At 62.1% G+C, this 53,468-nt stretch carries 54 protein-coding genes, 1 tRNA gene and 1 pseudogene; 24 read left to right on the forward strand and 32 right to left on the reverse strand.

Features of this window, described 5'->3' with window-relative positions; all coding sequences use genetic code 11:
* The first annotated feature begins 258 nt into the window (after nucleotides 1–258).
* Nucleotides 259–2,610, forward strand: a complete 2,352-nt coding sequence (hsdR, locus tag DQ230_RS13800) for an EcoAI/FtnUII family type I restriction enzme subunit R (protein ID WP_113913196.1) — start codon at nucleotides 259–261, stop codon at nucleotides 2,608–2,610.
* A gap of 202 nt (nucleotides 2,611–2,812) precedes the next feature.
* On the opposite strand, the pseudogene DQ230_RS13805 reads toward hsdR, so the two are convergent.
* The 3 genes and pseudogenes from DQ230_RS13805 to DQ230_RS13815 form a co-directional block, all read right to left on the reverse strand.
* A pseudogene (locus tag DQ230_RS13805) lies at nucleotides 2,813–3,091 on the reverse strand (MarR family transcriptional regulator); the annotation flags it as partial.
* A gap of 109 nt (nucleotides 3,092–3,200) precedes the next feature.
* On the reverse strand, nucleotides 3,201–3,461 hold the full coding sequence (locus DQ230_RS13810) for a succinate dehydrogenase assembly factor 2 (protein WP_113913245.1): 261 nt from the start codon (nucleotides 3,459–3,461) through the stop codon (nucleotides 3,201–3,203).
* On the reverse strand, nucleotides 3,445–3,855 hold the full coding sequence (locus DQ230_RS13815; protein ID WP_113913197.1) for a helix-turn-helix domain-containing protein: 411 nt from the start codon (nucleotides 3,853–3,855) through the stop codon (nucleotides 3,445–3,447). Before DQ230_RS13815 ends, DQ230_RS13810 begins: the two co-directional genes overlap by 17 nt.
* A gap of 88 nt (nucleotides 3,856–3,943) precedes the next feature.
* Between DQ230_RS13815 and DQ230_RS13820 the strand changes: the two genes are divergently transcribed.
* Nucleotides 3,944–5,146 carry a pyridoxal phosphate-dependent aminotransferase gene (locus tag DQ230_RS13820; RefSeq protein WP_113913198.1) on the forward strand — a complete coding sequence of 401 codons (1,203 nt, stop codon included), beginning with the start codon at nucleotides 3,944–3,946 and terminating at the stop codon, nucleotides 5,144–5,146.
* A 9-nt stretch (nucleotides 5,147–5,155) separates the two neighbouring features.
* Nucleotides 5,156–5,560 (forward strand): hypothetical protein, encoded by a 405-nt coding sequence (locus DQ230_RS13825; RefSeq protein WP_113913199.1) that lies wholly within the window; start codon nucleotides 5,156–5,158, stop codon nucleotides 5,558–5,560.
* Between the two features lie 4 nt (nucleotides 5,561–5,564).
* Here the strand turns inward: DQ230_RS13825 and DQ230_RS13830 are convergent, their stop codons facing one another.
* The 4 genes from DQ230_RS13830 to DQ230_RS13845 are packed head-to-tail and all read right to left on the reverse strand — an operon-like array spanning nucleotide 5,565 to nucleotide 8,870.
* Nucleotides 5,565–6,956 carry an MATE family efflux transporter gene (locus DQ230_RS13830; RefSeq protein WP_113913200.1) on the reverse strand — a complete coding sequence of 464 codons (1,392 nt, stop codon included), beginning with the start codon at nucleotides 6,954–6,956 and terminating at the stop codon, nucleotides 5,565–5,567.
* Nucleotides 6,957–6,979: 23 nt separating this feature from the next.
* A complete protein-coding gene (locus DQ230_RS13835) occupies nucleotides 6,980–7,882 on the reverse strand; it encodes a DMT family transporter (protein WP_113913201.1) in 903 nt (300 codons plus the stop codon).
* Nucleotides 7,879–8,589, reverse strand: coding sequence for an HAD family hydrolase (locus tag DQ230_RS13840; RefSeq protein WP_113913202.1), 711 nt, complete (start codon nucleotides 8,587–8,589; stop codon nucleotides 7,879–7,881). The genes DQ230_RS13835 and DQ230_RS13840 overlap by 4 nt, the downstream gene beginning before the upstream one ends.
* A complete protein-coding gene (locus DQ230_RS13845) occupies nucleotides 8,586–8,870 on the reverse strand; it encodes a DUF3572 domain-containing protein (RefSeq protein WP_113913203.1) in 285 nt (94 codons plus the stop codon). The genes DQ230_RS13840 and DQ230_RS13845 overlap by 4 nt, the downstream gene beginning before the upstream one ends.
* A gap of 87 nt (nucleotides 8,871–8,957) precedes the next feature.
* Between DQ230_RS13845 and DQ230_RS17395 the strand changes: the two genes are divergently transcribed.
* The 4 genes from DQ230_RS17395 to DQ230_RS13865 all read left to right on the forward strand — a co-directional run bounded on the left by DQ230_RS17395 (nucleotide 8,958) and on the right by DQ230_RS13865 (nucleotide 11,643).
* Nucleotides 8,958–9,758 carry a response regulator gene (locus tag DQ230_RS17395; RefSeq protein ID WP_113913246.1) on the forward strand — a complete coding sequence of 267 codons (801 nt, stop codon included), beginning with the start codon at nucleotides 8,958–8,960 and terminating at the stop codon, nucleotides 9,756–9,758.
* An 88-nt stretch (nucleotides 9,759–9,846) separates the two neighbouring features.
* Entirely contained in the window at nucleotides 9,847–10,371 is a 525-nt protein-coding gene (locus DQ230_RS17400; RefSeq protein ID WP_275263549.1) for a GGDEF domain-containing protein, read from the forward strand.
* A gap of 146 nt (nucleotides 10,372–10,517) precedes the next feature.
* Nucleotides 10,518–10,910, forward strand: coding sequence for a DUF983 domain-containing protein (locus tag DQ230_RS13860; protein WP_113913205.1), 393 nt, complete (start codon nucleotides 10,518–10,520; stop codon nucleotides 10,908–10,910).
* A gap of 28 nt (nucleotides 10,911–10,938) precedes the next feature.
* Nucleotides 10,939–11,643: an NUDIX hydrolase gene (locus DQ230_RS13865; RefSeq protein ID WP_113913206.1), complete on the forward strand. Its 705-nt coding sequence runs from the start codon at nucleotides 10,939–10,941 to the stop codon at nucleotides 11,641–11,643.
* 42 nt (nucleotides 11,644–11,685) lie between these two features.
* Here the strand turns inward: DQ230_RS13865 and DQ230_RS13870 are convergent, their stop codons facing one another.
* Complete coding sequence (locus DQ230_RS13870; RefSeq protein WP_113913247.1) at nucleotides 11,686–11,892, reverse strand: DUF2061 domain-containing protein; 207 nt, start codon at nucleotides 11,890–11,892, stop codon at nucleotides 11,686–11,688.
* Between the two features lie 106 nt (nucleotides 11,893–11,998).
* Between DQ230_RS13870 and DQ230_RS13875 the strand changes: the two genes are divergently transcribed.
* On the forward strand, nucleotides 11,999–12,862 hold the full coding sequence (locus DQ230_RS13875) for a helix-turn-helix domain-containing protein (protein ID WP_113913207.1): 864 nt from the start codon (nucleotides 11,999–12,001) through the stop codon (nucleotides 12,860–12,862).
* 9 nt (nucleotides 12,863–12,871) lie between these two features.
* On the opposite strand, the gene DQ230_RS13880 is transcribed toward DQ230_RS13875, so the two are convergent.
* Nucleotides 12,872–13,915: an aldo/keto reductase gene (locus DQ230_RS13880; RefSeq protein ID WP_113913208.1), complete on the reverse strand. Its 1,044-nt coding sequence runs from the start codon at nucleotides 13,913–13,915 to the stop codon at nucleotides 12,872–12,874.
* A gap of 105 nt (nucleotides 13,916–14,020) precedes the next feature.
* Between DQ230_RS13880 and DQ230_RS13885 the strand changes: the two genes are divergently transcribed.
* Nucleotides 14,021–14,626, forward strand: a complete 606-nt coding sequence (locus DQ230_RS13885) for an ImuA family protein (protein ID WP_113913209.1) — start codon at nucleotides 14,021–14,023, stop codon at nucleotides 14,624–14,626.
* Here the strand turns inward: DQ230_RS13885 and DQ230_RS13890 are convergent.
* The 13 genes from DQ230_RS13890 to DQ230_RS13950 all read right to left on the reverse strand — a co-directional run bounded on the left by DQ230_RS13890 (nucleotide 14,623) and on the right by DQ230_RS13950 (nucleotide 24,835).
* Nucleotides 14,623–15,384: a TIGR02186 family protein gene (locus tag DQ230_RS13890; protein WP_113913210.1), complete on the reverse strand. Its 762-nt coding sequence runs from the start codon at nucleotides 15,382–15,384 to the stop codon at nucleotides 14,623–14,625. The genes DQ230_RS13885 and DQ230_RS13890 overlap by 4 nt on opposite strands.
* Nucleotides 15,381–16,298, reverse strand: a complete 918-nt coding sequence (locus DQ230_RS13895; protein ID WP_113913211.1) for a sulfite exporter TauE/SafE family protein — start codon at nucleotides 16,296–16,298, stop codon at nucleotides 15,381–15,383. Before DQ230_RS13895 ends, DQ230_RS13890 begins: the two co-directional genes overlap by 4 nt.
* A gap of 55 nt (nucleotides 16,299–16,353) precedes the next feature.
* The gene (locus DQ230_RS13900; protein WP_113913212.1) at nucleotides 16,354–16,779 is read right to left on the reverse strand and encodes a GNAT family N-acetyltransferase; all 426 of its coding nucleotides are present in this window, start codon (nucleotides 16,777–16,779) and stop codon (nucleotides 16,354–16,356) included.
* Nucleotides 16,763–17,353 carry a tRNA (adenosine(37)-N6)-threonylcarbamoyltransferase complex dimerization subunit type 1 TsaB gene (gene tsaB, locus DQ230_RS13905; protein WP_113913213.1) on the reverse strand — a complete coding sequence of 197 codons (591 nt, stop codon included), beginning with the start codon at nucleotides 17,351–17,353 and terminating at the stop codon, nucleotides 16,763–16,765. Before tsaB ends, DQ230_RS13900 begins: the two co-directional genes overlap by 17 nt.
* Nucleotides 17,346–17,909 (reverse strand): NifU family protein, encoded by a 564-nt coding sequence (locus DQ230_RS13910; protein ID WP_113913214.1) that lies wholly within the window; start codon nucleotides 17,907–17,909, stop codon nucleotides 17,346–17,348. The genes tsaB and DQ230_RS13910 overlap by 8 nt, the downstream gene beginning before the upstream one ends.
* 149 nt (nucleotides 17,910–18,058) lie before the next feature.
* Nucleotides 18,059–18,514 (reverse strand): universal stress protein, encoded by a 456-nt coding sequence (locus DQ230_RS13915; protein WP_113913248.1) that lies wholly within the window; start codon nucleotides 18,512–18,514, stop codon nucleotides 18,059–18,061.
* A gap of 56 nt (nucleotides 18,515–18,570) precedes the next feature.
* The gene (locus DQ230_RS13920; RefSeq protein WP_113913215.1) at nucleotides 18,571–20,583 is read right to left on the reverse strand and encodes a M3 family metallopeptidase; all 2,013 of its coding nucleotides are present in this window, start codon (nucleotides 20,581–20,583) and stop codon (nucleotides 18,571–18,573) included.
* Nucleotides 20,580–21,629, reverse strand: coding sequence for a HesA/MoeB/ThiF family protein (locus DQ230_RS13925; protein WP_113913216.1), 1,050 nt, complete (start codon nucleotides 21,627–21,629; stop codon nucleotides 20,580–20,582). The genes DQ230_RS13920 and DQ230_RS13925 overlap by 4 nt, the downstream gene beginning before the upstream one ends.
* Nucleotides 21,629–22,084 (reverse strand): dUTP diphosphatase, encoded by a 456-nt coding sequence (gene dut / locus DQ230_RS13930; protein WP_113913217.1) that lies wholly within the window; start codon nucleotides 22,082–22,084, stop codon nucleotides 21,629–21,631. Before dut ends, DQ230_RS13925 begins: the two co-directional genes overlap by 1 nt.
* Before the next feature lie 92 nt (nucleotides 22,085–22,176).
* Nucleotides 22,177–23,211, reverse strand: a complete 1,035-nt coding sequence (locus tag DQ230_RS13935; RefSeq protein WP_113913218.1) for a MaoC family dehydratase — start codon at nucleotides 23,209–23,211, stop codon at nucleotides 22,177–22,179.
* Nucleotide 23,212: 1 nt separating this feature from the next.
* Entirely contained in the window at nucleotides 23,213–23,416 is a 204-nt protein-coding gene (locus DQ230_RS13940; protein ID WP_113913219.1) for a DUF1737 domain-containing protein, read from the reverse strand.
* Nucleotides 23,417–23,423: 7 nt separating this feature from the next.
* On the reverse strand, nucleotides 23,424–23,969 hold the full coding sequence (locus tag DQ230_RS13945) for an NnrU family protein (RefSeq protein WP_113913249.1): 546 nt from the start codon (nucleotides 23,967–23,969) through the stop codon (nucleotides 23,424–23,426).
* Between the two features lie 5 nt (nucleotides 23,970–23,974).
* Complete coding sequence (locus tag DQ230_RS13950) at nucleotides 23,975–24,835, reverse strand: HpcH/HpaI aldolase/citrate lyase family protein (RefSeq protein WP_113913220.1); 861 nt, start codon at nucleotides 24,833–24,835, stop codon at nucleotides 23,975–23,977.
* Nucleotides 24,836–25,044: 209 nt separating this feature from the next.
* Between DQ230_RS13950 and mdh the strand changes: the two genes are divergently transcribed.
* The gene (gene mdh, locus DQ230_RS13955; protein WP_113913221.1) at nucleotides 25,045–26,007 is read left to right on the forward strand and encodes a malate dehydrogenase; all 963 of its coding nucleotides are present in this window, start codon (nucleotides 25,045–25,047) and stop codon (nucleotides 26,005–26,007) included.
* 63 nt (nucleotides 26,008–26,070) lie between these two features.
* On the opposite strand, the gene DQ230_RS13960 is transcribed toward mdh, so the two are convergent.
* Nucleotides 26,071–27,114, reverse strand: a complete 1,044-nt coding sequence (locus DQ230_RS13960) for a glycosyltransferase family 2 protein (RefSeq protein WP_113913222.1) — start codon at nucleotides 27,112–27,114, stop codon at nucleotides 26,071–26,073.
* 222 nt (nucleotides 27,115–27,336) lie between these two features.
* Between DQ230_RS13960 and sucC the strand changes: the two genes are divergently transcribed.
* The 8 genes from sucC to lpdA all read left to right on the forward strand — a co-directional run bounded on the left by sucC (nucleotide 27,337) and on the right by lpdA (nucleotide 36,783).
* On the forward strand, nucleotides 27,337–28,530 hold the full coding sequence (gene sucC, locus DQ230_RS13965) for an ADP-forming succinate--CoA ligase subunit beta (RefSeq protein WP_113913223.1): 1,194 nt from the start codon (nucleotides 27,337–27,339) through the stop codon (nucleotides 28,528–28,530).
* A gap of 73 nt (nucleotides 28,531–28,603) precedes the next feature.
* On the forward strand, nucleotides 28,604–29,485 hold the full coding sequence (sucD, locus tag DQ230_RS13970) for a succinate--CoA ligase subunit alpha (RefSeq protein ID WP_113913224.1): 882 nt from the start codon (nucleotides 28,604–28,606) through the stop codon (nucleotides 29,483–29,485).
* 83 nt (nucleotides 29,486–29,568) lie between these two features.
* Nucleotides 29,569–32,529, forward strand: a complete 2,961-nt coding sequence (locus tag DQ230_RS13975) for a 2-oxoglutarate dehydrogenase E1 component (RefSeq protein ID WP_113913225.1) — start codon at nucleotides 29,569–29,571, stop codon at nucleotides 32,527–32,529.
* Nucleotides 32,530–32,532: 3 nt separating this feature from the next.
* The gene (odhB, locus tag DQ230_RS13980) at nucleotides 32,533–34,110 is read left to right on the forward strand and encodes a 2-oxoglutarate dehydrogenase complex dihydrolipoyllysine-residue succinyltransferase (RefSeq protein ID WP_113913226.1); all 1,578 of its coding nucleotides are present in this window, start codon (nucleotides 32,533–32,535) and stop codon (nucleotides 34,108–34,110) included.
* 3 nt (nucleotides 34,111–34,113) lie between these two features.
* Nucleotides 34,114–34,329: an HTH-like domain-containing protein gene (locus DQ230_RS13985; RefSeq protein WP_162497449.1), complete on the forward strand. Its 216-nt coding sequence runs from the start codon at nucleotides 34,114–34,116 to the stop codon at nucleotides 34,327–34,329.
* A gap of 2 nt (nucleotides 34,330–34,331) precedes the next feature.
* On the forward strand, nucleotides 34,332–34,871 hold the full coding sequence (locus DQ230_RS13990) for a uracil-DNA glycosylase family protein (RefSeq protein ID WP_113913228.1): 540 nt from the start codon (nucleotides 34,332–34,334) through the stop codon (nucleotides 34,869–34,871).
* A complete protein-coding gene (locus tag DQ230_RS13995; protein ID WP_113913229.1) occupies nucleotides 34,868–35,278 on the forward strand; it encodes an MAPEG family protein in 411 nt (136 codons plus the stop codon). The genes DQ230_RS13990 and DQ230_RS13995 overlap by 4 nt, the downstream gene beginning before the upstream one ends.
* A gap of 116 nt (nucleotides 35,279–35,394) precedes the next feature.
* The gene (lpdA, locus tag DQ230_RS14000) at nucleotides 35,395–36,783 is read left to right on the forward strand and encodes a dihydrolipoyl dehydrogenase (protein WP_113913230.1); all 1,389 of its coding nucleotides are present in this window, start codon (nucleotides 35,395–35,397) and stop codon (nucleotides 36,781–36,783) included.
* Nucleotides 36,784–36,872: 89 nt separating this feature from the next.
* Here the strand turns inward: lpdA and DQ230_RS14005 are convergent, their stop codons facing one another.
* From DQ230_RS14005 to DQ230_RS14015, 3 genes are read right to left on the reverse strand one after another with little or no spacing between them, the layout of a single operon-like run.
* On the reverse strand, nucleotides 36,873–37,613 hold the full coding sequence (locus DQ230_RS14005; protein WP_113913231.1) for a lysophospholipid acyltransferase family protein: 741 nt from the start codon (nucleotides 37,611–37,613) through the stop codon (nucleotides 36,873–36,875).
* Nucleotides 37,610–38,503 carry a cell division protein FtsX gene (locus DQ230_RS14010; protein ID WP_113913250.1) on the reverse strand — a complete coding sequence of 298 codons (894 nt, stop codon included), beginning with the start codon at nucleotides 38,501–38,503 and terminating at the stop codon, nucleotides 37,610–37,612. Before DQ230_RS14010 ends, DQ230_RS14005 begins: the two co-directional genes overlap by 4 nt.
* 8 nt (nucleotides 38,504–38,511) lie before the next feature.
* Nucleotides 38,512–39,189, reverse strand: a complete 678-nt coding sequence (locus DQ230_RS14015; RefSeq protein WP_113913232.1) for a cell division ATP-binding protein FtsE — start codon at nucleotides 39,187–39,189, stop codon at nucleotides 38,512–38,514.
* Nucleotides 39,190–39,351: 162 nt separating this feature from the next.
* Between DQ230_RS14015 and DQ230_RS14020 the strand changes: the two genes are divergently transcribed.
* Nucleotides 39,352–40,350 (forward strand): zinc-ribbon domain-containing protein, encoded by a 999-nt coding sequence (locus DQ230_RS14020; RefSeq protein ID WP_113913233.1) that lies wholly within the window; start codon nucleotides 39,352–39,354, stop codon nucleotides 40,348–40,350.
* Nucleotides 40,347–41,294, forward strand: a complete 948-nt coding sequence (locus tag DQ230_RS14025) for a DMT family transporter (RefSeq protein WP_162497450.1) — start codon at nucleotides 40,347–40,349, stop codon at nucleotides 41,292–41,294. The genes DQ230_RS14020 and DQ230_RS14025 overlap by 4 nt, the downstream gene beginning before the upstream one ends.
* Here the strand turns inward: DQ230_RS14025 and DQ230_RS14030 are convergent.
* The 5 genes from DQ230_RS14030 to argH form a co-directional block, all read right to left on the reverse strand.
* Entirely contained in the window at nucleotides 41,277–43,838 is a 2,562-nt protein-coding gene (locus DQ230_RS14030; protein WP_113913235.1) for a TIGR02302 family protein, read from the reverse strand. The two genes, DQ230_RS14025 and DQ230_RS14030, sit on opposite strands and share 18 nt — an antisense overlap.
* Nucleotides 43,839–43,869: 31 nt before the next feature.
* The gene (lysA, locus tag DQ230_RS14035; protein WP_113913236.1) at nucleotides 43,870–45,135 is read right to left on the reverse strand and encodes a diaminopimelate decarboxylase; all 1,266 of its coding nucleotides are present in this window, start codon (nucleotides 45,133–45,135) and stop codon (nucleotides 43,870–43,872) included.
* Between the two features lie 86 nt (nucleotides 45,136–45,221).
* On the reverse strand, nucleotides 45,222–45,527 hold the full coding sequence (locus tag DQ230_RS14040) for a DUF2834 domain-containing protein (protein WP_113913237.1): 306 nt from the start codon (nucleotides 45,525–45,527) through the stop codon (nucleotides 45,222–45,224).
* Complete coding sequence (locus tag DQ230_RS14045) at nucleotides 45,524–45,703, reverse strand: hypothetical protein (RefSeq protein ID WP_113913238.1); 180 nt, start codon at nucleotides 45,701–45,703, stop codon at nucleotides 45,524–45,526. The genes DQ230_RS14040 and DQ230_RS14045 overlap by 4 nt, the downstream gene beginning before the upstream one ends.
* Nucleotides 45,700–47,091, reverse strand: coding sequence for an argininosuccinate lyase (gene argH / locus DQ230_RS14050; RefSeq protein ID WP_113913239.1), 1,392 nt, complete (start codon nucleotides 47,089–47,091; stop codon nucleotides 45,700–45,702). Before argH ends, DQ230_RS14045 begins: the two co-directional genes overlap by 4 nt.
* Nucleotides 47,092–47,113: 22 nt before the next feature.
* Here argH and DQ230_RS14055 point away from each other — a divergent pair, with 22 nt between their 5' ends.
* Both DQ230_RS14055 and DQ230_RS14060 read left to right on the forward strand, forming a co-directional pair.
* Nucleotides 47,114–47,725, forward strand: coding sequence for a TlpA disulfide reductase family protein (locus DQ230_RS14055; protein WP_113913240.1), 612 nt, complete (start codon nucleotides 47,114–47,116; stop codon nucleotides 47,723–47,725).
* Between the two features lie 95 nt (nucleotides 47,726–47,820).
* On the forward strand, nucleotides 47,821–48,984 hold the full coding sequence (locus DQ230_RS14060) for an alpha-hydroxy acid oxidase (RefSeq protein ID WP_113913241.1): 1,164 nt from the start codon (nucleotides 47,821–47,823) through the stop codon (nucleotides 48,982–48,984).
* A gap of 57 nt (nucleotides 48,985–49,041) precedes the next feature.
* On the opposite strand, the gene DQ230_RS14065 is transcribed toward DQ230_RS14060, so the two are convergent.
* Nucleotides 49,042–49,371: a hypothetical protein gene (locus DQ230_RS14065; protein ID WP_113913242.1), complete on the reverse strand. Its 330-nt coding sequence runs from the start codon at nucleotides 49,369–49,371 to the stop codon at nucleotides 49,042–49,044.
* 1,033 nt (nucleotides 49,372–50,404) lie between these two features.
* Between DQ230_RS14065 and DQ230_RS14070 the strand changes: the two genes are divergently transcribed.
* Together DQ230_RS14070 and DQ230_RS14075 are read left to right on the forward strand one after the other, a co-directional pair.
* Nucleotides 50,405–50,494 (forward strand) — tRNA-Ser (locus tag DQ230_RS14070).
* A gap of 702 nt (nucleotides 50,495–51,196) precedes the next feature.
* A complete protein-coding gene (locus DQ230_RS14075) occupies nucleotides 51,197–53,080 on the forward strand; it encodes a retron Ec67 family RNA-directed DNA polymerase/endonuclease (RefSeq protein WP_113913243.1) in 1,884 nt (627 codons plus the stop codon).
* Nucleotides 53,081–53,468 lie beyond the last annotated feature (388 nt).

Here is a 53,468-nt window from a genome sequence, read left to right on the forward strand (position 1 = left end):
GCGATGACCAACCGTACCCAAGGCCCCCGGAGCTGTCCGGGAATTACCGAAATCCCTGTCCGGGATTTACCGAAACGCGTGTCCGGGAATTACTGAAATCCGTGTCCGGGAATTAGCGAAACCCGCAGACGGCAAGTGGTATCCGCTCTGGCTGCTGCGGGAGGCGAGCCTCGCTAAGAACGATCAGGAGATAGCGAAAACGCTTTGGGACCGGATGCTTGAGCGGATGGCATCCAAGCCAACAGGGTAAGAGAACTGATGAGCATACACGAAGAAACCGAAGCCGATACCCGCGCCGAGCGCATAGACCCCGTCCTTGCGGCGGCAGGCTGGGGGCAGGATGGTTCTAAGGTTCGACGTGAGGTCATCTGTCCAGGACGCATCCAGTCAGGCGGCAGGCGCGGCAAGGGTCTCTCCTGCGACTATGTACTTGAGTATCGCGGCCACAAGCTGGCGACGCTGGAGGCCAAGCGAGCGGGTCTCAGCCACCGGGAAGGCGTAGGTCAGACCAAAGACTACGCCCAGCGCCTCGGGTCCCGCTTTGCGTTCGCCTCAAACGGCCTCAAGTGGTTCCAGTGCGACATGGAGACAGGCGCTGAGAAAGATGACCTGTCTCTCCCCTTCCCATCACCAGATGATCTCTGGGATCGTACCTTCGGAGACCACAACGAGTGGCGTCTCCGCTTCGGAGAAGTCCCCTTTGAGACAGACGGTGGCAAGTGGGAGCCTCGCTACTACCAGCACAAGGCCATCATGGCGACGCTGGAGGCCATCGCTCAGGGACGGGACCGCATTCTCCTGACGCTTGCCACGGGCACAGGCAAGACCTCCATCGCCTTCCAGATTGCTTGGAAGCTGTTCCATGCGAAGTGGAGCCTCGAGCGGGAACCTGTGCGACGTCCCCACATCCTTTTTCTAGCTGACCGCAACATCCTCGCAGATCAGGCTTACAATGCCTTCTCCGCGTTCGATCCAACCGCTGTGACACGGATTGACCCAGCGACCCTCCGCAAGCGTGGAGGGAAACCCCCAAAAAACGCCAGCGTCTTCTTCACGATCTTCCAGACGTTCATGACCGGTGAGGGCGAGGCAACGTACGAAGGCTACCCGCAGGACTTCTTCGACTTCATCGTGATCGACGAGTGCCACCGAGGTGGAGCGCAAGATGAGAGCCAATGGCGGGGCATTCTCAACCACTTCTCCCCAGCAGTGCAGCTTGGACTGACCGCCACGCCAAAGCGCAAGCACAACGCCGACACCTATGGTTACTTTGGTGAGCCGGTCTACGAATACGCCCTCAAAGACGGTATCGAAGACGGCTTTCTCACCCCGTTCAAGGTGCGCCAGATGGCCAGTACCATCGACGAGTACGTCTACGACCCCGTGGATGAGGTGATCAAAGGGGAGGTAGAAGCAGGACAGACGTTCACCGAGGGGGACTTCAACCGCGTCATCGAGATACCGGAACGTGAGAAGAGCCGGGTCGAAGAGTTCATGTCCCAGATCGACCAGAGACAGAAGACGCTGGTATTCTGCGCAACACAACGACACGCAGCTCTTGTCCGAGAACTGATCAACCAAGTGAAGACGAGCGACGATCCGAACTACTGCCACAGGGTGACTGCCGACGACGGGAAGATCGGAGAGCAGCACCTCCGTAACTTCCAAGACAACGACAAGACCATCCCAACGGTCCTGACAACGTCGCAAAAGCTGTCTACCGGGGTCGATGCAAGGAATGTCCGCCACATCGTCCTAATGCGCCCCATTCGCTCCATGATCGAGTTCAAGCAGATCATCGGGCGAGGAACGCGGGTCTATGACGGGAAGGACTTCTTTACCGTCTGGGACTTCGTGAAGGCGCATGAGAACTTCGCTGATCCCGAATGGGATGGTCCCCCGCTGCCACCTGATGGACCACCACCGGATCGCAAAAAGAAAGACGAAGACGCAACCGACGATGATACTTCAGAAAAGGATGGTGACGATGACACCGGGGACAACTCCGGTGACACCTCGGACGATCCTCAAGAGAAACTCGTGGTGAAGCTGGCAGACGGCAAAGTGCGGCACATCCAGTACGTCAGGGCCACTTCCTACTGGGGTCCAGACGGGAAACCCATGTCAGCACGGGAGTTCCTCGAGCGGCTCTTCGGAGACCTCTCAAACATGGTGACCGATGAGGATGAACTACGAACCATCTGGAGCGACCCTGACAATCGTGAGCATTTCCTGACGCAGCTTGAGGAACATGGATACGATCAGGACCGGTTGGAGGACATTCGTCAACTCGTGGATGCTGCTGACAGCGATCTCTTCGACGTGCTGGCCTATGTCATGTACGCAAGCGACCCGAAGACGAGAACGGATCGTGCCGATAAGGTCAGGGAGGAGGGACTAAGCGACTTTCAAGAGGAAATGCGCGACCTTCTGAAGGGTATCCTCAAGGCCTACGAAGAGAACGGCGAGAGCGAACTGCGGACTAAGAAACTCGGACAGTACCTGACGGCTCGATATGGCAGCGTGAGTGAGAGCAAGACGAAGTTGGGCGAATTGAGTGCAGTGAAGGAAGCATTTCGAGCGGTGCAAAGAGGGCTATACCGCTCGTGAAACTGCAGTGGAAACGGTGGGGGCCTGGGGTGTGTCCCGGCTCGTTTTGGGCGCGATATCTCTGGAGCTTTATATGCGTCAGCCTTTCCGCCCTTCCCCCCGTCCGGGGTCGCGCGGCCCCCAAAGAATTATGGGGGTGGCCGGGGGAGTACTTGAGCAGCCCTACAGATAACCAAAAAGAAACCTCTCCTTATGTCTCATTTTTAACAAATGTCTTCAGGTTGTAGCTGACATTGCTGCCCTGATAATAACCACGCGACTTCAACTCGCCGGCGGTGACTTCGTTATCGCCGATGTTGAACAACAACAGCGCCTGAACGGCGTTGATATCCAGAACGCCGACACGTTCAAATTCATCCTTGATGACGTCCAGAAGCAACCGGTGCAGCCGTTCGACCAGCGCCAACGCGTCAAGATATCCGGACATAAATCCAAGATCAGTGCCGGGTGGCGCCATTGGGTTGTGCATGCTCATTTCCATCTCCGTACAAAACCTGTTCGGAAGGAAACTGACCCAAATTGCCGAATAATCGGTTAAATAAAGCGCGCAAATCGCACTTATCCTGTAAAATGCGATCTAGTTTCGATTGTCAGGCCGTGTCCGGGGTGGCTGCGATATCGCCGATCATGGCGCGATACTGCTCGGGCGCGGGCACCTGGCCACTGACCCACTGGTACAGGTCCTGATCGTTTTCCTCCAGCAAGGCATCATAGATATCCAGATCGGCATCGCTGAGCCCGTCCAGACGGGCAGCGGCATAGCGCGACATCAGAATGTCCATCTCGCGGATACCGCGCCGCATCGAGCGCATGGTCAGGCGGCGCAGGCGGGTGTCACGCGGCTCCGGCATCGTCATCCCTCAGTATTTCGTGCAGTTCTTCCTGAACACGGGCCAGCCGCTCGGATGCGAGCCGCATCTGTTCGGAAATATCGCGGATTTCGTCCATCAGCTGCCGACCACCACGAACGTAGGAATTGGCAATACCCGGATCACCCGGCCCATCCCCTTCGCCGGTGAGCAACCATAGAAGCGACACGTTCAGCAGCCCCGCCAGCATCGACAGGCGCATGGCACGCGGATCGCGCACATCGTTTTCCCAGTCGTCCATCGTCTTTTTCTTGACGCCCAGACGCTTGGCCAGTTCGGCCTGCGTCATTCCGGCCAGTTCGCGCGCGCCGGCCAGACGATCGCCGAACGTCGTAGCCTCGGGGTCAAACCATTCGTCCGGTGTATCAACACTCATAATGACGGTCCTTTGTTTGAACGTGCTTGAACCACGCCTTTGCGCAACCTAGAACACTCTGGTCCAGATTTCAAACCGGAGCCTTGCCATGACCACGCTGTCAAAGACATTGTCGCGCGTCAAACCGTCGCCCACCATCGCCGTCAGCACCATGGCCCGCGAGCTGAAAGAGGCCGGCCGCGACGTGATCGGCCTGGGCGCGGGCGAGCCGGATTTCGACACGCCCGAAAACATCCGCGAGGCCGCGAAACGCGCCATTGACGCCGGGAAAACGCGCTACACCGCCCCCGATGGCATTCCCGAGCTGAAGCAGGCCATCTGCGCCAAATTCAAGCGTGACAACAATCTGGACTACAAGCCTGCCCAGGTCAGCGTCGGCACCGGCGGCAAGCAGATCCTTTACAATGCCTTCATGGCGACGCTGAACCCCGGCGACGAGGTGGTGATTCCGGCGCCCTATTGGGTCAGCTACCCTGACATGGTCCTGCTGGCGGGCGGCGAGCCTGTGTTCGTCGAGGCGGGCATGGACACCGGATATAAAATCACCGGTGCGCAGCTTGAGGCGGCGATCACGCCGAAAACCAAGTGGTTCATCTTCAACTCCCCCTCCAACCCGACCGGCGCGGGCTATACCTGGGACGAATTGAAGGCGCTGACCGACGTGCTGCTGCGCCATCCGCATGTGATGATCATGACGGATGACATGTATGAACATCTGGTCTTCGGCGATTTCAAATTCTGCACCCCCGCCGAGGTGGAGCCGCAGCTGTATGACCGCACGCTGACCTGCAATGGCGTGTCCAAGGCCTATGCCATGACCGGCTGGCGCATAGGCTATGCCGCCGGGCCCGAGCAGATCATCACCGCCATGCGCCTGATCCAGAGCCAAAGCACCTCGAACCCCTGTTCGATCAGCCAGTGGGCGGCTGTCGAGGCGCTGAACGGCACGCAGGATTTCATCCCCAAGCATAACGGGATTTTCCAGCGCCGCCGCGATCTGGTGGTGTCCATGCTGAACGATGCCGAAGGCATTGAATGCCCGGTGCCGGAAGGCGCGTTTTACGTCTATCCTTCGATCAAGGGATGCATCGGCAAGGCAACTCCGGGCGGCACGAAAATCACCGATGACGAAACATTCGCGACCGCCCTGCTGGAGGATACCGGCGTGGCTGTCGTCTTTGGCGCCGCGTTCGGGCTGTCGCCTTATTTCCGCGTCAGCTATGCCACCTCGGACGAAACGCTGAAAGAGGCTTGCACGCGCATTCAGACCTTCTGCAAAAGCCTGAGCTAAGGGTCAGACATGTCCCCAGATCTGCCGCAATATTACTTCAGGGTGCGCGAAAACGGGGCGTTCGTGTTTCGCGTGGATACTGAAAACAGGCAGCGCCGGATCGACATGGATCAGATCGCGGTCGTCAACATCCGCAAGGGCGAAATCAAGGCCCATGGCGACCGCGAGCTCACGCAGCGCGATATGAGCGTCATCAGCGAATGGATGGCCGAGCGGCTGCAATTACAGGAATACCGCGATATCGACGATATCCACCGCGCGGTGGATTACCTGAACACCACCGCGCATTGGGTGCAGTCCAAAGCCACCGAAGAGCAGCTGGACGCGGTCACCGATGCGCTGCTTCTGGCGATGCATGATCTGCGCACCGTTCTGGTGCGCAAGAAGGCCGACAGGATACTGGCCGACGAGTGACCGGTCAGACGCCGGGCTGCCAGCGTCCGGTCCAGCGCCAGAACCGCAGCGCCAGCAGGGTCGAGGCCAGCGCCAGACCAATGGCCAGCCCGATCCAGATGCCAACCCCGCCCAGACCCAGCGGAAAGCCCAGGACGTAACTGGCCGGAATTCCTATGATCCAGTAACTGATCCCGGCAATGATCATCGGCGCGCGCGTATCGCGCACCGCCCGCAGCAGGCCCAGCGCCATCACCTGCCCCGCATCGGCCAGCTGGAAAATCGCCGCCGCCACCAGCAGCCCGCCGCCAACAGCCAGAACCGCAATACGGTCCGGGTCTGTCGGGCTGAGGAAGACGGACATCAACGGAACGGGCATCAGTACGAATGTCGCCGCCATGATCACTGCAAACGCGCCCGAAAGCCCGCCGGCCACCAGCGCCACCCGGCGCAGCGCCGCCCGGTCGCGCCGCCCAAAGGATTGCCCGGCGCGCACCGTCGCCGCATTGGACATGCCCAGATGCACCATGAATGTCAGCGACACCAGTTGCAGCGCGATCCCGTGCGCCGCCAGCGCGACGGTGCCCAGCCACCCCATCATAATGGATGACGCGGCAAACAGCCCCGTCTCCAACAGGTTGGTCACGCCGATCGGCCAGCCCAGACGCGCCACATCGCGCAGCGCCTCCCAATCGGGGCGCCAGACGCGCTGAAACATGGCGTGTTCGGACGTGGCAAAGGCCACATAGATGCATAATGCGGCCAGCGTCGCGCTGGTGACGCTGAGCGATGCGATGGCCGCGCCCCGCACGCCCATCTCGGGAAAGCCAAGATTGCCGAAAATCAGCGCGTAATTGACGCCTGCATTCAACACCACGCCCGCCAATGTCAGCCACAGCACAAGCTGGGTGCGCTCCAGCGCGGCCAGATAGGATTTCAGCACCATCACCAGCAGCGCCGGCACGATCACCCAGCCGGCAATGCCCAGATACTCCGCCGCCAGCGCTGCGGTTTGCGGATTCTGGTCCAGCGCCAGAAACAGCGCCTCGGATTGCACCATCAATGGCAGCACCAGCGCGGCATAGATCAACGACGCCCAGCACCCCATGCGCGTGATGCGCCGGACCTGGGTGTCATCGCCTGCCGCCACCGCCGTTGCCACCATCGGCATGACGGCAAACGCAAATCCCGACCCAAGAATAAAGATCGAAAAGAAAAACATATGCGCCAGAACCTGCGCCGCCAGCGCCTCGATGCTGAACCAACCCAGCATGATTGAATCCGTCAGGTGAATGGCCATCTGCGCCAGATGACTGCCAATCAACGGCAGGCCCAGCGCCAGAATCGACCGCGCATCGCGCCGGTATGACGGATGGCCGGACGCGTCGGCTGGATCGGGGATTTGGCGGCGTTGCATAGCGGTCTGTTTGCCTGTCAAAATCAGTTCGCCGCGCCCGGTCGCACGCGTGCCTTGTAGGCAAAGCGCCGGGCGTGCAGCAGGTATAGCGCGATAGAGCCGACAACGATTCCCCCGCCCAGCAGCATGGCCGGCGTCAGATCCTCGCCCAGCGCCAGCCAGACCCAGACGGGGCCCAGCACCGTCTCAAGCAATAGCAGCAGGCTGACATTCGATGCCGCCGTATAGCGCGACGCAAACGACAGCGACATGAACGAGACCGGCAGCACAACGCAGCCGGTCAGCGCAATGGCCCAGACTTTGCCATCCAGCATCTGCGCCGGGCCGGTTGCCGTGATGCCCGCCGCGCCGGCGCATAGCGCGCCGATCCCGATCAGCAGCGGAATGGGCAGCTGCGGATGGGCGCGCAACACGACAAAGTTCAGCGCCAGCATCGCCGCCACCCCCAGCCCCGCCAGCGCGCCAAAGATCACCGCGCCGGTCGGCGCCACAACGCCGCCACCGCCAAGAACGGCGATGCCGATCCCGGCGGCAACGGCGGCAATGGTGATCCACGTTGCGCGCGCTGTCCGCTCGCCCAAAAGCGCCCGTGCGAATAGCGCCGCAAAGATGGGCGTCGTGGCAACGCCGAACAACACGATGGCAACAGGCGCGCCGGCGATGCCCAACGAAAACAGGGACGAGTTGAAAAACTGGCACGCCACAATCGCGATGCCCGCGCCGCTGCCCAGCAGCGCCAGATCGGCGCGACGCCTGCGCGATACAGCCGCCCAGATCAACAGCAGCGCCGTGCCCATGAACAGCCCGCGCCAGCCCATCATCTGCGGCCCGTCCATACCCGACAGGCGCAGCAGCATCGCATCCGGCGTCAGCGCCAGCGCCCCGAACGCCGCCAGCCCAAGGCCGAAGGCGGGGTGCCGCCTCATGCGTCCAGCCAGCCGGGGATGTGGCCGATATCTGGCAGGACCGCATCGGCATGGGGCGCCAGCTCGGGTGCTTTTGCGATGCCGGTCAGCACACCCAGCGTATGCATGCCCGCCCGGCGTCCAGGGATCAGATCATGCGTGCTGTCGCCAACCATCGCCACCCGCGCAGGTGCCAGCCCCATCGCCTGCGCAAAGGCCAGCAGGCCGCCCGGCTGAGGTTTGGCGCCGTGGCCGCTGTCATATCCGGCGATGAAATCGAAATGCTCCAGCACGCCCGCGTTGCCCAGATGCGCACGCGCGCCAAATTCGGTGTCGTTCGTGACCAGTCCAAGTTTGATCCCGCGCGCGGCAAGCCCGGTCAGAAACGGGGCCAGCGGCACGGCGGGCGCCAGCGGCGCGCTGGCCGATGTCAGGCGGATCACGTCTTCGATCCGGGTGGCATCCGCGCCGGGTATGGCGCTGGCCAGCAGCTCGGCGCCCTCCCGGTTCGTCGCGCCGATCAGCGGGCTTTCGGGCAGAAAGCGGCCCTCTTTCAGGTCAAAATCCACGACGTCGGCCAAAGCATCGGCCGACACGTCATGTTCGGCGGCCAGACGGGCCAGCAGGCCGCGCGTCCAATCGGCCCAGGTCGTGTGAAAATCGAACAGCGTGCCGTCCTTGTCAAAGATGATCCCGCCGATATCGCGCCGGGCCGACAGGGCCGTCATGTCCAATGCTCCTGCTGTCCACCGGGCAGCGCGGCACGCGCGCGCATCGGCAAATCATTGGCCACGCCGGCAAAAGCGCAAAATTCGACCACCCATTCATCATTCATCATTAAGAAATCCAGCACCGCACCCAAAAACACCGGGTCGCCCGCGCCTCGCCTCAGATCATCCTCGCCCGCGCCGGTTGCGCCCATGAAAACAGGCAAAAGCTCGTCATGGGACAGCAGCCATCCCATACATTGCAAGGCGAGTGTTTCGGCGGATTCCCGCGTAATCGTCATAAGCTTAATAATCCCGGAAAGGTTTTCTTAACCACTTCCATGGATAGTTGGAGATTATAAAAGGGCAAGTGGGAAAGGGCGCGGCCCATGTCAGGCAAAATAATGATCATCGACGCAGTGGCGACCAACCGGATCGTTCTCAAGGTGAAACTGTCGGCGGCCCATTTTCAGGTGTCGCAGGCCCCTTCGGGCCGTGATGCGCTGGACATGGTGCGTGCGGTGCGGCCCGACCTGATCATCGTCGGGGCCGCCCTGCCGGATATGGCCTGCACCGACCTGATCGAGGCGCTGCGCACCGCGCCGGCCACGGCCCTCATCCCGGTTGTCGCGCTTTTGCCGGAAAACACAGCGAAGGCCCGCGTTGACGTGCTGAAGGCCGGCGCGGATGACGTGATCATCCAGCCCATAGACGAGCGGATCATGCTGGCCCGGCTGCGCGGCCTGCTTCGCCAGCATCACGCGCTTCAGGATATGCGCCTGAATGCCGGGTCCGACTGCGCCGCCGGCTTTGGCGAGGCGCAGGGCGGGTTTGACCGGCCCGGCCGCATCACGCTGCTGGGCGTCCATATGGCCGACGCGATGGCGCTGCGCACCCGCCTGCGCAGCGCCTGCCGCCACCAGATCACGGCACTCCGGGCCAGTGGCCCTGTCACGCAAACGCCGGGCGCCCCCCGCTGCGGATGTGTTCGTGCTGCTGATACCGGGCCGCGCGGGGGATGCCACGACCAGCGACAAGGCGCTGGAGCTGATGGCGGAATTGCGCGCCGCGCCCGAGGCAAGGCACAGCCGCATCGTGGCGCTGGTGCCGACGGGCTGCCATCCGCTGGCGGCAAGCCTGCTGGACATGGGCGCGAACGATGTCATCGTCGGGGATGCGGATCTGGGTGAATGGGCCCTGCGCATGACCCGCCAGATCCAGCGCAAGCAGGCCATTGACCAGCTGCGCACCCGGCTGCATGACGGGCTGCGCGCCGCGATGATTGACCCGCTGACCGGCCTTTACAACCGCCGCTTTGCGATGCCGTTCCTGCGCGAGCAGGTCACGACACGCGCGCCCGAGGCGCGGGAATTTGCCGTGATGGTGGCCGATCTGGATCACTTCAAACACATCAATGACACCCACGGCCACGCCACAGGCGACCGGGTTTTGTGCCATGTCGCCGATATTCTGGGCCAAAGCGTACGCGAAGGCGATCTGGTTGCCCGTATCGGCGGGGAGGAATTTCTGATCATCATGCCCGGCGCGGGCGGCGACGAGGCGCGCCGCACCGCCGACCTTCTGTGCCGCCAGATCGCCAATACCGCCATCATGCCCAAGGGCGAGGCGGGTCCGGTTCATGTCACGATCAGCATCGGTGTGGCGATGGGTCAGGGTGGCCAACCTTTGGACGCGGCCACCGGCACTCTGGATGCGCTGATGGATCAGGCCGATCGCGCCCTTTACCGGGCCAAGGCGCGCGGGCGCAACAATGTCACAATCAGCGCCCGCTCCGCTGCATGACCGCGCTTTGCATCTGCGCAAAAGACGCGGAATGCGGCGCAGGGTCTGCGCGGCAAATGCGCGCGTAAAGGTCCGGTCTGCGTGTTCCCCCTTTCTTTTTGACCGCCACTGCCCCAAATTGCCCGCAAACACGTTTTGAGGGTTTCATGACCGACCAGATCACCACCCAGGCCGCCGAGCGCGAGCTTTGGCCCGCGCTGCGCAAGGGCTTTCGCTGTAAATGCCCAAATTGCGGCTCGGGGCCGCTGCTGAAAAGCTACCTAAAGGTGCGTGACACATGCACCGTCTGCCGCGAGGATCTGTCGCAGCACCGTGCCGATGATGGTCCCGCCTATCTGACGATCCTTATCGTCGGCCATATCATGGCGCCCATGCTGCATATCGTGTTCGTTCAGTTCCGGCCCGAACCGCTGGTTTTGTTTACCATCTTTGCCATTGGCTGCGTCGGCCTGTCGCTCTATCTTCTGCCACGGCTGAAGGGCGCGGTTGTCGGCTTTCAATGGGCGCGGCAGATGCACGGATTTGGCACCAGCGCCTGAGCGCGTCTGATCGGCAATGGGGGGCGCGATGTCTGTTAAATCACCGCAGATCCGCGATGCGGCAACCGTCATTGCATTGCGCCGGGACGGCGCGGAACGCCAGGTTTTGATGGGGCAACGGGGCGCGCAGGCTGCGTTCATGCCCCGCAAATTCGTCTTTCCCGGCGGCGCTGTCGATCCCGGCGATGCCGCCGTGCCGCTGGCGGCCCCGCTGCCCGGCCTGTGCGCGGCGCGGCTGGACGAGGACAGCGCGCCGGGCCTTGCCCCGGCGCTGGCGGCGGCGGCCATTCGCGAATTGTGGGAGGAATCGGGCCTGATCATCGGGCGCCCCGGCCAGTGGGCCGGACCCGTTCCCGAGGATTGGACAGAGTTCGCCGCGCGCGGCTTTGTCCCCGATGCCAGCGCGCTGCAATTTGTGTTCCGCGCGATCACGCCGCCGGGGCATCCCCGCCGGTTTGACGCGCGGTTTTTCCTGATCGACGCGGACCGCATCGCAGGCGATCCAACGGATTTCAGCGCCGCCAGCGAAGAGTTGTCGCACCTGCAATGGGTGCCCCTGCCCGACGCGCGCCGGTTTGACCTGCCCTTCATAACAGAGGTCGTGCTGGCCGAAGTGGCCGCGCGCGCCGATGGCGCGCCGCCGCCCGCATCCGTCCCCTTCTTTCGCAACGACGACGAGGAAAGCCTGTTTTTGCGCCTGCGCGGCCAAGGATCGCTGGACCAGTTGAAGTAGGCCCACCATGGGCGTCGCGGCGCCCCTCAGCGCCACGATCGGTCAGGCATGCGTTCGCCCCCAGGCGATACGGGACCAGATCCGCTCGTACAGAACATAAAGGCTCAGGCCGATGACGGTGTTCACCAGCGCCATTAGCCCGCCAGTTCCCGCAGATCCGGTCATGGCATAGCCGACAAGGCTCATCACCAGTAACCCGTTCAGGTTCCAGATGATCGCTTTGACAAATGTGCGGCGCGGGCGTTCCATAAATCCTCCAAATTGATGCATTACAGGGCCTTGGTAGCCTGACAGCGGCAGGATGAGCATTCCGTATGCAGTTAACATTTCCCTGCATTGGTGATAAAGATCACCAATGATGGTAAAAACTGACAAACGCGCCCGCGCCACCCTGTTCCGGTCCCGCCTGCGCGAGGCGATGGGAACCAAACGCATGAGCCAAAGCGCGCTGGCCCGCGCCATCGGCGTTGACCGCTCGACCGTGTCGCAACTGCTCGGCGGTGCGGGCGCGCGTCTGCCCAATGCGCAGGTCGTCGGGGAATGTGCGCGCAGCCTTGGCATTTCTGCCGACTGGCTGTTGGGTCTGACGGACCGGCCCGAGACGGCAAGCGACATCTTGGCCAATTCGCTGTCCCTGACCGAAGCGCCGCGCGCCGCCGTCGATGCGCAGATCTTTGACTGGCACAAGGAGGCGGCGGGCTATAAAATACGCCATGTCCCGGCCGCGATGCCCGATATGCTGAAAACGCGCGCGATGCTGGAATGGGAATACGCACCGCATCTGGGCCGCAGCACCGATCAGGTGATCGGCGCGTCCGAGGATCGTCTGGACTGGATGCGCAGTGCACAATCCGATTACGAAATCGCCATGCCGCTGTATGAACTGCACAGTTTCGTGCGGGCCGAGGGCTATTATCACGGCCTGCCGCTGGACGTGCGCCGCGCGCAGATCGCGCGGCTGGTGGACGTCACGCAGCAGCTTTATCCCCGTTTGCGGCTGTCGCTGTTTGACGCGCGCCGTGTCTATTCGGCGCCCGTCACCATCTTTGGCCCGCTTCTGGCGGTGCTGTATATCGGGCGCAATTACATGGCCTTCCGCGATACTGAACGGGTGCAGGCCCTGACCGGGCATTTCGATCACCTTGTGCGCGAGGCATCGGTATCGGGCCGCGAGATGCCCACATATCTGCGCGATCTCGCGGGCGATATCCGCACCTGAAATCCGCGGTCAGTAGGGCATGGGATGCGCCCGGTGGGCGGCCGCAATTTCGTCCATGACGGCGTCGCCAAGCGTGATATCCGCCGCCCCCAGCGCCAGATCCAGCTGCGCCATGGTCGTTGCGCCAAAGATGGACGAGGTCACGAAGGGCCGCGTCAACGTCCAGGCCAGCGCCATTTGCACCGGGTCCAGATCATGGCGCGCGGCGATGTCCAAGTAGGCCTGCACGGCGGCATAGACCTGCGGCGTCGCGCGCCCGCCCAGATCGCTGATAATCGACATGCGCGAGCCGCCGGGCACCGCGCCGCCCTGATATTTGCCCGACAAAAGGCCGGTCGCAAGCGGGGAAAACGCCAGCAGGCCAACATCCTCATGCGCGCTCAACTCGGCCATATCGGTGTCATAGAGGCGACACAGCAGCGAATATTCGTTCTGAACACTGGCCACACGCGGCCAGCCATGCGCCTCGGCCAGCCGCAAAAACTGCGCCGTGCCCCACGCGCTTTCATTCGACAGGCCAACATGGCGGATGGTGCCACGTGCGACCTCGGCGGCCAGCGCCTCCAGCGTTTCGGCCATATCGTCCAGCACGGCGGCGGTATCCTGCCCCGAGGGATCATAATCCCAGTTCTGGCGAAACATGTAGCTGCCGCGATTGGGCCAGTGCAGCTGATACAGATCGATATGATCGGTCTGCATCCGCTTCAGCGATCCCTCAACAGCCTGCCGCACGCCGTCTGCGTTGATCGGCCCGCCGCCGCGCACATAGGACATGCCCGGCCCGTTGATCTTGCTGGCGATGATGACATCATCACGCCGCCCGGTTGCGGCCAGCCATGTGCCGATGATCTCTTCGGTGCGGCCTTGGGTTTCGGCGGTCTTGGGCGTGACGGGATACATCTCGGCCGTGTCGATAAAGTTGATGCCACGCTCCAGCGCGCGGTCGATCTGGGCGTGTCCTTCGGCCTCGGTGTTCTGGCTGCCCCAGGTCATCGAGCCAAGGCACAGCTCGGACACCATCAGGCCGGTACGGCCAAGCGGGTTCATCTTCATCGCGCAAAATCCTTTCATCTTTTGCGCGCAAGGTAACCTGTTCACCGGCGGCGTCACGCGCAAAATGGGATTGAGAACATTTAGGGAACACGCTATCTTATTTCCATGAGCGTCCTTCCGAATCTTCACCCGCAGACCACGCGCCCCGCCTTGCCCGTGCTGGGTGATCTGGCCCTGCCGCTGGCCCGCCTGCACGAGGCATGCGGCGCCGCGCGCTATACCTTTGCGATGATCGTCGCGGCAGCCACCCAAGGGCCGGTGCTGTGGATCGCGCCGCCGTGGCAGGGCGCGGCGCTGAACCCGGACGGCATCATCGCCTTTACCGGGCCAGAGCGTATCATCTGGATTGCTCCCGACCGCCCCACCGATATGCTATGGACGCTGGAGGAGGCATTGCGCAGCGGCGCCGCGCCGTTGGTCGTGGCCGACCTGCCCGGCCCGCCCGGCCTGACACCTGTGCGCCGCCTGCATCTGGCCGCAGAAACGGGGGCCGAAACGGGCAAAATCGCCCCGCTGGGCCTGATCCTGACGCCTGGCACAGGCGGCGCGCCGGGGGTCGAGACACGCTGGCACATGGCCCCGGCCCACACACCCGGCGCGCGCGGCTGGACCCTGACGCGCGCCCGCGCCCGTACCGCGCCGCCCGCCCGCTGGCATCTGAGCGGCGCGCCCGGACGCTGGACCATGACCAAGGCCGAAATGGCGGCCTAGCCCCGCCGCAGCATCTGAAACGCCATCGAGGCAGCCCACCCGGCAGCAATGGCGATGGCCAGCGACATCAGGCCGTAGATCATCGCATTCTCGCGCGACAGCTCGAACAGCCACCGCTCCATTCCGACTTTGCGCACATCAATCACCGTATCATATTTTGACACCACATTGCCGTTGCGGGTCAGGAAAATACGGGTGACATAGGCGCCTTCGGCCAGGTTGGACGGCAAATCGACGGACGTGCGAAACAGCGTCTGCTCTGACAGCTCGACCGCGTTTTCGCGCATCTGGTAGGCGCCGCTGCGGGTGCGAATGCGGATGACCGCATCCGTGAAATCCTGCGCATTTTCAACGGTGCTGGGCGCCCCGACCGACCGGATCGCGCGCGGGATCGAGATTTTGTGGCGCAGATCCTCGACCTGCGTCAGCACGTTCTCCCATGCTCCGCTGGTGGCCACCGCATAAAAGCTGGGCGCGCTGTCCACCTCCACCGCGTCCACGTTGACCCAGATGCCAAAGCGCCGCTCCTTGCGGCGCACATCCAGCGGCTGACTGGGCCCGGCGATGGTGACAACCACGCCCAGCTCATCGGGCGGGATCGGGATCTCGCGCTTGATCGCGCCGAACAGCAGAATTTCCGAACCGCTAAAGGTGGTATCAATCGACACGCTGTTCTGGCTGAGGCCCAGAACCACCTCCTCGGCCCGCGCGGGCAGCACGGCCAGCAACAGCAACAGCGCGGCCAGGTGTACCCTCATGGCGTGCCCGCGCTGCTGATCGAATACACCTCGCGCGGCTCCAGCAGCAGGTCCAGCCCCAGCTTGAAACACACTGCCAGCACCAGAATGGCCAGCAGGATGCGCAGCTGTTCGGCCTTCATCCGGCTGCCGATCCGCGTGCCGAACTGCGCGCCGATCACGCCGCCCACCAGCAGCATCACCGCCAGCACAACATCCACGATCTGGCTGCTGACCGCATGCAGCATCGTGGTAAATGCCGCAACAAAGATGATCTGAAACAGCGATGTTCCGATCACCACCTTGGTCGGCATTCCCAGCAGATAGATCATCGCCGGCACCATGATGAACCCGCCGCCAACCCCCATGATCGCCGCCAGAACACCCACCGCCACCCCGACCAGAAGGGGCGGGATGACGCTGATATAAAGGCCCGAGGCGCGAAACCGCATCTTGAGCGGCAGCTTTTGAATCCAGGTGTGTTTCTTGCGCTTTGTCGCAGGCTTGCCGCCGCGCGCCCGGCGAATGGCGCGCAGGCTTTCGACAAACATCAGCCCGCCGATGATGCCCAGAAACACCACGTAAAACAGCGTGACCAGCAGATCGACCTGACCCAGCGCCTTGAGATAATTGAACAGCATGACGCCCAGCCCGGCGCCGAAAAGCCCCCCGATCAGCAGGACGGTTCCCATCCTCAGATCGACGGCGCGCCGCTTGAAATGTGCCAGAACGGCCGAAAACGACGACGCAACGATCTGGTTCGCGCCCGTTGCAACGGCCACGGCAGGGGGAATACCGATGAAAAACAGCAGCGGCGTCATCAAGAAACCGCCGCCCACACCAAACATGCCCGACAGCACGCCCACCAGCCCGCCAAGGCCCAGCAGCAAAAATGCGTTAACCGATACTTCGGCAATGGGGAGGTAAATCTGCATCACCTTTGGTAGCCCCCAATCCGGCGGCTTGGCAAGCGTCCAGCGCCGCTACCCGTCAGGCGCGCAACATTTTCTCCATCAAAAGCGCGTCTACGGGCGGGCCATCTGCGCGCGCGTAATACCCGGCGCGCCGCCCCGTCTGAACATATCCGGCGCGCAGATACAGCGCATGAGCGGCGCCATTATCGGCGGCAACCTCCAGAAACTGCCGTTCCGCGCCGCGCAGGGCAACGCCGGCCTCAACCTGCGCCAGCAGCGCCGCTGCAATGCCCTGCCTGCGATGCGCAGGGTCGGTCGCCAGCGTCAGCAACTCGGCCTCACCGGCGATCACGCGCGACAGGGCAAACCCATTCGGCGCGGCGCTAACGCATGTAAAGGGCGACGCGAGCAGGTCCGCAAACTCCGCTACGCTCCAGCCGCGGCCCTGCCCGTCAAAGGCGCGGCTGTGCAGGCGGGCCAGATCCTCAGCCGCGGGACTCAAGCATCACCGGCGGCGCATCACGCGCGGGCGCCGCATCCGCCGCGCGCAGATATAGCGGCGCAGGCGCCGCGCCGGGCGTTGCAGCGGCCGCCAGACAGGCAATCCGGCGGGCCATTTCGCCGGCCTGCGGCGGATAGCGCAGCGGCAAATCCATCGCTTCGGCCTCGGCCACCGGTATCAACGCCCGGCTGCCGTTCGGCGCTTGAATATAAACGTGATCGCGCGGCGCCGGGATGGCAGCGATATGCGGCGCCGTATCATCCATCGAAATCACCTCAAACCCGGTGACCCCAATCGCCGGGATCTCCAGCGCCAGCGCCAGCCCGCGCGCAGCAGACACAGCGATACGGATACCGGTAAAGTTGCCCGGCCCCACGCCGACACCAATACGCACCAGATCGCCCCAGCCAATCCCCGCCTCGGCCAGCGCTTCCTCCACCAGCGGCATCAGACGCTCCGCCTGCCCGCGCGTCATCTCCTCGGCTCGCACCGCGACAACCTGCGAGCCACACAGCAAAGCGGCCGCGCAATGCGCGGCCGACGTGTCAAAGCCCAGAATATACGCGTCAGACACCGACAGGACGCACTTCGGTCACTTCAGGGATGTAGTGACGCAACAGGTTCTCGATCCCCATTTTCAGCGTGATGGTCGAGGACGGGCACCCGGCGCACGCGCCCTGCATGTGCAGATAAACGATGCCGCGATCAAACCCGTGAAACGTGATATCACCGCCGTCCTGCGCCACGGCAGGGCGAACACGTGTATCCAGCAATTCCTTGATCTGATTGACAATCTCGCCATCCTCGCCGGTATGCTCGGAATGACCGGACGGGGCTGTGCCACCGTCTTTCATCACCGGCAATCCAGACTGGAAATGCTCCATGATCGCGCCCAGAAGGGCCGGCTTGATGTGATCCCACTCGGCCGCGTCAACCTTTGTGACCGTCACAAAATCGCTGCCAAAGAAGACCCCGGTGACACCCTCCACCGCGAACAGCCGGGTCGCCAGCGGCGATGCACCCGCATTTTCGGGCGATGGAAAATCGGCCGTGCCTGTCGGCAGAACGCTCTGACCGGGAAGAAACTTGAGCGTTGCCGGATTTGGCGTGGATTCGGTCTGAATGAACATGGGACACCCCCTCGTATTTGCTCCAACAGCATATGCGCCCCGGCCGGACCAGAGTCAAGGTTTGGAACCATTCTAAACTGCGCGCCCTGTTTCTTCTTGCGCCAAATATCCCCGCCGGAGGCTGAAAATTCGCAGAATTTTCATATCCGTCAGGTGATCATCTCCAGCCGGTCCTTGCTCAGATCACCCGGAACGATGGTGATCGGTATCGGCAAACTCCCCGCCCCGCGGCTGAGCTGGCTCACCAGCGGGCCGGGACCGCCGCGATCTGCCGACGCGCCCAGCACCAGAACACCCACGTTCGGATCTTCGGAAATCTGCGCGATGATTTCGGCCACAACCTCGCCCTCGCGGATGACCAGTTCGGGGTTGATGCCCTGCTTGTCGCGCATCCACTTGGCAAAGACTTCGAAATGCGCCTCGATCCGCTCGCGCTGTTCCTCGCGCATGATGTCGCCAACGCCAATCCAGTGGTTAAAATCCTCGGGCGGGATAATGGACAGGATGGTCACGCCGCCCTGGGTATTGGCGGCGCGCATCGCGGCAAAACGCATCGCGTTAAGACATTCGCGGCTATCGTCCAGCACTACCATGAATTTACGCATCACAAGCTCTCCAATGGTCCGGACGACAATGCCACCCTGCACGCCTGTCCGCAAGTTCAGCCGGTCAGCCCGCGCCCCCTGAGCAGCGCCTCGACCTCCGGCAACTGCCCCCGGAACGCCACATACAGCGCCTCGGCATCCGCCGATCCGCCGCGCGACAGGATGTGATCCTCCAGCGCGCGGGCGCGCGCCGGATCGAACGCACCGCCCGCCTCCTCGAACGACGCAAACGCGTCGGCATCCATCACCTCGGACCACATGTAGCTGTAATAGCCGGAGCTATAGCCGTCACCGGCGAACACATGCGCAAATTGCGGCGTCGCATGGCGCATCGTGATCGCCTCCGGCATGCCGATCTCCGCCAGCACCTCGGCCTGCCGCATCATCGGATCGGCCGGCGGCGCGCCATCGTGAAAGGCCAGATCGACCAGCGCCGACGCGACGTATTCCACGGTCTGAAACCCCATATCAAAGGTGGCAGCATCCAAAACCTTTTGCAGCAGCGCCTGCGGCATCGGCGCGCCCGTCTCGGCATGGGTCGCAAATTCGCGCAGTACCTCGGGCACCTCCAGCCAATGCTCGAACAGCTGGCTGGGCAGTTCCACGAAATCGCGCGCCACCGATGTTCCGCTGACCGATTCGTATGTCACATCGGATAGCATTTGATGCAGCGCATGACCGAATTCATGGAACAGCGTGCGCGCGTCATCATAGCTCAGCAGCGCGGGATCGCCCTTGGCAAAGTTGCACACGTTGATAACGACCGGCCCCTGTTTCTCAGGGAACTTCGCCTGCCCGCGCATCGCGCTGCACCATGCGCCGGACCGTTTTGAGGCGCGCGCAAAGTAATCGCCGATGAACACCGCCACATGCTGGCCACCGCGCGTCACCTCCCAAGCGCGGCAATCAGCATGATACAGCGGGATCTGCACCGGCGTGAATTGCAGACCGAACAGGCGGTTCGCGCAGGCGAACGCCGCCTCGATCATGCGGTCCAGTTGCAGGTAGGGTTTCAGTTCGGACTCGTCCAAATCATGCTCGGCCTGCCTGCGTTTTTCAGCGTAATAACGCCAGTCCCACGGCGCCAGATCGGCGTTGATACCGTCCTTGCGCATCATATCGGTCAGCAATCTGGCATCGCGATCCGCCTTCGCCTTGGCCGGGGCCCAGACCTGCATCAACAGATCGCGCACCGCGTCCGGCGTCTTGGCCATTTCCGTTTCCAGCTTGAAATCAGCAAAGCTGTCATAGCCAAGAAGCTGCGCGCGCTCGTGTCGCAAGGCCAGCGTTTCGGCGGCGATGGCACGGTTATCCGTGTCGCCGCCATTCGCGCCGCGCGCGGTCCATGCGTCTAAGGCCGATTTGCGCAGATCGCGGCGCGGCGAGAACTGCAAGAACGGCACGATCAGCGAGCGCGACAGCGTGATGACAGGCCCGTCCAGCCCCTGCTCGGCCCCCGCCGCGCGGGCGCTGCGGATCACGAATTCCGGCAGCCCTTCCAGATCCTCCTCGGCCAGCTCCATATGCCAGCCCGCCTCATCGGCCAGCAGGTTTTGCGTGAACGCGGTGCCCAGCTCCGCCAGTCGCGCCATGATCGCCTGCAACCGCGCCTCCTGCGCGCCGCTCAGCGCGGCGCCATGGCGCACAAAACTGCGATGGGTCAGCATCAAGACGCGCGCCTGCTCCTCGCTCAGAACCAAATCATCGCGCTGTTGCCACAGCGCCTCGATCCGCGCAAACAGCGGTTTTTGCGCGTAAATCCACGAAGAATATGCCGCCAGTTTTGGCGCAAAATCGCGTTGCAGCGCCTGTCGCGCCGGATTGCTGTCGGCGCCCGCAACGGTGAAAAAGACGGACACAACACGGTCCAGCGCCTTGCCCGATGCCTCCAGCGCCTCAACCGTGTTCGCAAATGTCGGCTCTGCGGGATCCTTGGCGATTGCCATGATTTCGGCGCGGGCCAGCGTCAGCGCCGTTTCCAGCGCGGGGGCAAAATCGTCGTCCGTGATGCGATCAAATGGCGCAATGTCAAAGGGTGTGTTCCAGTCGCCCAGCAGCGGATTGGTCATGTGGCCTCCTTGGTGCCGCAGACGGCGCAATCCGCGCGGCGTTTGATCTGAATGCGGCGTGCATCCGCATATAGTGCGTCATATATCAACAGCGTGCCGCGCAAGGGTGTGCCGGCGCCGGTGATCACCTTGATCGCCTCTCCGGCCATCATCGCGCCTATGACGCCGGGCAGCGGTCCCATTACGCCCGCCTCGGCGCAGGACGGCGCCAGCCCGGCTGCCGGAATGTCGGGAAAGATGCAGGCATAGCAGGGCGCGCCATTTGCCGGATCAAACACGCTCAACTGGCCTTCCCACTGGGCCAGCGCCCCCGAAATCAGCGGCTTGCCGGTCGCGACAGCCGTGCGGTTGACCAGATGGCGGGTCGCGAAATTGTCGGTGCCGTCAAGGATCATGTCATATTCGGCAAACAGATCCGCCGCGATATCATCGGTCAGCCGGCGCGCATAGGGGCGCATCTGAACATGCGGGTTCAGCGCCCGCACGGCGGCGGCGGCGGAATGCACCTTGGGCGTGCCGATATCCGCGTCGCGGTGAATGACCTGCCGCTGAAGGTTCGACAAATCCACCTCGTCGTCGTCGATCACACCGATCGTGCCGACGCCCGCAGCGGCCAGATAGCTCATCACCGGCGATCCCAGACCGCCGGCGCCGATCACCAGAACGCTGGCGCCTTTCAGCGCCCTCTGGCCGGGCCCGCCGACCTCGCGCAGGATGATGTGACGCGCGTAACGCTCCAGCTCGGCATCCGAAAATGCACGGCTGCTCTGCTCTTTGGGCGCCTCGCCCGCCACCGCGCGCGCCCGAACCCGGCGCAGCCCGGCGCGATACAGCAACACAACCGCCGCAAAGCCGCCCAGCAACAGCCAGGGCGCGGCACTGCCCCCCGTCGCCAGGCGCAGCGGCGCGGTCTGGGGCAATACCAGATGCAACAACACGACACCGGCCCACAAAAAGCCGATCATAGACAGCCACAGCCGTCGCGGCGCGCCCAAGACCGCACCCAGCGCCCAAAGCGCACCCGCCAGAATGAAAACCAACAGCATCAGCGCACCCCCGTCGAGCCAAATCCGCCAGCGCCGCGCGCCGTATCCTCCAGCGTGTCAGTCAGCGCAAACCCGGACCTCACAACCGGCGCGACAACCATCTGCGCAATCCGCGCGCCGTGCATGACCTCAAAAGGCGCGTCGCCCAGATTGATCAGGATCACCCCCAGCGGTCCGCGATAGTCGCTGTCGATTGTCCCCGGCGCATTCGCCAGCGTCACCCCATGGCGCAGCGCCAGCCCCGACCGGGGGCGCAGCTGCACCTCATACCCATCCGGTATCGCCAGCCGCAGCCCGGTCGGCACCAGCGCGCGCGCGCCCGGCGCCAGCACGATCGCGGAACGCCCCGGAAAATTCGCGCGCAGATCCGCCCCGGCGGCGCCGCTGCTGGCATAGGCGGGCAGGCCCAGATCGCGGTCGGCGCCCTCGTCCCAGCATAGCGTTACCGTCACCATCGGGCTGCCCTTTCGTCTTTCTGAAAACACTCGAAATCCACGGCGCACCCAACGCGCCGGGAGGTCAGATCATAGCGCCCCGGCGGCCAATGTCACATCGGCACCAGCGCCCAGTAATCCAGATCCAGCAACACATCCGGCAGATACTTGCCATGCGCATCCTTCAATTCGCCCGCTTTGCCTCCCTTGGTCGCCACCAGCCGCAGGCGCAGCGCGCCGACGCCCGGTGCGGCCGTCTCGGCACGGTCCAGCACTTCGCTCCAGGCGCGGACAGTATCGCCCGCGTGGCACGGGTTGGCATGGGCGCCGCCATTCAGCCCGGCGATGATCTGCGCATTCGCCAGCCCGTTGAAGCTGAGCGCGCGCGCCATCGAAATCACATGCCCGCCATAGATCAGGCGCCCGCCCTCGCGCGCCTCGCGGTCGAAATGCACCTTGGCGGTGTTTTGCCACAGGCGGGTGGCCAGCATATGCTCGGCCTCCTCGATGGTGACGCCGTCGACATGGTCGATCACCTCGCCCACCGCGTAATCGCCCCAGCGATGCGGCTCCCCGGCCAGCGTGAAGTCGTAGTTCATAAAATTCAGGCCCTCGGGGATCACCAGCTGGTCGGCGCTCAGGGCGGGCGCAAGATCAGGGATCACCGTTTCAGGCGCCGCTGCGTCCGGGTCACGCTTTTTCACCATAACCCAGCGCACATAATCCAGAACCGCCGTATCATGCTGGTTGAACCCCTTGGTGCGCACCCAGACAACGCCGGATTTGCCGTTGGAATTCTGTTTCAGACCGATCACTTCGGACACCGATCGCAGCGTATCACCCGGTACAACCGGCAACAGCCAGCGCCCCTCGGCATATCCCAGATTGGCCAGCGCGTTCAGCGAAATGTCCGGCACCGTCTTGCCGAACACCACATGAAACGCCGCCAGATCATCGAGCGGCGCCGCATCCAGCCCGCAAGAGCGCGCGAATGCATCCGACGAATACAGCGCATGACGCGCAGGATAGAGCGCGTGGTAAAGCGCCCGCTCGCCCCCCGAAACGGTGCGCGGCACGGCGTGATGGATTACCTGACCGATGCTGTAATCCTCGAAAAAGCGGCCCGGATTGGTCTTGGTCTGGGTCATGTCACTGCGCGCCCAGCTTGGTGTCCGGCGTATAGACACCCGGCGCATCCTTGGTCACGGCCTGCCCGCAGCGCATCACGCCGTTGGCCGCATCGAACGCCTGCGTGGGGCTTCCGTACAGCTCCCAGCCCTTGTTCAGCGCATCTGTCACCTTGTGGCAAAATTCAGACGTGTCATCGGCACTCAAAAAACGGTACAGTTTCATAGCGTCCTCATCCAAAAACGGGGTAGCCCAGCGCGTAATGCACCGCGGCGATCACAGCATAAAGCACCACACTGGCCACCACGGCAATCACCTCCTTGCGGCGCGGCGCGGGGGGTGGCGGGGTCCAGTTCGGCTGCGCGCGATTGATCACCACCATCTCGGCCACGGCCCAGGCCAACAGCCCGCCGAACAGGATCAGCGACGCGACATCGCCGTTCACCAGCAAATGCGCCAGCGCCCACACCTTGACCCCTGCCAGCATGGGATGGCGCATCTTGCGCGCAAGGGCTGTTTTCATACCCGCAGCGGCAAAGAGGTAAATCGACAGCAACATCAGCAGGTTGTTGATGCCCACGGTCGCCGGGTGCCGCCCCCAGAAAAACGCGCCGTCCGACATGCGGTAGCCGATTACCATCAGGATCACGCCGCCCAGCAGGACCAGCGTGATCGGCCCGCGCCCGCGCGCCCCCATCGAGGCCCGCGTATCCGGCGCCGCGCGTTTGAAAAAATGCCCGGCCACCCACAGCGCAAGGCCCAGAACAAGGATCGCAATACCCATCATGTCGTCTCCATTTCGGCGAGCACCTGCGCCTTGGCCAGTATCCTGCGGGCGCCGACGACGTGCAGGTTTTCCACGATTGTGCCGTCCACCACGGCGACCCCCTCGCCCGAGGCCTGACTGGCCTCATGCGCCGCGATCTGGCGGCGGGCAAGGTCAATTTCGGACGCGGTCGGCGCAAAGGCGCGGTTGGCGCCCTCGATCTGCGCAGGGTGGATCAGCGTCTTGCCGTCGAATCCCAGATCGCGGCCCTGCTCGCATTCGGCCATCAATCCCTCGCCGTCGCGGAACCGGTTATAGACGCCGTCAATGGCGACAACCCGCGCCGCTCGCGCGGCCATGATGATGGTTTGCAGCGCCATCATCAACGGCATGCGGTCGGTGCGCATCCGGCTGCCCAGATCCTTGGTCAGATCGTTGGTGCCTGTCACCAAACCCCGAACGCAGCCATGCGCGGCAATATCGCGCGCGTTGAACACGCTGACGGGCGTTTCCATCATCACCCAGATCGGCATCGTATCGGGCAGAAGATCGACCAGATTGTCGATATCCGAGCGGGTGTTGACCTTTGGCAGCAGGATCGCGTCGGCGCCTGCGTCTTTGAGCGCGCGCACATCCTCCAGTCCCCATTCGGTCGTCAATGCGTTGATGCGCACGATCTTGGCCCGGTGGCCATAGCCATCGTCGGTCAGCGCCTGCGCCAATGTGCGGCGTGCGTCGGCCTTGGCATCGGGGGCAACCGCATCCTCCAGATCAAAGATGATCGCATCGCACGGCAGATCGCGCGCCTTTTGCAATGCGCGCTCTTTCGAGGCCGGAATATATAGGACCGACCGGTACGGGCGGGTGGCAGAGTCCATGGCTCTCTCCTGCTCAGGCTGGCAATAATATGTCGCAGGGATGCCATTTTCACAGCTTATCATTCAAGGCTTTTCTCGCCGCAGCGCAGAATAGACGGGCCTCAGCTGCGCCCACCCGCATTTCGCCGCAGTGCAGAACCCTTGCGCGCGGGGCCAAATAGGACTACGCAAACGGCGGAAATTCTTTGCCAACCCGGAGGTATTCACCCATGGCCAGACCCAAGATTGCCCTGATCGGCGCCGGACAAATCGGCGGCACGCTCGCCCATCTCGCCGCCATCAAGGAGCTGGGCGATATAGTCCTGTTCGACATCTCCGAAGGCACGCCCGAAGGCAAGGCGCTGGACCTGGCCGAATCCGGCCCGTCCGCCGGATTTGATGCCACGCTGAAAGGCACGCAGTCCTACGCCGACATCGCGGGCGCCGATGTGTGCATCGTCACCGCCGGCGTGCCGCGCAAACCGGGAATGAGCCGCGATGACCTGCTGGGCATCAACCTGAAAGTGATGAAATCGGTCGGCGAAGGCATCGCCAAGCATGCGCCCGAGGCGTTCGTGATCTGCATCACCAACCCGCTGGATGCCATGGTCTGGGCCTTGCGCGAATTTTCGGGCCTGCCGCATGAAAAGGTCTGCGGCATGGCCGGTGTTCTGGATTCGGCGCGCTTCCGCCATTTCCTGAGCCTGGAATTCGGCGTGTCGATGCGTGACGTCAGCGCCTTTGTGCTGGGCGGGCATGGCGATACGATGGTGCCGCTGGTGCGCTATTCCACCGTGGCCGGTATCCCCCTGCCCGACCTGATCGACATGGGCTGGACCACGCAGGAAAAACTGGACGCGATCGTGCAGCGCACCCGCGACGGCGGCGCCGAAATCGTCGGTCTGCTGAAAACCGGCAGCGCCTTCTACGCGCCCGCAACCAGCGCCATCGAAATGGCCGAGGCATATCTGAAGGACCAAAAGCGCGTCCTGCCCTGCGCCGCGCATGTTGACGGCGCCTACGGCCTGAACGGTTTTTACGTCGGCGTGCCGACGGTGATCGGCGCAGGCGGCATCGAAAAGGTCATCGAGATCAAGATGAACAAGGACGAACAGGCGATGTTCGACAAATCGGTCAGCGCCGTCAAAGGTCTGGTCGAGGCATGCAAGGGCATCGACAGTTCGCTGGCCTGAACTGGCGCATTTCGAGACATATCAAAGGCCCCGGCACATCGTCCGGGGCCTTTTCCGTTTCAGCTATGGCAGTCCTTTGGTCCGCTCCGGCAATCGCCTGCGCAGCTCCGCATCGAACGCGTCGACGCTGAAATCCGGCACCTCGCCCAGCACGCGGCGCAGCACCGGCACCGGGTCGAACGGCACCTCGTACAGCAATCCGAACGCGCGCAGACGCGCCTGCGCGGCGGGGCTGACCACCTTCAGTTCATCATGCAGTGCCGCGTGCCCGCCCGGCACCGCGCCCGCCTCTGCGGCCAGATCAATCTGCGCCTGCCGGTGCGCCGCAACGCTGAAATCGGCCGGGTCGTATTCGGTATAGCGCCGCAGTTTGGTCAGCCATTGCAGCTGCGTCAGCCCGTCAAAATGCAGCAGCCGCGCGGCGGTGCTGCGAAACCGTTCGGCCCGGCGGCGGCCCGTGCCGCGAAATGCCCAGTGAATGCCCAGCCGGAAATCGCCGTCCACCGGCACGGCGCATTTGCCTGCCGAATGGCCCAGCACGCCGAAATCCAGACAGTCTACATGATCGCCATAGATCACCCGGTCATTATCAATCCCGTCCCCCCGTCGGATCTGCGAACGGGTGCAGGTGCGAAACACGCCTTCCCAGATCGACGCCTGCGGGCCGGTCAGATACAGCCGCTCGGCCACCGGGAAATACAGCTCGCACTCCAATTCGCGCACGGCGGCCATTTCCGCGCCCAGCGGGCGATCATGCGGGCTGTCCTGCACCAGAAATTCATCCGCATCCAGATGCACCAGCCAGTCCACGCTGCACTGCTTCAACGCATCATTCGCGTTCAGCGCCTGCCGCCGCCGATGGGTGGGCGGGCGCCGCCCCGAGGGCGCAACCCGCCGCCAATGCGCATCGTCGCACGCCACCGCGCGCACGCCGGGGATTGCCGCCAGTCGCGGCAGAACCGCATCATACGGATCGTCCAGATACACATGCACCTCCGCCGCGCCGGTGCCGATATGCCAGCCCACATTGGCCAGCAGAAGCTGAGCAGGCTCATGCGCGGTCAGCACAGCGCCCCAGCTTGCACGCGGTGGCGGATCATCAGGCATGGCACACTCCTGCGGAATTGCATCAGGTTCCGGCACAGTAAAGCGGCCATGATTCCCCGCAATCAAAAAGCGGGCAGATGTTTGTGATCACACGCCCGAAGCCTGTGATCACAAACCCGTAAAATTTGCCTCTTAAGCGCCGGAAACAGCAAATAACCGTTTATTCCCTGTAAAGCGTTATATGTATACCTGAACAGAACATAGAAAAACGGGACAGTTTGCATGAACATTCATGAATATCAGGCCAAGGCGCTGCTGCGCTCTTACGGGGCGCCCGTGTCGGATGGCCGCGTCGTTCTGCGCGCCGAAGAGGCGAAAACAGCTGCCGGCGAAATGGACGGGCCGCTCTGGGTGGTCAAGGCGCAGATCCACGCCGGCGGCCGCGGCAAGGGCACGTTCAAGGAGGCCGGCGCAGGCGAGGCCGGCGGCGTGCGCCTGACCAAATCCGTTGAAGAAGCCGCAAACGAGGCCAAGCGCATGCTGGGCCGTACCCTTGTGACCAAACAGACCGGCCCGGCGGGCAAGCAGGTCAACCGCATCTACATCGAAGACGGCGCCGGCATCACCAGCGAATTCTACCTTGCCCTGCTGGTGGATCGCCAGACCAGCCGCGTCAGCTTTGTCGCCTCGACCGAGGGCGGCATGGACATCGAGGAAGTGGCCGAGAATACGCCGGACAAGATCCTGAGTTTCTCGGTCGATCCCGCCACCGGTTATCAGCCCTATCATGGCCGCCGCATCGCGTTCAGCCTCGGGCTGGAAGGCGGGCAGGTCAAGCAATGCGTCGCGTTGATGGGCACGCTCTATAAAATGTTCCTCGACAAGGACATGGAGATGCTGGAAATCAACCCGCTGATCGTGACCGACAAGGGCGATCTGCGCTGCCTTGACGCCAAGATGAGCTTTGATGGCAACGCCATGTACCGCCACAGCGACATCGCCGAACTGCGCGACACGACCGAAGAGGATGCCAAGGAGCTGGAGGCATCGAAATACGACCTCAACTACATCGCGCTGGACGGCGAAATCGGCTGCATGGTCAATGGCGCGGGCCTTGCCATGGCGACGATGGACATCATCAAGCTTTATGGCGCGGAGCCTGCCAACTTCCTCGACGTGGGCGGCGGCGCGACCAAGGAAAAGGTGACCGAAGCGTTCAAGATCATCACCTCCGACCCGCAGGTGAAGGGCATTCTGGTCAACATCTTCGGCGGCATCATGCGCTGTGACGTGATCGCCGATGGCGTTGTGGCCGCAGTCAAGGAGGTCGGCCTGAAAGTGCCGCTGGTCGTGCGTCTGGAAGGCACGAATGTCGAGCAGGGCAAGGAGATCATCAACAATTCCGGCCTGGACGTGATCGCTGCCGATGACCTGAAAGATGGCGCGCAGAAGATCGTTAAAGCGGTCAAAGGTTGAGTTTCTGGCGGGCCGCAGCGCTCGCCTTTTCAAATAACGCAGGCATCTGCCTGCCCCGAAGAAGGAGCCACCAATGGCAATCCTCGTCGACGAAAATACACGTGTCATCTGCCAGGGCCTGACCGGCAGCCAAGGGACATTCCACACCGAACAGGCCATTGCTTACGGCACGAAAATGGTCGGCGGCGTGACGCCCGGCAAGGGCGGGCAGACGCATCTGGACCTGCCGGTTTACAACTCGGTCCATGAGGCGCGGGCTGAAACGAAGGCGAATGCATCCGTGATCTACGTCCCGCCCCCCTTCGCCGCAGACTCCATCCTTGAGGCGATCGATGCCGAGATGGAGCTGATCGTGTGCATCACCGAAGGCATCCCCGTGCTGGACATGATGCGCGTCAAGCGCGCGCTGCAAGGGTCAAAATCCACGCTGATCGGCCCCAACTGCCCCGGCGTCATCACGCCCGACGCGTGCAAGATCGGCATTATGCCCGGTCATATCCACCAGCGCGGATCGTGCGGGGTTGTCAGCCGCTCGGGCACGCTTACCTACGAGGCGGTCAAGCAGACCACCGATGTCGGGCTGGGCCAATCCACTTGCGTCGGCATCGGCGGCGATCCGATCAAGGGGACCGAACATATCGACGTGCTGGAATGGTTCCTGGCCGATGACGAAACGCAGTCGATCATCATGATCGGCGAAATCGGCGGCTCCGCCGAAGAAGAAGCCGCGCAGTTCCTCGCCGATGAGAAAAAGCGCGGCCGCTGGAAGCCGACAGCGGGGTTCATCGCCGGACGCACTGCCCCTCCGGGCCGCCGCATGGGCCATGCCGGCGCCATCGTCGCCGGTGGCAAGGGCGGCGCGGATGACAAGATCGAAGCGATGCGCAGCGCCGGCATCGTCGTCGCCGAAAGCCCGGCAGGTCTGGGCGAAGCCGTGCTGGAGGCGATCGGGTAATCGCCCCCGGCCACATCTGACGGGGCGGGCATCCCTGCCCGCCCCGATCCGCCCATCTGCCCCACTTCGTCTGAGGTAACTCCATGACCGACCAATCTTCCAACGATCAGTTTCACGCCTCCAGCTTCATGCAGGGCCATAACGCCGAGTATCTTGAACAGCTCTATGCGCGCTATGCCAGCGATCCGAACGCGGTTGACGCGGCCTGGAAGGCATTCTTTGACGAACTGGGCGACGATACCGCCGATGTCACCGCCGAGGCGGCCGGGCCCTCGTGGGCGCGCGCCGATTGGCCCCCGATGCCCAAGGATGACCTGACCGCCGCGCTGACCGGCGAATACCCCGCCGAGCCTGAGGCCGCCGAGGTGGGCAAGAAGCTGACCGAGAAGGCCCGCGAAAAGGGCGTCGAAGTCAGCGACGAGGCGATCCAGCGCGCCGTTCTGGATTCGGTTCGCGCGCTGATGCTGATCCGCGCCTATCGCATCCGCGGTCACCTGATTGCCGACCTTGATCCGCTGGGCCTGCGCGAGCAGCCTTTCCGCCCCGAGCTGGACCCCGAAAGCTATGGCTTTACCAGCAGCGACATGAACCGCCCGATTTTCATCGACAACGTTCTGGGCCTGCAAATCGCGACGATACGCGAAATCCTGGGGATCGTGCGACGCACCTATTGCGGCACTTTTGCACTGCAATACATGCATATTTCGGACCCCGAACAGGCTGCATGGCTGAAGGAACGGATCGAAGGCTACGACAAGGAAATCAGCTTCACGCGTGAGGGGCGCAAGGCGATCCTGAACAAGATGGTCGAAGCCGAAGGTTTTGAAAAATACCTGCACGTCAAATACATGGGCACCAAACGCTTTGGCCTCGATGGTGGCGAATCGCTGATTCCGGCGATGGAGCAGGTAATCAAGCGCGGCGGGTCGCTGGGGGTCGAGGAAATCGTCATCGGCATGCCGCATCGGGGCCGCCTCTCCGTGCTGGCCAATGTCATGGGCAAGCCCTACCGCGCCATCTTCAACGAATTTCAGGGCGGCAGCTTCAAGCCCGAGGATGTGGATGGATCGGGCGACGTGAAATACCACCTTGGCGCCAGTTCCGACCGCGAATTTGACGGCAACAAGGTACACCTTTCACTGACCGCCAACCCCAGCCATCTGGAGGCGGTGAACCCCGTCGTTTTGGGCAAGGTGCGCGCCAAACAGGACCAGATCAACGATACGGACCGCACCAAGGTTCTGCCGGTTCTGCTGCACGGCGATGCGGCCTTTGCCGGTCAGGGCGTTGTGGCCGAATGCTTTGGCCTCTCGGGGCTGAAGGGGCACCGCACGGGCGGCACCATGCATATCGTGGTGAACAACCAGATCGGGTTTACCACCGCGCCGCATTTCAGCCGCTCCAGCCCCTACCCGACCGATATCGCGCTGATGGTCGAGGCGCCGATTTTCCACGTCAACGGCGACGATCCCGAGGCGGTGGTGCACGCCGCCCGCGTGGCAACCGAATTCCGCCAGAAATTCCACAAGGATGTCGTGCTGGACATCATTTGCTACCGCCGCTTTGGTCATAACGAGGGCGACGAGCCCATGTTTACCAACCCGGTGATGTACAAAAAGATCAAGCAGCAGAAAACAACGCTGACCCTTTACACCGAACGCCTGGTCAAGGACGGTCTGATCCCCGACGGCAAGGTCGAGGATATGAAAGAAAGCTTTCAATCCTTCCTTGCCGATGAATTCGAGGCCGGCACAAATTACAAACCGAACAAGGCCGACTGGCTGGACGGTAAGTGGGCACATCTGGACCGCAAGGAAGAAGATTACCAGCGCGGCCAGACCGCCATCAAGGAAGAGACGTTTCATCAGATCGGCACCGCGATCTGCACGGCGCCGGATGATTTCCCCATTCACAAAACGGTTCAGCGCATTCTGGACGCCAAGGCACAGATGTTCGAATCCGGCACCGGATTTGACTGGGCCACGGGCGAGGCGCTGGCCTTCGGCTCGCTTTTGACCGAGGGGTTCCCGGTGCGCCTGTCCGGTCAGGACAGCAGCCGCGGCACATTCAGCCAGCGCCATTCGGCCCTGATCAATCAGGATGACGAGGAACGCTACTACCCGCTCAACAACATCCGCGAGGGGCAGGCCCGCTACGAGGTCATCGATTCGATGCTGTCCGAATACGCGGTTCTGGGCTTCGAGTATGGCTATACCCTGGCCGAACCCAATGCGCTGACCCTTTGGGAGGCGCAGTTCGGCGATTTCGCCAATGGCGCGCAGATCATGTTCGATCAGTTCATCAGCTCGGGCGAATCCAAATGGCTGCGCATGTCCGGCCTGGTGTGCCTGCTGCCGCACGGCTACGAGGGGCAAGGCCCGGAACATTCCAGCGCCCGGCTGGAGCGGTTTTTGACCATGTGCGGGCAGGACAACTGGATCGTCGCCAACTGCACGACCCCGGCGAACTATTTCCACATCCTGCGCCGCCAGCTGCACCGCACCTATCGCAAGCCGCTGATCCTGATGACCCCCAAATCGCTGCTGCGCCACAAGCTGGCCGTCAGCCGCACCGAGGATTTTACCGTCGGATCCAGCTTTCACCGGGTGCTGTGGGACGACGCGCAATACGGCAACTCCGATACCAAACTGGTCCCCGACGATCAGATCAAACGCGTCGTCATGTGCTCCGGCAAGGTCTATTTCGACCTGCTGGAGGAACGTGACAAGCGCGGCATCGATGACATCTACCTGCTGCGCTATGAACAGTTCTATCCCTTTCCCGCGCAATCCTCGGTCAAGGAGCTGGAGCGGTTCAAGCATGCCGAAATGGTCTGGTGCCAGGAAGAGCCGAAAAATCAGGGCGCCTGGGCATTTATCGAGCCGAATATCGAGTGGGTTCTGACCCGGATCGAGGCAAAGCATACCCGCCCCGAATATGTCGGCCGCGCCGCCGCCGCATCGCCCGCCACCGGCCTTGCCAGCCAGCACAAAGCACAACAAGAGGCGCTGATTGACGACGCGCTGACGATCAAAGGAAACTAAGACATGAGCACCGAAGTCCGCGTTCCCACCCTGGGCGAATCCGTATCCGAGGCCACCGTCGCCACATGGTTCAAGAAACCCGGCGACAAGGTCGAGGCCGACGAAATGCTGTGCGAGCTTGAGACCGACAAGGTCACGGTCGAGGTCCCCAGCCCCACCGCCGGCACCATGGGCGACATCATCGCCGCCGAGGGTGAAACCGTCGGCGTCGATGCCCTGCTGGCCACCATCGAAGAAGGCTCGGGCGAGAAATCCGCACCCAAATCGGCGGACAAGCCGGGCGACAAATCGGCGGATAAATCGGGCGGCACATCGGATGACAAACAGGTGGCGGCATCATCGGGCGCTGGCGGCGGCTCGATCGACGTGATGGTGCCCACGCTGGGCGAATCCGTATCCGAGGCCACCGTCGCCACGTGGTTCAAAAAACCCGGTGACAAGGTCGAAGCCGACGAAATGCTGTGCGAGCTGGAAACCGACAAGGTATCGGTCGAGGTGCCAGCCCCCGGCGCCGGCACCTTGTCTGAAATCCTTGCCGATGAGGGGGAAACGGTTCAGGCGGGCGGCAAACTGGCCGTGCTGTCGACCAGCAGCGACGCAGCCGTTGCCCAGGCCACCGAAAAAGGACCGGCAGACGGCGCGCAATACCAGCAGCCCAAGCCCGGCGGCGACACCGCCAAGGATGTCGAGGATGCGCCTTCCGCCAAAAAGGCGATGGCCGAGGCCGGTCTTGACCGCGACAGCGTTACCGGCACAGGCCGCGATGGCCGCATCATGAAAGAAGACGTGGCCAAGGCCGCGAAGGGCGCCGCCCAATCCAAGGCACCCGACGCCCCCAAACCCGCCCCTGCCGCGCGCGCGCCCTCCCCGGCCAGCGATGCCGACCGGGAAGAGCGGGTCAAGATGACCCGCCTGCGCCAGACCATCGCCCGCCGCCTCAAGGACAGCCAGAACACTGCCGCGATGCTGACCACCTATAACGAGGTCGACATGACCGAGGTGATGGCCCTGCGCAGCGAATACAAAGACGAGTTCCAAAAGAAACACGGCGTCAAACTTGGCTTCATGTCCTTCTTTACCAAGGCCTGCGTTCACGCCCTGAACGAGGTGCCCGAGGTCAACGCCGAAATCGACGGCACCGACATCGTCTATAAAAACTTCGTCCATATGGGCATTGCCGCCGGCACGCCCACCGGCCTTGTCGTGCCGGTCATCCGCGACGCCCACGCAATGAGCTTTGCGCAGATCGAAAAATCCATCGGCGAAATGGGCGCCAAGGCGCGCGACGGCAAGCTGACCATGGACGAAATGCAGGGCGGCACGTTCACCATCTCCAACGGCGGCGTCTATGGCTCGCTGCTGTCCTCGCCCATCCTGAACCCGCCGCAATCGGGCATTCTGGGCATGCACAAGATCCAGGACCGCCCCATGGCGATCAAGGGCGAGGTGGTGATCCGCCCGATGATGTATCTGGCCCTCAGCTACGACCACCGCATCGTGGACGGCAAGGGCGCGGTGACATTCCTCGTCCGCGTGAAAGAGGCGCTGGAGGATCCGCGTCGGTTGTTGATGGATTTGTAGAAAATGACCCATTCGCAACTTGTGCAAAAGTTACGCGAAATGTTGAATGCGCATGGCGGGAAAGCCTATCCCGCCGTGCATCTCTTCGGTATCGCTCATGCCGAAGAGATGCAGGGCCACAGCATTCCGGTTCTGTGCGAGGACGTCGGCATCTCGAGAAACTACGCTCAGGAGTTTTCAAAGGGCAGGAAGCTCGCCCCCTTCGTTACGCTGACGTAGCGATGAACATGGCCTATCTCCGCGCCATTGCCGCCCGCCGCGCCTTTCGATTGCCCGGCTACCCCACCTTGGCGGATCTGGGTTTCGACGGCGCCTACGTCTCGCCCATCCAGATCGCCTGCGGCAGCCTTGCCGGCCCTCTGCTGATCTCCAAGGATTGGCTCGACGCGCCGTCGGCTCGTGCCCATCGGGCGCATCTGCAACAGCACGGTCACCTGCCAGATAACCCCTTCATCCGCGTGATAGACAAGATGCTCGCCCTGCTAAATCTCCAGCGGCGGGATATCTACATCACCCCCGTCTTTCACCTTCTTACGCCCAAACGCTCGTCGACAATTCCCGCCGCCCACGCCCGTGCCAGCTTTGATGCCATTGGCCGCCACGAACTGATGGGCCGGCGCCCTGTTGCTCTGGGCACTGACGCCGCGCAAACCCTCACCCATTTCGGCATCGACCATGTCACCGCCCCGCACCCCTCTGCCCGCATCGGCAGCTTTGACAAGCGCGCGGCACTCATCGCAAAAGCAGTGGAAACCGCATGACCCCCGAACTCACCGTTCTGACCTTCGCCGCGCTTCTCCAAGTTGTGCAATTTGTTCTTATGGCTGTTCCTGTCAATCTCGAACTGGGCACCGAAAAAACGATGTCCCCGCGTGACCCTGAGCAGATGGGCGGCACGCTGGCCGACCAGATCAGCCCAAAAACGGGCCGCCTCGTGCGCGCCCTGAACAACCATTTCGAGGGGCTGATCCTGTTCAACATCGCCTGCACGGTCATCGCCATCTCTGGTCAGTCTACGGCCCTCACGGCGACCTGCGCATGGATTTATCTACTGGCGCGGATCGCCTTCGTGCCCGCCTATTATTTCGGTCTGACGCCGTGGCGATCGGTCATCTGGGGCGTTGGTTTCGGCGCCACAACGCTCATGCTGCTTGCAGCCCTCTTTTAGGCGTTCATCGTTCTGAAAATACTCACCTCCCAACGCAGGCAAATGCCCCTCCGGTTGACGCTCCGGGCAAATCCCTGTCTGCTTGGCTCCAATCGAACCTGATTAAAGGAAATCCAATGGCCAGTTATGATGTCATCATTATCGGTTCCGGTCCCGGCGGCTATGTCGCGGCGATCCGCTGCGCGCAGCTGGGTCTGAAAACTGCCTGTGTCGAAGGACGCGAGACGCTGGGCGGCACCTGCCTGAATGTTGGCTGCATCCCGTCCAAGGCCTTGCTGCACGCCTCGCACATGCTGCACGAGGCCGAGCATAATTTTGCCGCGATGGGGCTCAAGGGCAAATCGCCCTCCGTCGATTGGAAACAAATGCAGGCCTACAAACAGGATACCATCGACGGCAATACGAAGGGCATCGAATTTCTGTTCAAAAAGAACAAGATTGACTGGATCAAGGGCTGGGCCTCCATCCCCGAGGCGGGCAAGGTCAAGGTCGGTGAAGATATCCATGAGGCCAAGAATATCATCATCGCCTCAGGCTCTGAACCTGCCAGCCTGAAGGGCGTCGAAGTGGACGAGGAAACGGTGGTCTCCTCCACTGGCGCGCTGAAACTGGACAAGATCCCCAAGAAAATGGTCGTGATCGGGGCCGGCGTGATCGGGCTGGAGATGGGCAGCATCTATGGGCGCCTTGGCGCCGAAGTGACGGTGATCGAATATCTGGACGCCATCACGCCGGGCATGGACAGCGAAGTGCAAAAGACGTTTCAGCGCATCCTGAAAAAACAGGGCCTGAAATTTGTCATGGGTGCCGCCGTGCAATCCTGCGAAGTCAAGAATGGCAAGGCGACGGTGAAATACACCCTGCGCAAAAAGGAAACCGAGGCCGAGATCGAGGCCGACACCGTGCTGCTGGCCACTGGCCGCCGTCCCTATACCGGTGGTCTGGGACTGGACAAAATCGGTGTGGAGCTCTCCGAGCGGGGCCAGATCAAGACCGGCGATGATTGGCAAACAAACGTCAAAGGCATTTACGCCATCGGCGACGCGATTGACGGCCCCATGCTGGCCCACAAGGCCGAGGACGAGGGTATGGCCTGCGCCGAAGTGCTGGCAGGCAACCACGGCCATGTCAATTATGGGCTTATCCCCGGCGTGATCTACACCCACCCCGAAGTTGCCAATGTCGGCGCGACCGAGGACGCGCTAAAGGAGGAGGGGCGCGACTACAAGGTGGGCAAGTTCAGCTTTATGGGCAATGGCCGGGCCAAGGCAAACTTTGCCGCGGACGGCTTTGTCAAAATTCTTGCGGACAAGGAAACTGACAGGATTCTGGGCTGTCATATCATCGGCCCGTCTGCCGGTGATCTGATCCACGAGGTGTGCGTCGCGATGGAGTTTGGCGCAGCCGCGCAGGATCTGGCGATGACCTGCCACGCCCATCCCACCTATTCCGAAGCGGTGCGCGAGGCTGCACTTGCCTGCGGTGACGGGGCCATCCACGCCTGACGGCGCGCCATATTCTTCGCGAAGAATATGGCTTTGGATTTTTTGCGAAAAATCTCTGCGCGCCGACCTGGAGGCGCGCAAAGAAACGCTTAGCGCAGTGCCTGCTGGTCGAATCCGGCTTCGCGCATCAGTGCATCCGACGCACCCTCGACCTCGCGCTCCAGCCGCGCCATGAACTCGGGCCGCGCCAAACCTGCCTTGATCGGCGGCAGGAATTCCACCACTGCGACACCCGGTTTGCGCATGATCCCCCGCTTGGGCCAGAACAGGCCCACATTGGTTGCCACCGGCACACAATCCTGCCCCAAATCGTTATAAAGCGCGCCAGTCCCTGCCTTGTAAGGGCGCTGCGCGCCGGGTGCGACGCGGGTGCCTTGGGGGTAAATGATCAGCTGGCCGGGCGCCTGCGCGCCCTTGGCGACGTCCTGCATCATTTTCCTGATCGCCGCGCTGCGCTTGCCGCGATTGACCGGGATGCAACCAATGCGCAGCGCGTATTGGCCAAGGATGGGCGTCCACATCAGTTCGCGCTTCATGATGAATTTACCCGCTGGAACGGCGCTGAATATCAGGATGATGTCAAAGAAAGACTGATGCTTGGCCGCGATAACGACTTCGCCGGTTGGCGGCATGCCGCGAACTTCGCTGCGCAGCCCCACCAGCCAGCGGGCGCTGAACCGCACCCAGCGGCAAAACGTCAGGCAAGCCGTGCGCGCGCCACGCGCGCTGAACAGGGCCCAGGGCAGAAATACGATGCCCATCACTGCCATCGCCAGATACATCTGCACAACGAATACCAGTGACCGGACCCATTGTACCGCCTGCATCATGGCATATCCTTCAATGTGCGCTGCGCCGCGGCGCGCGTGGCCAGAAATGCGACACCGCCCGAAAGCAGCGGAATGGTCAGCGGCCAGATCCAGTGCCAGCCCTGAAAGCCAAGTCCGGTCAGAAATCCGCCCCCCACTTCGGCGCGGGGTAGCAGCAGGACCGCAAGGCAGCCCAGTACCATCCCCACCGCCGCGCCGATCAGGCTGCGCAAAGTGAACCGGCGCACGAAGGCCTGCACGATATACCCGTCACGCGCGCCGACAAGACGCAGCACACCGATCACCTGCGCGTTGGCCGACAATGCCGCATTCGCGGCCAGCGTAATCATTGCTGCAACCGTGCCCGCGATCAACAGCAGCGACATCCACCCCAAAAGGCGCAGCCGCGATGCGGCGCGCACCAGCGGCTCGCGCCAGCGGGTATGGTCGTCCAGCACCGCGCCCGGCACCTCGGCAGCAAGGCGCAGGCGCAGCCCGGCGGAATCATATCCGCCGCCCTCCTCGATGATTTCAATCAGCTGAGGGATCGGCAGGCTTTCGATCGGCAGGTCAGGGCCGAACCACGGCTCCAGCAGGGCGCGCTGTTCGCCTGCGTCCAGCGCGCGGGCGGTGGCGATGCCCGGCGTGGTTTGCAGCACTTTCAGCGCGGCGTCCGTCTGGGCGACCATCTGCCCCTCGGGCGCGGAAATGCGCAAGGTCGAGCTGCGCGCCAGCGCATCCCCCCAGCGATCCGCCAGCCGCGCGGTGGCCAGCGACAGCGCCAGCGCGAACACCGCCAGAAACGCCATTGCCCCCGCCGCAAACAGCGTCAGCCATGCGGTATAGCCGGTGGGCGGCACCACGCGGTCCGCGCCTGCGTCACCTGCCAGAAAGCCGCGTAAAATATCCATATCCAGTTTCACAGATCCGCCCCCGCCAGTTGCAACCGCCGGTTGGAGATGCGCAAAACCCGCGCCTGCACCTGGGATTTCGCGGCCCGGATCAGGGCCAGATCATGCGTGGCGATCATGATGGTCTTGCCCATGCGGTTCAGTTCGACCAGCAGGCGCATCAGGCGCTGGGACATCTCCCAATCGACGTTTCCCGTCGGCTCGTCCGCAAGAATGACATCGGGCGACATGATCAGCGCGCGCGCCAGTGCGGCGCGCTGCCGCTCTCCGCCCGACAATTCGGGCGGCAGGGCGCCCGCGCGCTGGGTCAGTCCGACCCAGCCCATCAATTCGCGCAGGTTTGCATCCTCGGCCAGCATATCGCGGTTGGACACAAGCAAAGGCAGGGCGATGTTTTCGGCCACTGTCAGATGGTTCAGGAACTGGCAATCCTGATGCACCACGCCGATCCGGCGCCGCGCCAGCGCGATGTCATCTCGCGTCAGATCGCGCACATCGGCATCGAACAGGCGCACCTGACCTGCGGTAGGTATCAGCGCGCCGTAGAACAGTTTCAGCAGTGTGGTTTTGCCCGCACCCGACGGTCCGGTCAGAAAATGAAACGACCCCGGCGACAGCCGCAGCGTAATATCGCTCAGCAGCTCGCCCCCGCCATAGGAATAGGCCACATTTTCCAGATCTATCACCGGCCGCCCCTTATGCCTATCCGATCCCTAAATGCCCCACTGTCTGCTGCGTTGCAATCGGGGGGCGCAAATCCTTTGCTCTTTTCCGCCGGTCCGTTAAACCCTAGGATATCCGCAACAGGGACGAGCCCCGCCGCGAGGGGACAGTGAACAGGTGCGACTATGAGGCTGACTTGCCCGAATTGCGGGGCGCAATATGAGGTTCCGGCAGATGTGATCCCCGATGCGGGGCGCGATGTCCAATGCTCAAATTGCGGCGATACCTGGTTTCAAGCGCATCCCGACCGCTCCGTTCCCGCCGAGGCCAGCCCCACCGCGCCAGACGACTGGCAAGAGCCGGAGCCAGACCCTGCGCCGCCCACGGCGGCCCCTGCTCCCGATCCAGAGCCGGAGCCGGAGCCGGAGCCGGAAGAGCTTGGGGAGCCGGACACATCCGCCAAGCCGGAAACACCGGCACGCCCCATCCGGCGCGAGATCGATCCGGCTGTCGCCAGTGTGCTGCGCGAAGAAGCGGAGCGGGAAAAGCGCGCCCGCGCTGCGGCCCAAGCCGGCGGGCTGGAAATGCAGACCGATCTGGGCCTGCCGGAAACCCAAACCCGCGACCGGCGCAGTGGCAAGGAAGGCCCGCGCTCAGAGGGCTTGCATTCAGACCGCGCGCGCACAGACGACTTGCACGCAGATCACGCCCGCGCGGACGAGGCAAACGCGCCACGGGCGCGCAAGCAGCCGTCCTTCGACGACTATCAGACCGACCCGCAGGATGCGGATGACAGCCCCGCAGATGATCGGAACATCGACCCGATCTCACGCCGCAGCCTGTTTCCCGATATCGAAGAGATCAACTCGTCCCTCGCCCCCGGCGGCAAGGCCGGGCGCACTGATCCCGACGATGACAGCTACCGCGCGGCGCAGCCTGCCCGCCGAAGCGGGTTTCGCAGCGGGTTCCTGCTGGCAATCGCTGTCGCCGTCGCTGCGCTGCTGATCTATATGTTTGCGCCGCAACTGGCAGACATGGTGCCGGCGCTGCGTGATGTGCTGGCGGATTACGTGGTCTGGGTCGATGGCCTGCGCCAGTGGCTGGATGGCCAGATTGCCGGCCTGATGGCCTGGCTCGACGGCATGGCCTCTACCGCGCCCGCCGAGGGCGCGGCAGCGGAGTGACCCAGCCAAGGCCCAGCGGCAGCGCCCACAGCCCGGCGATGACGCCCGTGGTTCTGACACTGTTTTCGGCCATCCTCTGGGGCCTGTGGTGGATGCCAATCCGCTGGATCGAGGGTATGGGCCTGAGCGGTGCGCAGTCCAGCATTATCTGCAACGCGGGCGCCGCGCTGGCCATTGCCGCATATATCGCGATTGCCCGCGTGCGCCCGCGTGTCACCCTGCGCACCGTGATTGGCGCGGCCCTGATCGGCGCGGCATTTGCATCCTATTCGGTCGCTCTGACGCTGTCGGATGTGGTGCGCGTCATCTTGCTGTTCTACCTTGCCCCCGCTTGGGGCAAGATCATCGAATGGGCGTTTCTGGGCCACCGGTGGCGGGCGGTGTCCACCGTGACGCTGGCATTGTCCCTGCTGGGGGCGTGGCTGGTTCTGGGCGGCGATATGTCGCTGTCCAGCATCAATGCAGGCGACGCGCTGGCGCTGTTTTCAGGTCTCTCGTGGGCTGTTGGTGCGGCGCTGGTTTTCTCGGACGGGCGCGCGACCGCGTCGGCGCTGACGCTGGCAACGGCATTCTGGGCGATGCTGCTGTCGCTCGCCTTTGCATGGCTCACCGGTGAGGCGATGCCGACGGTCGCAAGCCTGCCCGCGATGGCGGCGTCACTGGCGCTCGGGGCCGTTTACCTGCTGCCGATCATTGCCATATCGCTCTGGGGTGCGCAGCGGTTGTCGCCGGCCTTGCTGAGCTTTCTGTTCACGCTTGAAATCGTGTCTGGCGTGGTGTCCGGCGTGCTCCTGCTGGACGAGCCGTTCGGCCTGTGGCGCCTGTCGGGCGGTATCCTGATCGTCGGCGCCGCCCTGATCGAGGCGTTCGCGGCGCTGCGCAAACCCACGATTGCGCCGCCCGTCGCACCGCCCATGGCGATCCCGTCAGAACCGGTCCAATAGGCGGCGCAGGTAGTCACGCTCGACCTCCGGGCGCGCACCCTCGCCCGAGCGGCGGCGCAATTCATCCAGCAATTCGCGCGCCCGGCGATAAACATCCTCGCCCTGTAGCAGATCGCCTTCGGTCCCCACACTGTTACCGTCGCCCGTGCGGCGCCCCAGGGGATCGGGTTGCTGCCCGCCGGGCGTATTGCCGGCCTGTCCCTGTCCGCCCTGCTGGCGGCCCTCCTGCTCGGCCATCGCGCGGCCCAGATCGCGCATCCCGTCGCGCAGCGCATCCATCGCGTCGGCTTGCCGGTCCAGCGCGGCTGCCATGTCGCCATCGCGCAGCGCCTGTTCGGCGCCGCCCATCGCCTCGCCTGCACGGTCCAGCGCCTCGCGCGCGCTGTCTGCGGCCGCGCCGCTGCCGGGCAATGTGCCGCGCTGGCGCTCCAGCTCGTCGCGCAGCGCCTGCTGGCGGTCGGCCAGTGATCCCGGCGCGGTTCCGTCGCCCGGCTGGTCGCCGTTGCGGCCCTGCCCCGCGCCCTCCTCGTCCTCCTCACCGGGGGCGCGGCCACCCTCGGCACCGGGATTGTTGCCAGCGCCGGCGCCGGGGTTGAACTGCTCCTGCAAGTCACGAAACGCCTGATCCGACAGCCCCTGCTGCTGGCGCAGGGTATCGGCCAGCCCTTCCATCGCCTGCCCGCCGGGGCTGCCTTCGCCCTCGCCGCCTTGTCCTTCGGTGATGCGCAGGTTTTCCATCATTTCCTGAAACTGGCGCATCGCCTCTTCGGCTTCGGCCATGCGGCCCTGACGCATCAGATCCTCGATCCGGTCCATCATGTCCTGCAAATCCTGCTGGCGCAGCGTGGTCATGTCCTGATCGCCTGCATCCGGCTGATCGGCGCCGCGCTCACGCTGGGCCTGCCGGGTTTTCTGGCGCAGGTAATCATCTGTTGCATCGCGCAGCTCTTGCATGAGGCGCGCGATTTCCTCCTCGCTGGCGCCATTGCGCATCGCCTCGCTCAGGCGTTCCTGCGCCTCGCGCATCCGCTCCAGCGCGTCGCCGATGTCACCATCCTCCAGCGCCACGGCCAGATCCCACAGCGCCTGTGCCAGCGCGTCACGTGCCTCGGCGGGGATGCTGCCATCTGTCGTCGCCGCCTCAAGTCTCCGCAGGATCGTGCGCAGCTTCAGATAATCGGCCTTATCACGAAACAGCGTGTCGCCCGGCTGGTAGGTGATCGCCCGCAGCACCTGCGCCACGCGGGGCGCGTTTGCCGCGTTCCACAGCAGGTCGCGCCGCTGCTCGATCACGGCAGCCGCCATCGGATCGAAAAAGCGCCGCGCCGGCAGGGCCATCGCCAAGGGCGCGCTGGTCCCGGTCTGATCGGCCGCATCACGCACCTCAAGCGTCACTGTCACAGGCAGATGCGCCCAAGCATGCTGCGACAGGTTATCAACCAGAACTTCGCTGAAATCTGTGCGGCTCCCGGTGATCGGCATCGGCAGATCCAGCACGATGGGATCGCGCGGCTCTGGTTCCGGGGCCAGCCCATACCGGCGATCCACATCCTCCAGTGCCAGCCGGAAGGTGGCGGTGCCGCCCGTCACGCCATAATCATCCTGCGCGGTGAATGGCTGGCTCATCTGCCCGTCAAAGGTGGTCTTGGCGCCCTCTTCGGTCAGCGCGGCGGTGGGCGCGGTATCGGGTATTACCGCAACGTTCCATTCGCGCCCGCCCGCGCCGTCAATCTCAAGCGTGCCGTTCTGCACCACGTCAAAGCTGTGCTCGGTATCGGTCGCAGCGCCAATTCCTTCGGTCCGGGCCGATACCGTCTCGGCCAATGCCAACGCGCCGACCTCGCCATAAAATCGCAGGGTCACGCGGCTGCCCATCGGTATTTTCAGGGTTTTGCCCTGCTGATCGGCCAGATAAAGACTGGGCAGACCGGTATAGGCCGGCGGCTCGATCCAGCCCTCCCAGGTGGGTCCGCCAACCGGCGCGGCGCCGCCCTGCGCCATTTGCACCGCAGACGTCATGCGCCAAACGGACCCGAACATCAGCGCCACGATCAGCCCCAGCAACGCGATATAGCGCAGCCCGAAGGGATCCAGCCGCGATATGCGCAGATCGGGACGCGGCGCGCGGGCGGCGCTGGCCGCCTGCTCCATCCGGCGGCGATGCGCCTGCCACAAGGCTTCGGATGCGGCGTCCCCGCGCCCGATCGCCTGCGCATCGCCCAGCGCCTGCAAGGGCCGACCCGGCAGCGCCGCATCCAGCCGCGCCAATGCCTCGCCCCGGCCAGGCCAGCGGAACCGTGCCAATCCGACCACCAGCAGCGCGGCGGCGCCCAGCGCGGCGGCCATCAAAAGGCCGGTCGCAATTTCGAACCGAATGCTGTCGTGCAGCCCCAGCATCAGCGCCGCCGCCACAGCCGCCAGCAACGTCCACAGGGGCCAGAATGCGCGCACCAGCCGTTCGGCCAACAGCCCCGCCCATGTCAGGGACAGCGGCAGCCGCAGCCGCGCCATCACCGGGCCTGTCAGGTTCGAACGCTGGGCCATGCACCTCTCCGGAAACCGGCCCCGCCGCGCGCTAGAGCCATGCTGGGATGGTATCGCGATTTATGATTTCGTCAAAGGTCGGCCTTGCCCGGATCACGGCAAACTCCTGCCCATTGACCAGAACCTCGGGGATCAGCGGGCGGGTGTTATACTCGCTCGCCATCACCGCGCCATAGGCGCCGGCACTGCGAAACGCGACCAGGTCACCGGCGTTCAACTCCGGCATCATGCGCTGGCGTGCAAAGGTATCGCCGCTTTCGCAAACCGGGCCGACGATGTCATAGGGGCGCTGCTCCGCGCCCGGCACCGGCTCGACCACTGGGATGATATCGTGCCAAGCGTCATACATGGCAGGGCGGATCAGATCGTTCATCGCCCCGTCAAGGATCAGAAAATCGCGCCCCTCGCCGGATTTGACATAGATGACCTCGCTCACCATCAGCCCGGCATTGCCGGCAATCAGGCGCCCCGGCTCAATCTCGATCTCGCAGCCCAGATGGCTCAGCGTTTCCTTGATCATCGCGCCATATTGGCTGGGAAGTGGCGGTGCCTCGTTGCCGCGCGTGTACGGAATACCCAGACCGCCGCCCAGATCCAGCCGCCGGATATCATGGCCGTCCGCGCGCAGGATTTCGGTCAGCTCGGCAACCTTTTGATAAGCCAGCCGGAACGGCTCCAGATCGGTCAACTGGCTGCCGATATGCACATCGATGCCAATCACCTCCAGCCCCGGCAGGCGCGCGGCATGGGCGTAAACCTCGCGCGCGCGGGAAATCGGAATGCCGAACTTGTTCTCGGATTTTCCCGTGGCGATCTTGGCATGCGTCTTGGCGTCCACGTCGGGATTGACCCGCACCGTAATCGGTGCGCGCACCCCCAGATCGACAGCCACGGCGCTCAGCACCTCCATCTCAGGCTCGCTCTCGACATTGAATTGCCGGATGCCGCCCTCCAGCGCCAGCCGCATTTCATCGCGGGTCTTGCCCACACCGGAAAACACGATCTTGTCGCCCGGCACGCCGGCGGCCTTGGCGCGCAGATATTCGCCGCCCGACACCACATCCATCCCGGCCCCGAGCCGCGCCAACGTCTTGAGAATGGCAATGTTGCTGGCCGCCTTCATGGCATAGCAGACCAGATGATCCATCCCAGCCAGCGCATCGTTGAACAGATGGTAATGCCGTTCCAGCGTGGCGGTGGAATAGACATAGAACGGCGTGCCTACAGCGGCCGCAATCTCGGCCACCGGCACATCCTCGGCGTGCAAAACGCCATTCTTGTACAGAAAATGATCCACGCTAAACGTCCTTACCCGACCTCAAGTTTTTTCTTGGTCAAAATACCCAAATTCCGCCCTCACCCCTCGCGCAGGCGCAAGTACCCTCACCCCTCGCGCAGGCGCAAGTAAAGGTAAAGCGGCAATCCACAACTGACTCCGATGCAGAAGGTCGCCGGAATGGCGATCAGACGCAGCCAATCCCGGCTTCGCACCACCTCGGCCAGCACCCAGACGGTCAGTGCGGCGGCGGCAATGGTCAGATCCCAGACCAGCCCGCTCGTGGCCGCATTGGCGTGCCAGGCTGTGACCATCCCGGCCAGATCAAAGCCGTTTTCAGCAAACCAACGCAGGAAATAGCTCATCGGATGGATCGTGCCCCAGACAGCAAGCGCCAGATAAACGTATCTCACAGGGTTGCCGCCGTGTGCATGCTGGCAGTGCCGGTGATCCAGTCACCGGTGTCAGGCTTGACCGTGGCCTTTCGGCCGCCGGGGGCGCGGTCGGCTTCAACCGGTCTGACCGGCGCGCCATCGACGCCGCAGGCTCCGGTTGCGATCAGGGCGGCAAATGCCAGGGCGAACCTCATCCCAAAACCTCCTGCCAGCGCGCCACTTGCGCGCGCACATTTTCCGGCGCGGTGCCGCCATAGCTGACGCGGCTGGCGACGGAATTATGAACGCCCAGCACGTCGAACACATCCTGCGTGATCGCCCCGTGCACGCCCTGCATATCCTCCAGCGTCAGGTCCGGCAGATCGCAGCCCTGTCGCTCGGCCAATGCCACCAGCGTGCCGGTCACATGATGCGCGTCGCGAAACGGCATGCCCAGAACCCGCACCAGCCAGTCGGCCAGATCGGTTGCGGTGGAAAATCCGGTCGCGGCGGCAGCCTCCAGAACGTCGCGGTTTGCGCTCATATCGCGCACCATGCCTTCCATCGCGGCCAGCGCCAACATCAGGTTATCGGCGGCGTCGAACACCTGTTCCTTGTCTTCCTGCATGTCCTTGGAATAGGCCAGCGGCAGCCCCTTCATCACCATCATCAGCGCCACATTGGCGCCAAAGATGCGGCCAATCTTGGCGCGGATCAGCTCGGCGGCGTCGGGGTTCTTCTTCTGCGGCATGATGCTGCTGCCGGTCGAAAACCGGTCGCTCAGCGACACAAACCGAAACTGCGCCGACGACCAGATCACCAGCTCTTCGGCCATGCGGCTCAGATGCATGGCACAGATGCTGGCCGCGCCCAGAAACTCCAGCGCGAAATCGCGGTCACTGACCGCATCGAGCGAATTGGCGGTCGGCCGGTCAAACCCCAGAGCCTGCGCCGTCATGTCCCGGTCGATTGGGAAGGACGTGCCGGCCAGCGCGGCGGATCCCAGCGGGCATTCGTTCATGCGCGCGCGGGCGTCGCGGATACGGGACAGGTCGCGCCCGAACATCTCGACATAGGCCATCATGTGATGGCCCCATGTCACCGGCTGCGCCACCTGAAGATGGGTGAAACCGGGCATCACCCAATCGGCGCCCGCGTCCGCCTGTGCGACCAAAGCGCGCATGAGCGCCACCAACGCGCCCTCGATCGCGTCCAGCTGGTCACGCACCCACAGCTTGAAATCGGTCGCGACCTGATCATTGCGCGACCGGCCTGTGTGCAAACGGCCCGCCGGCGCGCCAATAACCTCTTTCAGACGCGCCTCCACGTTCATGTGGATGTCCTCAAGCGCCGCGGAAAACGCAAAGTTGCCGCCCTCGATTTCGGCCAGAACGCTGTCCAGCCCTTCCTTCATGGCGCTGGCGTCGCTATCTGTAATGATGCCCGTTGCCGCCAGCATGGCGGCGTGGGCCTTCGATCCGGCGATGTCCTGTGCCGCCATCCGCTTGTCGTACCCGATTGAGGCATTTATCGCCTCCATGATCGCATCGGGTCCGGCGGCGAAACGGCCGCCCCACATCTGGTTCGAAGTCTTGTCTGCCATGCCCTGCCCCTTTGGAGGAAATATGCGCCTGTCACGTTCCACCCTGCTTTATCCCGCCCTCGCCCTCGGTGCAATCGCAGTGGGGCTGGCTGTTACCTTCAGCAGCGGCGACGGCGCGCACGCCGACACACCTGCGCGCGACTATTCCGCGCTGGCCGCCGGGCTGGACGGCGACATGAAAAAGCTCAGCTTTCACAGCGCCCCAAAGGACGCCTCGGGCGAATCCTTCACCACCGAGGATGGCGGCACCGCCACTCTGGCCGATTATCAGGGCAAATACGTGCTGCTGAATTTCTGGGCGACATGGTGCGCACCCTGCCGCAAGGAAATGCCGATGCTGTCCGAATTGCAGACCGAATTCGGCGGCGACGATTTCGAAGTGCTGACGCTGGCCACGGGCCGCAACGCGGTGCCCGCCATCGAAGGCTTCTTCGAGGAAATCGGTGTGACAAATCTGCCCGCCCACCGCGACCCAAAGCAAAAGATCGCGCGGGAAATGGGCGTTCTGGGCCTGCCGATCACCGTCATCCTTGACCGCGACGGGCGCGAGGTGGCCCGCATGCAAGGCGACGCACATTGGAGCAGCGACAGCGCCAAGGCACTGATCGCGGGGCTCGTCGCACCGGTCGACTAAGGCGCCAAGATTTTTCGCGAAAAATCTCTGCCCCATTGCGGGCGGGGCGCGCCAGAGGCTAGAACCGCTGTGCAGTTGCACAGCGGAGACCCTTCATGCCCGTTATCACAAACATTCAGGACCTGCATCGCATCTACCGCCGCCGGGTGCCGCGCATGTTCTACGATTACACCGAATCGGGCAGCTGGACCGAACAGACCTTTCGCGCCAACAGCAGTGATTTCAACGATATCCTGCTGCGCCAGCGCGTCGCCATCGACATGGCCGGAGGCTCGACCGCGAGCCAGATGATCGGGCAGGATGTGGCGATGCCTGTGGCGCTGGCCCCGGTCGGCCTGACCGGCATGCAATGCGCCGACGGCGAAATAAAAGCCGCCCGCGCCGCTGCCAAGTTCGGCGTGCCCTACACGCTGTCCACCATGTCCATCTGCTCGATCGAGGATGTGGCAGAGAACACGGACAGGCCGTTCTGGCTTCAGGTCTATACGCTGAAAGACGACGATTTCATGCAGCGCCTGTTTGACCGGGCCAAGGCGGCCAAATGTTCGGCTGCGGTGATTACCGTCGATCTGCAAATGCTGGGCCAGCGGCACAAGGATATCAAGAACGGCCTGTCCGCGCCGCCCAAACTGACCGCGCGCAGCATCGCCAACATGGCGACCAAGGCACAATGGGGACTTGGCATGCTGGGCACCAAGCGGCGGTTTTTCGGCAACATCGTAGGGCACGTGAAGGACGTCAAAGACCCCCGCGATCTGGCCGCATGGACTGCCGAAGCCTTCGATATTTCGCTGGACTGGGACCGTATCCGGCAGTTTCGCCGCATGTGGGACGGCCCGCTGATCATCAAGGGCATCATTGATCCGCGCGACGCAGTTGAGGCGCTGAATGTGGGCGCGGATGCGATCATCGTCAGCAACCATGGCGGCCGGCAGCTGGACGGTGCGCTATCTTCCATCCGCGCCCTGCCCGCGATCATGGACGCGGTCGGCGACCGGATCGAGGTACATCTGGACAGCGGCATAAGGTCAGGTCAGGACGTGCTGAAAGCCGTGGCGATGGGCGCCACCGGCACCTATATCGGCCGCGCCTACATCTACGGGCTGGGCGCCATGGGCGAGGCCGGCGTCACCCGCGCGCTGGAGGTTATCCACAAGGAGCTGGACGTCTCGATGGCGCTGTGCGGCCGCCGCGACATTCGCGGCGTGGATCGCGATATCCTAATGATTCCCAAGGATTTTTCGGACCGCTGGCAATAGGATCGTACGGTGGCGCATCCAATGATCGCGCCGCCGTACCACGCGTGTGCGGCGTACTTACTCGAAGGTAAACTCTCCGATGGTACACACGTCGACACCCTCTTGGGTCAGGGTATCGCCGTCCTCGAACTTGACCAGAAAATCGAACAGGCAGTGCCCTGTACCGTCGTCAAAATCAATCGTGACAGACGCATTATGCGGCAGCACGTCTTCGCCAAGGATATCCTCTTCCCAGCTATTGGTGGCTTTGTTCGATCCATAAAATTCGGTGATAGCGTAGCCGGTTTTGTTGATGATCTCGACCTTGTAATCTGCCGCGGCAGCTGGCGACGCGAAAGCAGCGCACAATGCGGCGACTGCCGCAGTTCTGGTCAATGTATTAAGCATGATGGTAGCTCCATAAGTTTACTTGCGGATTGATCTGCGACGTCCTTTGCGAGAGCGATGTGCGCCTCTGCGAGTACTTTGTGAATTTTTTGATCAAATGCAATAACCTGAGTTAACCAACTCAGGTATTCAGCAAACCTGTCCCGGCCTGAGTATGATTTTCACGCTGACCTGCCACCGGATTTTTCCTCCATTTGGAATTAGAGTTCGCCTCAATGAAGGGACGGACCATGAAGCGACCGAGATATACAGAGGAACAGATCATCGACATTCTGGCCGGGCATGATGAATCGCCCCGGTTTTGTTTGAGGCCATCAACTTAATCAAGGATGATGGTTATGATAAAAAGCAAAATGGCAAATCGTTACTCACCTGAGGTCCGCGCGCGTGCCGTCCAAATGGTGTTCGAGCAGCAGGGCTCAGGGCCCGGTCATCGCCGAGCTGTCCATCAGACGCATCGCGCAGCTTTATGAGGTCGCAAGAGGGGCGCGAGTGTCGGAGCCTCGTCGAGTGGAAGAAGGAGTCGGCGCTTAAAAGCCTCCCAGAGGCTCTCACCCTAATGAGGATCGCGGACGATTGCGAACCAGTCTTCGCTTCAGGCAATCGTCGGCCTGCCACTTAGCCCCCATGACCTTAGTCGTTCGCGACGCTTGTCTTCCTTCACCCGCACGAAGGATTTGATATCGGACGTCGTGGCGTGGCCGGACGTCGATGTGAAGTGCGTTCAACATGCCAAGACCCTTGGTTCGTTTTTCAGCCCGCAGAAATCCGTCAAAATAAAGTCGATGATGCGGGCACTCGCCTTTGATCGCTGAGCGGTCTGGGAACGCCAGCAAGTCAGGCTTGACTGCGTTGCGTGCACGCTTTCAGGGCACCTTCCCTGAAAGAGAAATTGACTAAATCCTGCCCAAACCCGGTGCCATTCTGTGCCTCGCAGTGCCATTTGAGCACGTTTTTGGGCGCGGGGAGGTTTTTTCAATTAATCCCAATTTGGCCTTGTATTCCCCATGTTTGCTTGGCTATACGCGTCGGTGGAGACGTGGCCGAGTGGTCGAAGGCGCTCCCCTGCTAAGGGAGTAGGCCCGGAAGGGTCTCGTGGGTTCGAATCCCATCGTCTCCGCCAAACACCATTGAAACTAAACAATAATTACCGCGCACTCACTGCTTACCCGCCAACCTACCCGTCAAGCAGAAAGCTCTTGGACCCAACGCATTACGACGAGTTATGCTAAAGATCACGCCTATGTCGCCAACTGTTGATTTTCGTGTCGAATTGACCCATTTTTCCATTTGGCGCTGACCCGTTTGAAACATGATAATCCCATGAAAAGTTGGCGGAATTTTTGATACCAGCGCGTCACGGCGCTTCGGAAAACTGGCTCAATTTCTAGCAAATTCAACAGTGTCTATTTTCTGCGGCAGCAAAACGGTGTTTTTCAACAAAATGGGCGGAAACCGGTCTTTCGCTGCGGTTGCGCGGGCTCGGGGGCGGTCTCGAGAAAGCTGCCGTTCATTTGGTGATCGAAATCAAGAATGCTGCGCTTGGCCTAAAGGTTGCAGAGAGCCCGAACGCACCGGTACTGCTCTCACGAATGGCCACTCCACTAAGCGTCGTAGAAGCGAACTCGTAATTCCGACCCTTAGCTATCCTTTGTCTGCCAGTGGTAATGCTGCGGTGCTGCGCCCCAATTCTAAAAGTCCCCACCCTGAAGAGATCATGCATTGACGAGACTTAGTTGTTTTCCTTCTTTCTGAAAGATGTGTCGCTTGACAGCAACTCGTTCGCGTGTAGGTTGTTGACAGCCTTCGGGCAGATTTTGTCATCATGTTCATTGTGATGGTTGGCCGCAACGCTGGTCAGATTTGCTCTTCGAGTTCCTTTGCAGTTTTACGGATTGTAGAAATCCTTGCCTGCGTAAGAGTGCCCGAAGGCTATTTTTTGGAGGTGGAATTGGTTAACAAGCTCGTACAGCTCCAAGCGACTAAGTCCCGATCAGATTTAGCGCGGCTTATAGGGGTTAAGCCGAAACATCTAAGTTTCACACTCTATAAAATCCCCGAAAATTCAAGATATACGCAGTTTACAATACCGAAGGCGTCAGGTGGGACGAGAGATATTCATGCGCCAAATTCGCATTTGAAGGCAATCCAGTCGCGAACGTCAGGGCTACTGTATGAATGCTACCATATCATTTATCCAAAAAATGATATCGCCAACCTTGAATTATCACACGCGTTTCAAAAGAACCGTGGTCTATCAATTGCGTCAAATGGGTCAAAGCACCGGAACAAGCGGTTCGTATTCAATATGGACCTGAAGGATTTCTTTGGTTCCTTCAACTTTGGTCGTGTTCGAGGCTTCCTTCTATCCAACAACCAGTTTGGCCTAAATGCAGAGGTTGCGACAACTGTTGCTCAAATCTGTTGCCACGAAAACAAATTACCCCAAGGTGCGCCTACTTCCCCAATAGTTACGGAGTTTATTACAAGAATACTTGATATTCGGCTGTCGAAAATTGCAAAGCGCAATGGGTGTACCTATTCACGGTATGCAGATGATCTAACATTTTCGACCAACAAGCGCGAATTTCCTGTCGAAGTTGCTTTCCTTGGCCTCGATGGTCAGTGGACTGCGGGAAGTGCCATTGCTAACAAAATCCACACCAGCGGGTTCGAAATTAACCCAAATAAATACCGCATGCAGTTTGCTGATAGCAGACAGGAAACGACTGGTTTGGTCGTTAACAAGAAGGTTAACGTTTCGAAAAATTATACTAAGCAAGTCCGATATATGGCGCATTCTCTTTTCCAAAAGGGTGAATGCTTCATTCAAGAACCTCAGACGAAATTGCCGATAATGGTTAGCAACCATGTACTTGGAGGAAAGTTAGCGCACCAATTTCATATCAAGTCCCAAGAATACCTTGACTCCAAAGGAAAAGCTTTCCCCGTTGCAAGATTTGAGAAAGAAGGAAAAAAGGCACCTGCATATTATCGCAAGTACGCAGACTTTATCTATTTTCAGAATTTCTTCCACAGCAGCAAGCCAACCATTCTTTGTGAAGGTGTGACTGACAATATTTACATTAAATGTGCCATAAAATCTTTGTATAGCAAAGTGCCAAGTCTTGGGTACGCGTCTAAGGCCGCGTCAAAGATTCAGCTTTTATGCGGCTTTTACAACTATTCTCCTACAGCCCAAGCAGTAACTAAGCTAACCGGCGGAGCTAACCCCCTCAAAACCTTTATTGAGACTTATGGAATCACATTCGCACGCTTCAAAGCCGCAAGCATCGAAGTGCCGGTGATTGTTGTGGTTGACAACGACGCAGCGAATAACGGCTTGTGGAAGATGCTTCAGGAGAAGTTTGGCATTGCAGGAGCAGATGGTAGTCATGACTTCTACCACGTTACGAAGAACCTCTACGTTGTGCCCATTCCGAAAATTGGCGGAGCCGACACGTTCATCGAGCATTTGTTTGATGCAAAAACTCTTGCGTCACAGCTCAAGGGCAAGTCCTTTGACTTTGGCCAGAAAGGAAAGAAGATTGCGCCGAACAAGTATGGTAAAATGGCATTCGCAAAGGATGTCGTGCGTAAGAAACGGGCAAGTATAGACTTTTCTGGTTTTTTACCGGTATTGGTCAACGTTGAAAAAGCGCTGTCGGAACACAAGAAAATGCTCTCTACGCAGAAAGCCACAAGTTAAATTACCTTGGGCTTCGGCAAAAATCTATATTTACCCAAATACACTCTTCAATCAGTGAACCTCCAGATTCCACGATAGTTTTTTGCACGTGGATATTCATGCCACCCAATGTTGAATGCGTTGTCGTGCTTGAAAAAAGTCGGGTGATCATAAGGTAAGCGGTCATTTTCGTCGAGTTGGTCAAGGTCAATTTTGTCCACAGTGAGTGAATTCTCCAATCACGGAATATTGCTCTTGCAGCGAATGTCTGGAATGACAGATCGTAAGGCTTCGGCGGGGGCCGTCTGACTTCGGCTACGATCCGATGATAAGTCCGGCCTTATGTCCGATTTCATTTACCGCCCTCAAATCGAAGTTCTCTCTACGGCCGATGGCATTCGCCGTCGGC

The organism is Roseovarius dicentrarchi, assembly GCF_003316635.1.
GTDB lineage: Bacteria > Pseudomonadota > Alphaproteobacteria > Rhodobacterales > Rhodobacteraceae > Roseovarius > Roseovarius dicentrarchi.

Bases quoted from the DNA above. Each gene is read 5' to 3' on its own strand.
- DQ230_RS13920 (WP_113913215.1), bottom strand. From the start codon at position 20,583: ATGACCAATCCGCTGCTGGGCGACTGGAACACACCCTTTGACATTGCG.
- argH (WP_113913239.1), bottom strand. From the start codon at position 47,091: ATGGCAGACAAGACTTCGAACCAGATGTGGGGCGGCCGTTTCGCCGCC.
- DQ230_RS14065 (WP_113913242.1), bottom strand. From the start codon at position 49,371: ATGCTTAATACATTGACCAGAACTGCGGCAGTCGCCGCATTGTGCGCT.
- DQ230_RS13830 (WP_113913200.1), bottom strand. From the start codon at position 6,956: ATGCAACGCCGCCAAATCCCCGATCCAGCCGACGCGTCCGGCCATCCG.
- DQ230_RS13925 (WP_113913216.1), bottom strand. From the start codon at position 21,629: ATGCTGTTGGTTTTCATTCTGGCGGGTGCGCTTTGGGCGCTGGGTGCG.
- DQ230_RS13835 (WP_113913201.1), bottom strand. From the start codon at position 7,882: ATGAGGCGGCACCCCGCCTTCGGCCTTGGGCTGGCGGCGTTCGGGGCG.
- DQ230_RS13990 (WP_113913228.1), top strand. From the start codon at position 34,332: ATGAACATGGCCTATCTCCGCGCCATTGCCGCCCGCCGCGCCTTTCGA.
- DQ230_RS17395 (WP_113913246.1), top strand. From the start codon at position 8,958: ATGTCAGGCAAAATAATGATCATCGACGCAGTGGCGACCAACCGGATC.
- DQ230_RS13860 (WP_113913205.1), top strand. From the start codon at position 10,518: ATGACCGACCAGATCACCACCCAGGCCGCCGAGCGCGAGCTTTGGCCC.
- DQ230_RS14045 (WP_113913238.1), bottom strand. From the start codon at position 45,703: ATGAGGTTCGCCCTGGCATTTGCCGCCCTGATCGCAACCGGAGCCTGC.
- DQ230_RS13825 (WP_113913199.1), top strand. From the start codon at position 5,156: ATGTCCCCAGATCTGCCGCAATATTACTTCAGGGTGCGCGAAAACGGG.
- DQ230_RS14005 (WP_113913231.1), bottom strand. From the start codon at position 37,613: ATGATGCAGGCGGTACAATGGGTCCGGTCACTGGTATTCGTTGTGCAG.
- DQ230_RS13885 (WP_113913209.1), top strand. From the start codon at position 14,021: ATGAGCGTCCTTCCGAATCTTCACCCGCAGACCACGCGCCCCGCCTTG.
- odhB (WP_113913226.1), top strand. From the start codon at position 32,533: ATGAGCACCGAAGTCCGCGTTCCCACCCTGGGCGAATCCGTATCCGAG.
- DQ230_RS13865 (WP_113913206.1), top strand. From the start codon at position 10,939: ATGTCTGTTAAATCACCGCAGATCCGCGATGCGGCAACCGTCATTGCA.
- DQ230_RS13880 (WP_113913208.1), bottom strand. From the start codon at position 13,915: ATGAAGATGAACCCGCTTGGCCGTACCGGCCTGATGGTGTCCGAGCTG.
- DQ230_RS13840 (WP_113913202.1), bottom strand. From the start codon at position 8,589: ATGACGGCCCTGTCGGCCCGGCGCGATATCGGCGGGATCATCTTTGAC.
- DQ230_RS13810 (WP_113913245.1), bottom strand. From the start codon at position 3,461: ATGCCGGAGCCGCGTGACACCCGCCTGCGCCGCCTGACCATGCGCTCG.
- sucC (WP_113913223.1), top strand. From the start codon at position 27,337: ATGAACATTCATGAATATCAGGCCAAGGCGCTGCTGCGCTCTTACGGG.
- DQ230_RS13910 (WP_113913214.1), bottom strand. From the start codon at position 17,909: ATGTTCATTCAGACCGAATCCACGCCAAATCCGGCAACGCTCAAGTTT.
- DQ230_RS17400 (WP_275263549.1), top strand. From the start codon at position 9,847: ATGATTGACCCGCTGACCGGCCTTTACAACCGCCGCTTTGCGATGCCG.
- DQ230_RS13890 (WP_113913210.1), bottom strand. From the start codon at position 15,384: ATGAGGGTACACCTGGCCGCGCTGTTGCTGTTGCTGGCCGTGCTGCCC.
- DQ230_RS13820 (WP_113913198.1), top strand. From the start codon at position 3,944: ATGACCACGCTGTCAAAGACATTGTCGCGCGTCAAACCGTCGCCCACC.
- DQ230_RS13935 (WP_113913218.1), bottom strand. From the start codon at position 23,211: ATGACCCAGACCAAGACCAATCCGGGCCGCTTTTTCGAGGATTACAGC.
- DQ230_RS13815 (WP_113913197.1), bottom strand. From the start codon at position 3,855: ATGAGTGTTGATACACCGGACGAATGGTTTGACCCCGAGGCTACGACG.
- lpdA (WP_113913230.1), top strand. From the start codon at position 35,395: ATGGCCAGTTATGATGTCATCATTATCGGTTCCGGTCCCGGCGGCTAT.
- DQ230_RS13950 (WP_113913220.1), bottom strand. From the start codon at position 24,835: ATGGACTCTGCCACCCGCCCGTACCGGTCGGTCCTATATATTCCGGCC.
- DQ230_RS13895 (WP_113913211.1), bottom strand. From the start codon at position 16,298: ATGCAGATTTACCTCCCCATTGCCGAAGTATCGGTTAACGCATTTTTG.
- DQ230_RS13870 (WP_113913247.1), bottom strand. From the start codon at position 11,892: ATGGAACGCCCGCGCCGCACATTTGTCAAAGCGATCATCTGGAACCTG.
- DQ230_RS14010 (WP_113913250.1), bottom strand. From the start codon at position 38,503: ATGGATATTTTACGCGGCTTTCTGGCAGGTGACGCAGGCGCGGACCGC.
- DQ230_RS14030 (WP_113913235.1), bottom strand. From the start codon at position 43,838: ATGGCCCAGCGTTCGAACCTGACAGGCCCGGTGATGGCGCGGCTGCGG.
- hsdR (WP_113913196.1), top strand. From the start codon at position 259: ATGAGCATACACGAAGAAACCGAAGCCGATACCCGCGCCGAGCGCATA.
- DQ230_RS13940 (WP_113913219.1), bottom strand. From the start codon at position 23,416: ATGAAACTGTACCGTTTTTTGAGTGCCGATGACACGTCTGAATTTTGC.
- DQ230_RS13915 (WP_113913248.1), bottom strand. From the start codon at position 18,514: ATGCGTAAATTCATGGTAGTGCTGGACGATAGCCGCGAATGTCTTAAC.
- sucD (WP_113913224.1), top strand. From the start codon at position 28,604: ATGGCAATCCTCGTCGACGAAAATACACGTGTCATCTGCCAGGGCCTG.
- DQ230_RS13985 (WP_162497449.1), top strand. From the start codon at position 34,114: ATGACCCATTCGCAACTTGTGCAAAAGTTACGCGAAATGTTGAATGCG.
- DQ230_RS14020 (WP_113913233.1), top strand. From the start codon at position 39,352: ATGAGGCTGACTTGCCCGAATTGCGGGGCGCAATATGAGGTTCCGGCA.
- DQ230_RS13975 (WP_113913225.1), top strand. From the start codon at position 29,569: ATGACCGACCAATCTTCCAACGATCAGTTTCACGCCTCCAGCTTCATG.
- DQ230_RS14060 (WP_113913241.1), top strand. From the start codon at position 47,821: ATGCCCGTTATCACAAACATTCAGGACCTGCATCGCATCTACCGCCGC.
- mdh (WP_113913221.1), top strand. From the start codon at position 25,045: ATGGCCAGACCCAAGATTGCCCTGATCGGCGCCGGACAAATCGGCGGC.
- DQ230_RS13875 (WP_113913207.1), top strand. From the start codon at position 11,999: ATGATGGTAAAAACTGACAAACGCGCCCGCGCCACCCTGTTCCGGTCC.
- DQ230_RS13845 (WP_113913203.1), bottom strand. From the start codon at position 8,870: ATGACGATTACGCGGGAATCCGCCGAAACACTCGCCTTGCAATGTATG.
- DQ230_RS13960 (WP_113913222.1), bottom strand. From the start codon at position 27,114: ATGCCTGATGATCCGCCACCGCGTGCAAGCTGGGGCGCTGTGCTGACC.
- dut (WP_113913217.1), bottom strand. From the start codon at position 22,084: ATGGTGACGGTAACGCTATGCTGGGACGAGGGCGCCGACCGCGATCTG.
- DQ230_RS13995 (WP_113913229.1), top strand. From the start codon at position 34,868: ATGACCCCCGAACTCACCGTTCTGACCTTCGCCGCGCTTCTCCAAGTT.
- DQ230_RS14075 (WP_113913243.1), top strand. From the start codon at position 51,197: ATGTTCATTGTGATGGTTGGCCGCAACGCTGGTCAGATTTGCTCTTCG.
- DQ230_RS14055 (WP_113913240.1), top strand. From the start codon at position 47,114: ATGCGCCTGTCACGTTCCACCCTGCTTTATCCCGCCCTCGCCCTCGGT.